45 protein-coding genes and 1 tRNA gene (1 of these 46 running past the window's edge) are annotated in these 57,671 nt (G+C 68.2%); 42 read left to right on the forward strand and 4 right to left on the reverse strand.

Annotated features, from left to right (window positions below; genetic code table 11):
* Window positions 1-261: 261 nt before the first annotated feature.
* The gene (locus tag JW876_01205; GenBank protein ID MBN1884124.1) at window positions 262-3,264 is read left to right on the forward strand and encodes a PD-(D/E)XK nuclease family protein; all 3,003 of its coding nucleotides are present in this window, start codon (window positions 262-264) and stop codon (window positions 3,262-3,264) included.
* The gene (locus tag JW876_01210) at window positions 3,261-6,563 is read left to right on the forward strand and encodes a UvrD-helicase domain-containing protein (protein ID MBN1884125.1); all 3,303 of its coding nucleotides are present in this window, start codon (window positions 3,261-3,263) and stop codon (window positions 6,561-6,563) included. Before JW876_01205 ends, JW876_01210 begins: the two co-directional genes overlap by 4 nt.
* On the opposite strand, the gene JW876_01215 is transcribed toward JW876_01210, so the two are convergent.
* Window positions 6,560-7,351 carry a thiazole biosynthesis protein gene (locus JW876_01215; protein ID MBN1884126.1) on the reverse strand — a complete coding sequence of 264 codons (792 nt, stop codon included), beginning with the start codon at window positions 7,349-7,351 and terminating at the stop codon, window positions 6,560-6,562. The two genes, JW876_01210 and JW876_01215, sit on opposite strands and share 4 nt — an antisense overlap.
* Window positions 7,352-7,589: 238 nt before the next feature.
* Between JW876_01215 and JW876_01220 the strand changes: the two genes are divergently transcribed.
* From JW876_01220 to JW876_01245, 6 genes are all read left to right on the forward strand, one after another.
* Window positions 7,590-10,079, forward strand: coding sequence for a PAS domain S-box protein (locus tag JW876_01220; protein MBN1884127.1), 2,490 nt, complete (start codon window positions 7,590-7,592; stop codon window positions 10,077-10,079).
* A complete protein-coding gene (locus JW876_01225) occupies window positions 10,069-10,719 on the forward strand; it encodes a response regulator transcription factor (GenBank protein ID MBN1884128.1) in 651 nt (216 codons plus the stop codon). The genes JW876_01220 and JW876_01225 overlap by 11 nt, the downstream gene beginning before the upstream one ends.
* A 443-nt stretch (window positions 10,720-11,162) precedes the next feature.
* A complete protein-coding gene (locus tag JW876_01230; GenBank protein ID MBN1884129.1) occupies window positions 11,163-11,975 on the forward strand; it encodes a hypothetical protein in 813 nt (270 codons plus the stop codon).
* Between the two features lie 14 nt (window positions 11,976-11,989).
* On the forward strand, window positions 11,990-12,532 hold the full coding sequence (locus JW876_01235; protein ID MBN1884130.1) for a hypothetical protein: 543 nt from the start codon (window positions 11,990-11,992) through the stop codon (window positions 12,530-12,532).
* A 125-nt stretch (window positions 12,533-12,657) separates the two neighbouring features.
* A complete protein-coding gene (locus tag JW876_01240; GenBank protein MBN1884131.1) occupies window positions 12,658-12,978 on the forward strand; it encodes a hypothetical protein in 321 nt (106 codons plus the stop codon).
* The gene (locus tag JW876_01245; protein ID MBN1884132.1) at window positions 12,975-14,123 is read left to right on the forward strand and encodes a hypothetical protein; all 1,149 of its coding nucleotides are present in this window, start codon (window positions 12,975-12,977) and stop codon (window positions 14,121-14,123) included. The genes JW876_01240 and JW876_01245 overlap by 4 nt, the downstream gene beginning before the upstream one ends.
* 1 nt (window position 14,124) lies before the next feature.
* Here JW876_01245 and JW876_01250 read toward each other — a convergent pair whose 3' ends face one another.
* Window positions 14,125-14,523, reverse strand: coding sequence for a YjbQ family protein (locus tag JW876_01250; GenBank protein MBN1884133.1), 399 nt, complete (start codon window positions 14,521-14,523; stop codon window positions 14,125-14,127).
* 248 nt (window positions 14,524-14,771) lie between these two features.
* Here JW876_01250 and JW876_01255 point away from each other — a divergent pair, with 248 nt between their 5' ends.
* The 5 genes from JW876_01255 (at window position 14,772) to JW876_01275 (ending at window position 21,108) form a co-directional block, all read left to right on the forward strand.
* Complete coding sequence (locus JW876_01255; GenBank protein ID MBN1884134.1) at window positions 14,772-16,223, forward strand: aminoacyl-histidine dipeptidase; 1,452 nt, start codon at window positions 14,772-14,774, stop codon at window positions 16,221-16,223.
* Window positions 16,224-16,380: 157 nt separating this feature from the next.
* A tRNA-Trp gene (locus JW876_01260) sits at window positions 16,381-16,454 on the forward strand.
* Window positions 16,455-16,520: 66 nt separating this feature from the next.
* Window positions 16,521-17,546, forward strand: a complete 1,026-nt coding sequence (gene trpS, locus JW876_01265; GenBank protein MBN1884135.1) for a tryptophan--tRNA ligase — start codon at window positions 16,521-16,523, stop codon at window positions 17,544-17,546.
* Window positions 17,546-19,189 carry a tryptophanase gene (locus JW876_01270; protein MBN1884136.1) on the forward strand — a complete coding sequence of 548 codons (1,644 nt, stop codon included), beginning with the start codon at window positions 17,546-17,548 and terminating at the stop codon, window positions 19,187-19,189. The genes trpS and JW876_01270 overlap by 1 nt, the downstream gene beginning before the upstream one ends.
* 194 nt (window positions 19,190-19,383) lie before the next feature.
* A complete protein-coding gene (locus JW876_01275; GenBank protein MBN1884137.1) occupies window positions 19,384-21,108 on the forward strand; it encodes a GAF domain-containing protein in 1,725 nt (574 codons plus the stop codon).
* A gap of 11 nt (window positions 21,109-21,119) precedes the next feature.
* Here JW876_01275 and JW876_01280 read toward each other — a convergent pair whose 3' ends face one another.
* On the reverse strand, window positions 21,120-22,115 hold the full coding sequence (locus JW876_01280) for a PhzF family phenazine biosynthesis protein (protein MBN1884138.1): 996 nt from the start codon (window positions 22,113-22,115) through the stop codon (window positions 21,120-21,122).
* Window positions 22,116-22,424: 309 nt separating this feature from the next.
* Here JW876_01280 and JW876_01285 point away from each other — a divergent pair, with 309 nt between their 5' ends.
* From JW876_01285 to JW876_01340, 12 genes are all read left to right on the forward strand, one after another.
* Window positions 22,425-23,270: a protein-glutamate O-methyltransferase CheR gene (locus JW876_01285; protein MBN1884139.1), complete on the forward strand. Its 846-nt coding sequence runs from the start codon at window positions 22,425-22,427 to the stop codon at window positions 23,268-23,270.
* Window position 23,271: 1 nt separating this feature from the next.
* The gene (locus JW876_01290) at window positions 23,272-24,891 is read left to right on the forward strand and encodes a methyl-accepting chemotaxis protein (protein MBN1884140.1); all 1,620 of its coding nucleotides are present in this window, start codon (window positions 23,272-23,274) and stop codon (window positions 24,889-24,891) included.
* A gap of 17 nt (window positions 24,892-24,908) precedes the next feature.
* Window positions 24,909-25,412: a purine-binding chemotaxis protein CheW gene (locus tag JW876_01295; protein ID MBN1884141.1), complete on the forward strand. Its 504-nt coding sequence runs from the start codon at window positions 24,909-24,911 to the stop codon at window positions 25,410-25,412.
* A 40-nt stretch (window positions 25,413-25,452) separates the two neighbouring features.
* Window positions 25,453-25,959, forward strand: a complete 507-nt coding sequence (locus tag JW876_01300; GenBank protein ID MBN1884142.1) for a chemotaxis protein CheD — start codon at window positions 25,453-25,455, stop codon at window positions 25,957-25,959.
* Between the two features lie 68 nt (window positions 25,960-26,027).
* Window positions 26,028-27,056 carry a chemotaxis-specific protein-glutamate methyltransferase CheB gene (gene cheB / locus JW876_01305; protein ID MBN1884143.1) on the forward strand — a complete coding sequence of 343 codons (1,029 nt, stop codon included), beginning with the start codon at window positions 26,028-26,030 and terminating at the stop codon, window positions 27,054-27,056.
* A complete protein-coding gene (locus JW876_01310) occupies window positions 27,043-28,749 on the forward strand; it encodes a chemotaxis protein CheA (GenBank protein ID MBN1884144.1) in 1,707 nt (568 codons plus the stop codon). The genes cheB and JW876_01310 overlap by 14 nt, the downstream gene beginning before the upstream one ends.
* Window positions 28,712-29,332, forward strand: coding sequence for a chemotaxis protein CheC (locus JW876_01315; protein ID MBN1884145.1), 621 nt, complete (start codon window positions 28,712-28,714; stop codon window positions 29,330-29,332). The genes JW876_01310 and JW876_01315 overlap by 38 nt, the downstream gene beginning before the upstream one ends.
* Before the next feature lie 19 nt (window positions 29,333-29,351).
* A complete protein-coding gene (locus JW876_01320) occupies window positions 29,352-29,729 on the forward strand; it encodes a response regulator (protein MBN1884146.1) in 378 nt (125 codons plus the stop codon).
* Between the two features lie 23 nt (window positions 29,730-29,752).
* Window positions 29,753-31,564 (forward strand): tetratricopeptide repeat protein, encoded by a 1,812-nt coding sequence (locus JW876_01325; protein ID MBN1884147.1) that lies wholly within the window; start codon window positions 29,753-29,755, stop codon window positions 31,562-31,564.
* A gap of 21 nt (window positions 31,565-31,585) precedes the next feature.
* Window positions 31,586-32,710, forward strand: a complete 1,125-nt coding sequence (locus JW876_01330; protein MBN1884148.1) for a DUF4388 domain-containing protein — start codon at window positions 31,586-31,588, stop codon at window positions 32,708-32,710.
* Window positions 32,711-32,905: 195 nt separating this feature from the next.
* A complete protein-coding gene (locus JW876_01335) occupies window positions 32,906-35,074 on the forward strand; it encodes a S46 family peptidase (protein ID MBN1884149.1) in 2,169 nt (722 codons plus the stop codon).
* Window positions 35,075-35,159: 85 nt separating this feature from the next.
* Complete coding sequence (locus JW876_01340) at window positions 35,160-36,032, forward strand: DMT family transporter (GenBank protein ID MBN1884150.1); 873 nt, start codon at window positions 35,160-35,162, stop codon at window positions 36,030-36,032.
* Between the two features lie 61 nt (window positions 36,033-36,093).
* Here the strand turns inward: JW876_01340 and JW876_01345 are convergent, their stop codons facing one another.
* Window positions 36,094-39,546, reverse strand: a complete 3,453-nt coding sequence (locus JW876_01345) for a T9SS type A sorting domain-containing protein (GenBank protein ID MBN1884151.1) — start codon at window positions 39,544-39,546, stop codon at window positions 36,094-36,096.
* A gap of 362 nt (window positions 39,547-39,908) precedes the next feature.
* Between JW876_01345 and JW876_01350 the strand changes: the two genes are divergently transcribed.
* The 17 genes from JW876_01350 to JW876_01430 form a co-directional block, all read left to right on the forward strand.
* Window positions 39,909-40,898 carry an AAA family ATPase gene (locus tag JW876_01350; protein MBN1884152.1) on the forward strand — a complete coding sequence of 330 codons (990 nt, stop codon included), beginning with the start codon at window positions 39,909-39,911 and terminating at the stop codon, window positions 40,896-40,898.
* Window positions 40,895-41,770 (forward strand): DUF58 domain-containing protein, encoded by an 876-nt coding sequence (locus JW876_01355; GenBank protein ID MBN1884153.1) that lies wholly within the window; start codon window positions 40,895-40,897, stop codon window positions 41,768-41,770. Before JW876_01350 ends, JW876_01355 begins: the two co-directional genes overlap by 4 nt.
* 1 nt (window position 41,771) lies before the next feature.
* Window positions 41,772-42,827, forward strand: a complete 1,056-nt coding sequence (locus JW876_01360) for a hypothetical protein (protein ID MBN1884154.1) — start codon at window positions 41,772-41,774, stop codon at window positions 42,825-42,827.
* Entirely contained in the window at window positions 42,824-43,876 is a 1,053-nt protein-coding gene (locus tag JW876_01365) for a hypothetical protein (GenBank protein ID MBN1884155.1), read from the forward strand. Before JW876_01360 ends, JW876_01365 begins: the two co-directional genes overlap by 4 nt.
* Entirely contained in the window at window positions 43,873-44,937 is a 1,065-nt protein-coding gene (locus JW876_01370) for a VWA domain-containing protein (GenBank protein MBN1884156.1), read from the forward strand. The genes JW876_01365 and JW876_01370 overlap by 4 nt, the downstream gene beginning before the upstream one ends.
* A gap of 4 nt (window positions 44,938-44,941) precedes the next feature.
* Window positions 44,942-45,955 carry a VWA domain-containing protein gene (locus JW876_01375; protein ID MBN1884157.1) on the forward strand — a complete coding sequence of 338 codons (1,014 nt, stop codon included), beginning with the start codon at window positions 44,942-44,944 and terminating at the stop codon, window positions 45,953-45,955.
* The gene (locus tag JW876_01380) at window positions 45,952-47,076 is read left to right on the forward strand and encodes a hypothetical protein (protein ID MBN1884158.1); all 1,125 of its coding nucleotides are present in this window, start codon (window positions 45,952-45,954) and stop codon (window positions 47,074-47,076) included. Before JW876_01375 ends, JW876_01380 begins: the two co-directional genes overlap by 4 nt.
* Window positions 47,077-47,107: 31 nt before the next feature.
* Window positions 47,108-48,961: a BatD family protein gene (locus JW876_01385; GenBank protein MBN1884159.1), complete on the forward strand. Its 1,854-nt coding sequence runs from the start codon at window positions 47,108-47,110 to the stop codon at window positions 48,959-48,961.
* Window positions 48,958-49,806, forward strand: a complete 849-nt coding sequence (locus JW876_01390; GenBank protein MBN1884160.1) for a hypothetical protein — start codon at window positions 48,958-48,960, stop codon at window positions 49,804-49,806. The genes JW876_01385 and JW876_01390 overlap by 4 nt, the downstream gene beginning before the upstream one ends.
* Before the next feature lie 110 nt (window positions 49,807-49,916).
* Window positions 49,917-51,323 (forward strand): C1 family peptidase, encoded by a 1,407-nt coding sequence (locus JW876_01395; GenBank protein ID MBN1884161.1) that lies wholly within the window; start codon window positions 49,917-49,919, stop codon window positions 51,321-51,323.
* Window positions 51,324-51,405: 82 nt separating this feature from the next.
* Window positions 51,406-53,484 carry a thioredoxin domain-containing protein gene (locus JW876_01400; protein ID MBN1884162.1) on the forward strand — a complete coding sequence of 693 codons (2,079 nt, stop codon included), beginning with the start codon at window positions 51,406-51,408 and terminating at the stop codon, window positions 53,482-53,484.
* Window positions 53,481-53,912 carry a hypothetical protein gene (locus JW876_01405; protein ID MBN1884163.1) on the forward strand — a complete coding sequence of 144 codons (432 nt, stop codon included), beginning with the start codon at window positions 53,481-53,483 and terminating at the stop codon, window positions 53,910-53,912. The genes JW876_01400 and JW876_01405 overlap by 4 nt, the downstream gene beginning before the upstream one ends.
* Before the next feature lie 100 nt (window positions 53,913-54,012).
* Window positions 54,013-54,483: a thioredoxin-dependent thiol peroxidase gene (bcp, locus tag JW876_01410; protein MBN1884164.1), complete on the forward strand. Its 471-nt coding sequence runs from the start codon at window positions 54,013-54,015 to the stop codon at window positions 54,481-54,483.
* 46 nt (window positions 54,484-54,529) lie between these two features.
* The gene (locus JW876_01415; GenBank protein MBN1884165.1) at window positions 54,530-55,240 is read left to right on the forward strand and encodes a dihydrofolate reductase family protein; all 711 of its coding nucleotides are present in this window, start codon (window positions 54,530-54,532) and stop codon (window positions 55,238-55,240) included.
* A gap of 38 nt (window positions 55,241-55,278) precedes the next feature.
* Window positions 55,279-56,352, forward strand: coding sequence for a glycosyltransferase family 4 protein (locus JW876_01420; protein ID MBN1884166.1), 1,074 nt, complete (start codon window positions 55,279-55,281; stop codon window positions 56,350-56,352).
* A 139-nt stretch (window positions 56,353-56,491) separates the two neighbouring features.
* Window positions 56,492-56,812 (forward strand): hypothetical protein, encoded by a 321-nt coding sequence (locus JW876_01425; protein MBN1884167.1) that lies wholly within the window; start codon window positions 56,492-56,494, stop codon window positions 56,810-56,812.
* A gap of 64 nt (window positions 56,813-56,876) precedes the next feature.
* A protein-coding gene (locus JW876_01430) for a V-type ATPase subunit (GenBank protein MBN1884168.1) crosses the window boundary here: on the forward strand, window positions 56,877-57,671 show its 5' portion. It continues 267 nt past the right edge of the window; only the first 795 of its 1,062 coding nucleotides appear in the window; it begins with the start codon at window positions 56,877-56,879; its stop codon lies off the right edge, out of view.

Here is a 57,671-nt window from a genome sequence, read left to right on the forward strand (position 1 = left end):
CGGTTCCGCTGTTCACCACGCCGGTCGTGACGATCCTGGTGCTCGCCATGATCCTCGCGGCGGCCGTGTTCATGCGGAAGCACGCCACGGGCCGGGCGTAAGCGGCTCCCTGCACATATCGATTCTTCCACCGGCGCGGGATCTTTTCCCGCGCCGGTTTTTTCGTGTTTGCCGTGCCTGTCGCCCCGTCCGTTCTTTTCCCGCCGCCGGGCGTCTGCTATCATCCTCGCCGGCGGCGGCTGTCCGCCGCCGGGGGAGGGAATGAGCTCGAGGGAACGCCGATACGTATTCGCCGGGGACTGGCCGTCGCTCGAAGGGGCGTTCGTCGCCGAGGTCGCCCGGCTCCGGGCGGAAGACCGCCTGCGGCCCCTGACCGTCGTCGCCGGTTCGAACCGTCTCGGCGCGGCGCTCGAGCGGCGGGCCGCCCGCGCGCGTGGCGGTCTCGCGAACGTCCGCTTCCTCACCTTCCGCGATCTCGTCGGCCGGAACGCGCCCGTGGGCGATGCGCCGCATCCCATGGCGGGACGCGTCGTCGCCGAGGAGATCCTCTCCCGTCAGCTGGACGGGGGGCCGGTTTTTCCCGCGTCCTTCGCGGAGACGCTCGTGCGCACATTCGACGACCTGGCCGAGGGGGGCTGCGACGCGGCTGAGGCGCGGCGTCTGACCGGACGGCCGGAGCCCGGCAACAGGGCCCGCGAGGCGCTGCGGCTCTACGCCGACTGGCGCGAACAACTCGCCGCGATCGGCGCTGACGATCATGGCCGCTTCGAGGTGGCCGCCGCGGGGATCGCGGAGGCGGGCATCGACGGGCCGGTTGTCTTCTACGGCTTCTACGATCTGAACGAGCTGCAGTGGCGGCTCCTGCAGGCGGTGGCCGCATCGGCGGGCGCGATCCTCTTCGTGCCGTTCGAGGAGAAAGATGCCTACCGGTTCGCCGGCCTCTTCCGCGACCGTCTCGATGCGGCGGGCTTCGCCGGCGAGCGGGTGGCGGGGGAAGGCGGTGAGGCGCCTTTCCTCGAATCCCTGACCGCCCCGGACGAGGAGGAGGAGGTGCGGGCGGTCGTCAGGCGGATACTCCGCTTCGCCGGGGAGGAGGACGTTTCCTTCGGGCGGATCGCCGTCATGCCTGTCTCCTGGGACGCGTATGCCCCGCTTTTCAGGGAGGCCTTCGCCGAGGCGGGCGTTCCCTGCGTATCGACCGGGAGATTGATCGACGGCGGGCACGGCTCCGCGACGGGGGCGCTTCGTCTCCTTGCCGCCCTGGGAGGCGGACTCGCCCGGAACACGGTCGTCGATCTCGTCTCCTCGCCCGCGCTCGGGGCCGGCGGAGAGGAAGCGCGCGGGGTGCTCGACGAATGGATTCGCCTGACCGGCGAGGCGGGGATACGGGGGGAGACGGGATGGGCCGGCGAGACACGGCGCCTCGCCGGCAGGCTCGGCGGGGAGGCGGCGGCGGCGCTCGGGGCGGCCGCCGCGGTCCTCGAGACGCTCGAACGCGGGGCCGCGCGCCTCGGTTCCGAAGATACCTGGGCCGGAATGGCGGAGGCGCTCGTCGGCCTCTTCGACGAACTGATCGCCGCGGACGATCGGACGCCGGTTGTCCGGGAGGCCTTCACCGGGCTCGGCGCGCTCGACGCCACCGGCGCGAGGGCGGACACCGGCCGGTTTCTCGGCCTCGCCCGCGAGACGCTCCTCGGCATCGCCGACGACGCGGGGCCCCCGAGGGGCGCCGGCGTCCATCTACTCGGTCCCGGCGGGGCGCGGGGCCTGACCTTCGAGGCGGTCTTCCTTCCCGGGCTCGTCGAGGGATCGGTTCCACGCCGCGCGCGCCAGGACCCCTTCCTGCCGGACGACGACCGTGCCCTCATCGCCCGCCTGTCCGGCGGCGGGGTCGTCCTCTCGCCTCGTGGGGAGCGGGTCGACGAGGAGGCGCTGATCTTCCGCCTCGCCGCGAAAGCGGCCAGGCGACTCCTCGTCTGCAGCCGGCCGCGATTCGAGGGAGGGACGGGGAAGGAGACCCTGCCCGCGGCTCTCCTCGAGGATCTCGAGGCGGCGGCTCTCGCGGAAGAAAGCGCGTTTCGCGTGGCGGAGCTGCCGTCGCCCTGGCGGTCGCCGGACGGGGTCGAACCGCTCGGCGGGGGGGAATGGGCGTTCTTCGAGACGATCCGCGCGGGCGCGCTCGCCGAAGACGACCGTTTCGCCCGACGCGGCGCCCGGGCGATCGAGGCCCGGTGGGGCGATCGCCGGTTCACGCCCTTCGACGGGGTCTTCGAGGGCGGGGACGCGCTGGCGGCCCTGTCGGCCTCCCTCGACGGGCGGGGCTGGCGTTTCTCGCCGACCGCGCTCGAGACCTACGCGAGGTGTCCCTTCGCCTATTTCGTTTCCCGGTTGCTCGGCCTCGAGCCGCGGGAGGAGCCGGAGGAGACGGTGACGATCTCGCCCCTGCAGCGGGGGACGGTGGTGCATCGCATCCTCGCCGGCGCCTACGGGCGGTTCGCCGCCGAGGGGCTGCTCCCGCTCGCCGGCCCGACCGTCGGGAGAGCGAGGACGATCGCCGGGGCCGTCGCCGCGGAGGAGCTCGACCGGCTCGAAGAAATCGAGCCGACGGGGATCCCCGTCTTCTGGAGATTCGAGCGCGAGCGGATCGCTGCGGCGATCGACGCCCACGTCGAGGCGGAGGCGGCGGCGGAAGAGACGGCGGTGCCCGTCATGTTCGAACGGTCCTTCGGCCTCGATCGGAACGAGGCGCCGGGGATCGATGCCGGGAAGCGGCGGATCGGTCTCCGGGGGCGGATCGACCGGATCGATCTCGAGGGCGACCGAGGGTTCCGCGTCGTCGATTACAAGACGGGGAGTTTGGCCAGCCTGCGAAACGAGTCGATCGCCGGCGGCGCCGCGCTGCAGCTGCCCCTCTACCTCGTCGCCGGCGCCGCGCTCCTCGGACGCGACGTGCGGAACGGCAGGGCCGAGTACCGCCGGATCGGCGGCGGCGGGGGATGCGTCCGCTTCTCCGGATCGACGTGGGAGACGGAGGGGGAATCGATCGGGCAAACGATCGCCGTCCTCGTCGAGGGGATCGCCGCGGGCCGGTTTCCCGCCCTGCCCGACGGCCAGGGATGCGCCCGGTCCTTCTGCCCGGCGCGGGGCGTCTGCGTCTCGGGGCGGAGCGTCCTCGCCCGCATCAAGGGAACGGACCCGTCCGTCCGCGATCTGCTGCGCCTCCACGGGCGGGACACGGACGGCGGAAGAGGAGGCCCGGCATGACCAGGACGCCGGTCGACGCGGAGGCGAGACGCCTCGCCGTCGAACAGCTCGACGGGCCCTGTTGCGTCGAGGCGGGCGCGGGAACGGGCAAGACCACGCTTCTCGTCGACCGGTTCATCGCGTTGCTCCGGCGCGGGCGGGCGCGTTGCGGGCAGATCGTCGCCATCACCTTCACCGAGAAGGCGGCCGGAGAGATGAAGGCCCGGATCCGCCGGGAGATCGACGCCGCCCTCGATGGAAAAACGCTTCCCGAGGACGAGGAGCGGCGGCTCCGGTCGGCCCGGGCGGAAATCGAGCGGGCGCCGATCTCCACGATCCACGCTTTCGCGGCGACGATCATCCGAGAGTTCCCCGTCGAGGGCGGCGTCGATCCCGCCTTCGAGGTGCTCGACGCCGTCGAATCGGAGCTCTTCCTCGACGCCTGCTGGATCGAATTCCTCGCCAGGGCGGGGGAGGGAGGCGAGCAAGCCCTGCGACGCTTTCTCGATGCCGGCGGCGCGCACGATTCGCTGCGCGAAATCGCTTTCGCCCGGTACCGCGGCCGCGGCGGCCGTCCCGGGGAGGCCGGGGAGACGCCCGATCCCTCCGAATCGGCCGGCCTGCTCCGCGACGAGCTGATCGCCGCGGCCGGCGAACTCGAAACGCTCGCGAACCGGGACTGCGTCGATCGAAGCGACCGGGGGTATGTGGCGGTGAGCCGGTTCGTCGACGAGGCGCGCGGGCTCGCCGAGGCGACGCCGCCGGAGCTTTGCCGCCGTCTGCTTCGCTTCACGCGCCCGCCGAAGCGCGCCGGCGCCAGGTCGAAATGGGATCCCCCCTCGTCGTGCGATCTGCAGAAGGAACGTCTCGCCGGCGTCCGCGCGGCGATCGACGGCTTCGCGACCTCGTGGGCCGACGCCGTCCGGGACGATCTCGTTCGCTGGCTGACCTCGTTCGAGGCATTCGTCGACCGGCGGAAAGAGGAACGGGGCGTTCTCGATTTCGACGACCTGCTTCTGCGCGCCGCCCGCGTCTCGGGCGATCCGGCGGCGCTGGCGGAATTGCGGCGGCGCTACCGGTATCTCCTCGTCGACGAGTTCCAGGACACCGATCCCCTCCAGGCGGAGATCGTGCTCGCCATCTCGGGCGCCGGGCCGGGCGGCGACGGAACGGGCAACCTCTTCATCGTCGGCGACCCGAAGCAGAGCATCTACCGCTTCCGGGGCGCGGACGTCGAGATCTACGAGGCCGTCGCCGGAAGATTCGCCGGCGAGGGCGCGCGCCTCTCGATCACGCAGAACTTCAGGTCGGTGCCCGGGATCGCGTCATGGGTCAACGGCGTCTTCTCGCGACTCATCAGGCGACCCGCGGAGGGCGGGTACCAGGCCGCCTACGAGCCGATTTATTCATTCAGGGACGGCGAGGGACCGGCCGTCTTCGCGCTCGACACCGGCGCCGGCGAGGGCGATTCCGTCGAGGATGCCCGGCGGGCCGAGGGGATCGCGATCGCGCGGCTGGCCGCATGGATCGCCGCGGAGAAACCGGTCGTGCGCGACGCGGCGAGCGGCCGCATGCGGCCGGCCGGCTACGGCGACATCGCCGTCCTCTATCCGGGGACGACGGGGATACACCATTACGAGGATCCGTTTCTCGAGGCCGGGATCCCCTGCGTCGTCGACGGCGGCAAGCTCTACCACTCGAGGCAGGAGGCGCGGGACGTCGGCGCGGCGCTGGCCGCGATCGAGGAGCCGTGGGACGCGCTTGCCATCTTCGCCCTCCTCCGGTCACCCTTCTTCGGCTTCAGCGACGAGGAGCTCTACCTGCACGCAGCCCGCGGCGGCCGCTTCGATTACCGGCAACCGGCCGGCGACGGCGATCTCGACGCCGCGTTCGCGCTCCTGCGGGGCCTCCACGAACACCGCGAACGGCGGGGCGCGGCGGGGACGCTCCGGGTTCTCTTCGACGCCACCGGGTACGAGCGGATCGCCGTTCTCCGCAGCGGCGGGGAGCGGCGGTTGCTCGACCTGCGGACCGCCGTCGGGTTCGCGCGCGCATTCGACCGGCATCGCCGGTCCTTCCGGTCCTTCGCCCGCTGGTTCGGCGCGAGGGACGAGGCGGGAACGGCGACGGGTGAATCGCCGGCGGTCGAGGAGAAAGGAGACGCGGTGCGCCTCATGACGATCCACCGCGCCAAGGGGCTCCAGTTCCCCGTCGTGATCCTCGCGAACCTGCGGCAGGGCCGCCGCCGCGCCGGCGGGGTGGGCGCCCGGCTCCTCTCGGCCGGCGAACGAATCGAGCTCAAGGCGCAGGAACTGGAAACAAGCGGATTCGCGGCGGCCGCCGAGGCGGACGGCCTCCGCGAGGAGGCCGAGCGCGTCAGGCTCCTCTACGTGGCGGCCACGCGCGCGGGGGATAGTCTCTACGTGCCCCTCGGCGGCGACGGGAAGAGCTATTTCGCCCTGTTGTCGCCGGAACTCCCCGGCGCCGGCGCGTCTTCCGCGGATGGCGCCGGCTTGGACGGCGGAAAGGAGTTGCCGGCGCATGCCGGGCTCGTTCGCGCCGGCGAGCTGCCGGACATCGCCGGCGAACGGGCCGTCTTCGGGCCGGCGGCGGTGAAACGGCCCGATCCGGCGGCGCGAAGCCAATGGGAAAACGCGCGCGCGGCTCTTCTGCGTCACCTCTCGCGCGGGCCCGCGATCGTCACGCCGTCGGGGGCCGAGCGCCGGTTCGACGAGGCCGAGGGACGGCCGGCGGCGGGCGACGCCGGGGATGCCCGGCTTTTCGGGATCGCCTTCCACGAGCTCATGGAACGCGTGCCCTTCGACGGGGGCGGTGTTCCGCCGGCGCTCCTGCGGGCGATCGCCCGCAGGCACGGTCTCGGGGCGGATCGGGCGGCCGAGATGAAGGAGATCGCCGGGCGGGCGCTGCGTTCGCCGGTCCTCCGGCGGGCCGGGGCCGCGCGGCGTCTCGTGCGAGAGATGCCCTTCGCCGTGTTCCTCGCAGCGGCGGCGCCGGCAAGCGGGGAATGCCTGCTTCGGGGGCGGATCGACCTGCTCTTCGAGGAGGCGGACGGGTGGACGGCGGTCGATTACAAGACCGACGCCGTCGAGGCTGCCGACATCGACGGACGGCTCGAACAATACCGGCCCCAGGGGGCGCTCTACGCTCTCGCGGCCGACTCGCTCGGCGTCGCGCTCGCCAGGATCGTCTTCCTCTTCGTCAGGCCGGGCGTGGAGCGCGCGCTCGATGTCGACGCGGCGCTCCTCGAGACCGCGCGCGCGGCGGCGGCCGAAGCTGCCGCCGCCGCCGGAAAACCCTAGTCCCCGGCGCCTTCCTCGAGGCGGTCCATGATGATGCGGGCCACCTTCCGGCCGGAACGCAGCATCCCGCCGAAGATCGGACCCATCCGGTAGGAGCCGAAGGCGGCGTTCGCGCACATCCCGCAGACGTAGACGTTCGGGAAGACCTCGCGGGTGTTCTCGATGGTCGTCTGCTCCGCCTTGTCGGCCCAGAGGGACCGCTCGCCCTCGATCTTGCCGCTCGGGGTCATGAGGCGGGCGTCGACCTTCCGCTCGATCACCCGCACCACCTCGGCCGGATGCCCGGTGGCGTCGATGATGAACTTCGCGTCGACGGTGAGCGGGTCGACGTGGAGGCCCGCCATCTCGACGGCGGTCCAGTTGATGACGACGCCGCGGGCCCTGTTCTCCCTGAGGACGATGTCCTCGACGCTGACGAGGTTGAATATCCGCGCGCCGTTCTTGACGGCCCGCGCGCAGAGCGAGCAGACCGCCTCGATCGCGTCCGCCGTGTAGTAGCCCTTCGTGAAGAGGCGCGTTTCCACGCCGAACCCGTCGAGGATCTCCTTGCCGTCGTCCTGGACGACGATCTCGTTCATCATCATGCCGCCGCCCCACATCCCGCCCCCGACGCTGAGCTTCCGTTCGAACAGGACGGTCTTCACGCCGGCTTTCGCCAGGTCGGCGGCGGCGACGAGCCCCGAGGGCCCCGCGCCGACGATCGCGACGTCGCAACTGACGGCGTCGAGCAGCTTCTCCGTGTAGCGCTTGATGATCGCTTCCGTGATGGTCTTCTCGCTCAGCGGCATGGGTATCCTCCTCCCGGAACGGCGTCGCCGGGCTGGCGGCGCCGGTTGCGAGCACCTATCCTTTAGTCGATGGGCATGGCCGGGTCAAGATGAATCTGGATTCCCCCTTTCCCCTTTTACGCCAGCTGCGGACGTAGTACCATGCGAACGTGGCCGTTCGGCGGTCGGCGGCGCGTCGGCATCGGCGGGGATCGATCCGGCGGCACCGTCGGAGGCGAAGCGGCCCGGGAGGAAGCACATGACCGGGGAGCACGACACGGCCGGCGGGCAACGTTCGCGGGGGAAAGCGGCGGGCGCCGGAGACCGGATTCCCTTCGCGGAGAAGCGGGACATGGTGCGGACGCTCCTCAACGCGCCGGGGGACATCGCCTTTCTCGTCAGGCCCGACCTGCGGATCGTGGAGGTCAGCGATGCCGCCCTCCGGGTGATCGGCAGGTCCCGGGAGGAAGTTGTCGGCGGAAAGGTGGACGACCTGTTCACGCATTTCCCGCCTGAGATCCGCGAATCGCGTGCGCGGGCCGCCGGCAGGGCCGTCGAGGAGCGGCGGCCGATCTTCGTCGACGACGAACGGGACGGGCGTCACTTCCGCACCAGCTACTATCCCGTCTTCGGCGAGGCGGGGGCCGTCGAGTGGATCGCCGTCTACGGCCGGGACATCACCGACCGGAAACGGGCCGAGGAGGAACTCCAAAAGTCCGAGGCGATATCGCGACAGCTCATCGAGCAGTTCGCCGAGGGGATCGTCATCATCGGCGACCATCCGCTCCGCTTCCTTTTCGCCAATCCGGCGATGGAACGGATCGTCGGACGGACATTCGATGAACTGGCGAGGATGGACGAGCGGGAGCTTTTCGCGCTCGTGTATCCCGACGATCTCCCCATGATTCTCGATCGGCTGCGGAAGCGTCTCGCCGGGGAGGAGCTGGCTCAACGCACCGAGTTCCGGGCGATCATTCCCGGCGGCGCCCTCGTCTGGCTCTCCGTGATCGGGCAGGTGATCCGGTTCAGGGGCGAACAGGCGATCCTCGCCTCCTTCAGCGACGTCACGCGTCGCATGGAAGCCGAACAGGCACTGCGCGAAAAGGAGGAGCAGGCCCGGGCGCAGTTTCTCGGCATTCCCATACCCACCTACACGTGGCGGCGGGACGGCGGCGATTTCGTCCTCGTCGACTACAACGACGCGGCGATGGAGTATTCGAACGGCCATGTCGCCTCCATGAAGAATTCGCGCGCGAGCGATGCGCTTGCCGGCCGGCCGGATGTCGTCGACGATCTCCGGCGGTGTCTCGACGGACGGTTGTCGCTCGAGCGGGAAATGAACACCCCGATCCCCACGCCCGGCCGCGAGGACGACATCCTCGCGGTGAAGTATGCCTTCGTGCCGCCCGATCTCGTCATGGTCCACGCGGAGGACATCACCGGGCGCAAGCGCGCCGAGACGGAACTGGCGCGCTACCGGGGACGCCTCGAGGAGATGATCGGCGAGCGGACGGCCGAGCTGCGCCAGGAGATCGCCGAGCGCGAGCGGATCGAGACCAAGCTCGAGAACCGGAACCGCGAACTCGCCGCCCTGATCGGGATCAACCGGATCATCAACGAGTCGGGAGAGACGGCCGGCGGGATCGACAAGGCGCTCGCGCGGGTCATGTCCTTCATCGGCAGCGGGTGCAGCGCGCTCTATCGCTACGACCGCGGCCGGCGGCGGGCGATGCTCGTCTCCTCCATCAACATTCCCCGAGGAATCGAGGAGCGGATCGCCGCATTCGACGTCGATACGGGCCCCCTGAGCAATCTCGTCGACGGGAAGAGCGTCGTCTTCGCCGCCGACGACTGGCCCTTTCCCGAAAAGGAGCCCTACGAGGGATTCATGGGCGATCTCGGTATCGAGCGATGGGTGGCCTTCCTCGCGTGGTCGAGAGGCGCCCCCTCCTTCGTCGTGTTCTTCGGCCTGTCCGGCGATGTAACCGTCACCGGCGGCATGCGGAGCTTTCTCCGGCTCGTCGCCGCCCAGCTCGGACTCGCGATGGGGCGGATCGAGCTGTTGCGGGACCTGCACGCCCGCGAGCGGGACCTCAAGAACCTCTCGGCCAACCTGCTCGAGTCGCTGGAGGAGGAGCGTCAGGTGCTCGCCCTGCGCCTCCACGACGACATGGGCCAGTCCTTCGTCGCCCTGAACGCGAATTTCGGCGTCCTCGAGACGAAGATCCCGCCGGGCGACGAGGAGGGGATGAAGCTGATCCGCGAGATCGGCGAGGAACTGCAGAAGATCACGCACAGCACGAGGCAGATCGCCTACACGCTCCATCCGGCGATGCTCGAGGATCTCGGACTCGTGCCCGCGCTCGAATCATATATTGAAAAGTTCGTGGAAAGTGATACGCTCAGGGTGGATCTGGAAGCGGCCGGTTTCGATGCACAGCTTTCGCCCCAGACGGCCCTGACGCTTTACCGGGTGGCCCAGGAGGCGCTCACGAACGTCGTTCGCCATGCGGATGCGTCCCTGGTGACCATGCGGCTGACGAAGGGGTACCCGCGCGTCATCATGGTTATATCGGACAACGGCCGCGGCTTTCCCGCGGGGGAGGACGGAGGCGTGGCGGGACTCGGCATCGTGGGGATGCGGGAGCGCGTCAAGACCCTCGGGGGGGATTTCTCGATCCAGTCGTCGCCCGGCGCGGGAACGCGTATCCGGGTCACCGTTCCGGTGGAGGTAAGACATGAATCGTGACATGAAGGTGCTGTTGATCGAGGATCACGCGATCGTGCGGCAGGGGCTCAGGCGACTGCTCGAGGAACGGGGCGTCCTGATCGTCGGCGAAGCGGAGGACGGGCGGCGGGGCGTCGAGATGGCCCTCGAGATGAAACCGGACGTCGTCGTGATGGACATCAGCCTGCCGCTGCTCGGCGGGATCGACGCGACAAGGAAGATCAAGAAGGAGCTGCCCGACACGAGGATCATCATGCTCACGATCCACGACGGCGAGAACTACATATACAAATCCCTCGACGCGGGCGCGAACGCGTACATGGTGAAGGAACGTGCCACCGAGGATCTCATCGCCGCTATCGAGGCCGTGACGGCGGGGGAGATCTACCTGAGCCCGAACTTCTCGCCGTCGGTGCTCGACACGTACCGCAAGAGCAAGAAGGCCGGCAAGAACGTCGACGATTTCAGCCGTCTCACCAACCGCGAGCGCGAGATCCTGCAGCTCATCGCCGAGGGCTTCACGAGCAAGGAAATAGGCGAACAACTGTTCATCAGCGTCAAGACGGTCGAGAACCACCGGGCCAACATCATGAGCAAGCTCGACATCCACGATACGGCCGGTCTCGTCCGCTACGCGATCAAGATCGGGCTCATCGAATAGCGGCCTCGCGCGCCGCGCGCGGCGACCTCCCGTCAAAATAGGTGCTTATACCCATTGCTCCTCCCGGCGCCCGGTAGTATCATGTAGTGGGACCGGAAAAGTCTGACAACTCATCATACAGCCGATAACCTTTTCGAAGGGAATCGAGTAGACGAACGGCCAGAACACAAGACACGGTTTTGCCGCCTGGGTACGGGATGCGTTTCCATCCTACCACAAAACCCCATCTCTTCCCCTAGGAGATGAGCCGCTTATCTGGAAACGTGTTCCACCTGGACCTTGTCCAGGTCGACCCCTCAACGCTCCGGTGAGAGTCCCTTAGGATCGCTTTCCACTTCCATGGAGCTAGGGTTTACCCGGGCGGCATTTTTATTGCATGCTTCCGATACGGCGCTCGAGTCGCCTGGCCGTCGCGACGATACCCGGTCTGGAAGGTGCAACAAGTGGGAACCACATCGCGAATCGCGATTCTCCTCATTCTCTGCCCGGCGTTGCTCGCCACGGCGCCCCTCTCGGCTGCCCCGGACGATTTCAAGTCCTTCGACCGCCCGACGAAGCTCCTCAACCTCGAGACCGGTTACTGCCTCGGCCCGGGCGGAAGCGTGCAGATCGGGATCGGCCAGTCGGGCTTCGGTCTCGGCGGGAGCGTCCAGCTGACGACCGACACGTTTCTCGATCTTCTGACCTTCGTCAACGGGCAGGTGAAGGTCGCGCTGGGGGGGAAGAGCAGGGGGATGCCGTCCATCGCCGCCGGATTCGGCTGGTATACCCTCGTCTCGAGCGAGCTGATCATCGACAGGATCATCGAGGAGACATTCACCGACGCGCGGGTCGACGTCGGCGCGGGCCTCGACATGTACTACGGTTTCGTGACGGCGAGCGCGGAGATCGGGCGGCGGGCCCGCGCGCATCTCGGATACCAGCACCGATATCTCGACGGGGACGTCGAGTCGCGGCGCGCCTTCGAAATCGGCACGGACGTGGACACGATGCAGGTCGGCATGTCGATCCGGGAGACGGCGACGCATCGGTGCGCGCTCGCGGGAATCGACGTCGATCCGCTTCCCGGCCTCAAATTCCTGTTCGAGGCGGGCTGGGATTTCTCCTGCGGACATGCTCGCGGCGGGGCGGGCGTCAGGCTCGGTCTTCCCGGCAACGTCGCGCTGCAGGCGGGCGTGCTCTGGCCGGGCGTTTCGCTCGACGACGACATCGATCTGCCCGTGCTGCCGACGGCGACGATCCACGTGCGATTCTGACGAAAGGGATGGCGATGAGACCGACGATCGCGATCATGACGTGCTGCCTCCTCGCGGCGGGTTGCAATACGACCGTCAAGATCAACAATCGCACCGATCCGCGCTCCTTCGAGCCGATCGAGTTCGCCGGCACGGATGAGCACTTCGGCCAGATCGAGGTCGACGTCCCCGAGGAGTTCCGGGACACCGACTTCGATATCACGCGCGTCCTCGTCTACGCGGACGTCTACGCTGACACCGTCGTCTCGACCGGGGACATCCGTATCGACATCGATTTCTTCATCGGTCTCGAGCCCGGCTCCGCCGCGCTCGACGATCCTCTCCGCAACGAGCTCGTCGCCTCGGTCGTCGTGACCGCATCGGGCGAGCACTACCCGATCCTCGCCCGCGATCCGGCGATCGCCACGCGCGCCCTGCGCGCCGAGACGCTCTGGATCAAGGCGGTCGTCAAACCCGACGCGCCCTCGGCGGGCATGATCAGGATCGACGACATCTTTTTCGAGGTCTGGCTCGAGCGGGAGACGGACGGCCTCTTCCCCTTCTTTTACCTGTTCTGATATTCCTCTTTGACGTTGACAACGCACGCCGGCCGGCGCTAGAATCCCCGGGATCCCCGAAGCAGAGAACCAGAGAACCGCGCGGGTCGCCAAAACCGGCGGCGCCGCCGGGGGAAGGCGGATTCATGAACGACGGCGCGACGTGGCGGTCGCGGCGCGATCGCGCACGGAGGGAGATCGCCGAGGCGGTGACCTGCCGGACGGGCGCCGCGCGGGAAGACTTTCTCGCCATCTTCTGGGACAACCCGTCGCCGCCGACGATCGGTGAATTCGAGAGCGCCTTCCTTCCCGACGAGGCGACGCGCGGGGAGATCCTCCGTGCGGTCGCCGCCGCGACGGGCCTGGACCAAACAGCCGTCGAGCGATGCTACCGGCGGGAAGAGCGGTTTCCGGTCTTCGCCGAACGGTTGCTCAGGGCGGGGGCGTACGCGAAAGGAGACGGGTGATTTCCCTGCTTCTCCTGCCCCTCCTGCTTTTCTCCGCGGCGCGGGCCGGCGAGCCTGCGTCGGGCACGCTCTTCTTCGAGCGCGGGCACTACTGGATCGAGATCGCGCTCTCCGCATCGGCGAACGGGCCGCCGCCGGCCGATCCCTCGGCGTACCTCGTCAGGGACATCGACGGCGGGGAATCCTTCAGGCCGTCGCGTGTCGTGCTGTCCGAGGACGGCACCGTCGCCGTCCTCTCCTCGAGCCGGATCCGCGGCAGTCGATGCTACGAGATCGGCGTGACGACCGGACAGGGGGATTCGCTTCGCATCGGCCCCGTCTGCGACCCTTTCATCGATCCGTCCGAAGAGATCCCGTGCGCGTCCCGCCGCCTGTTCCGGCGATGGATCGCTCCCGCGTTCGCCCGGCGCGGCGAGGCGTATCGCGTCGATGCCCTCGCATGCCGCTACGAATTCGCCGGCGAGCGGGAGACGCTCGACATCGACATCCGGCCGCGCGTGGAGACGGCGTGGTGGACCGTCGCCGGGGGACTGTCGTGGGACGCGACGTCATGGGGGGGAAAGAGCGGCCGCAGGCCGGTCGACCGGCGACGGATCGCGCTCTCCCTCGAGCGCCGGTTCCGGACGGGGCCGCTGCTCTTCGGCCTCGAGGCTTCCTTGCGGCACGAGCGTTCCCGTTTCGCTCCCGCCGATTCCGTCCGCCGGGGACACGCGCTCTGCGGGCTCTGCCGCCTGCGGCTCGACCGGTTCTTCGCGGCGTCCAACAGGTGGTGCGTCTCCGTCCTGAAGGGCGTCGACGTCTCCTTCGGATACATCCGGTACCGGGAAAAGCGCGGATCCGGCGACGTGGCCGCGTCAAACGAAGTGACGCCGGTCGCCTCGGGGGCGTTCGTGTGGACGTTCCTCTACGGGTTCCAGCTGGCCTGCCGGATCGAATCCTTCTGGCCGTCGTCGAGCGGCGAGCGTTTCGAGGCGTTCCGCGAGTTGCGATTCAGGCTCCTGCTCAGGGACGCCCTCGGGAAGCCGCCGGGGTCCCCCTGGCATCCCGACCTCGAGCTGGCGTTCGACGACGGCCGCCGCCCGCCCCTCTTCGAGCGGGAGCGGCGGGTGGCCGTCGGATTCACCTTCGACCTCTTCCCCTTCTAGGTCAACGTTCGTCGACGCGCACGAGGCACCTGCGCGTGCGCGGGCCGTCGAATTCGCAGAAGAAGACGGCTTGCCACGTGCCGAGGACCAACTCCCCTCCCGAGACGAGCAGCGTCTCCGAGGCTCCCGTCAGCGTCGCCTTGACGTGCGCGTCGCTGTTTCCCTCGGCGTGGCGGTATCCGCCGTCGAAGGGGACGATCGCGGACAGCGCCGCCTCGATGTCCCTCGCGACGTCCGGGTCGGCCTTCTCGTTGATCGTCACCGCGGCGGTCGTGTGGGGGACGAAGACGCGGCACAGCCCCTCGGCGACGCCGCTTTCCGCTACCAGGCCGCGGATCGCCGCCGTGATGTCGGCAAGTTCGCAGCGACAACTCGTTTGCACGGTCAATTCCCTGATCATCCGTACCTCCTCGTGAGTTCACAGTCTACCGCGTTGCGGGACCGCGGGGGAAGCCGCTTCGGCGGGAAACGAAGTCTCCTTGACCCCCGGCGCGACGATTCGTATAATTCCCTTCCCTCCCGCGGGCGGAACGGATCCCGCGGCCAGCATCGATCAAACGGTCTACCGACCGCGACGCGCCGTCGGACGGCTCCCCGGAGGAACCGTGACGGAGCGCGAAGCGAACCAGCAGAAGGAGGTCGTCCACCATGGCATTGAGCGGACTCGAACCGAAGGAACTCTGGAAACACTTCGAGAAGTTCACCACGATCCCCCACGGATCGGGCAACGAGGAGCAGATCGGCGAGTATCTGCTCTCCTACGCGAAGGGAAAGGGCCTCGACGCGGAGAAGGACGCCGCGGGGAACGTCGTCGTGCGGATCCCCGCCACGCCGGGACACGAGAAGGCGCCGACCGTCGTCCTCCAGGGCCACATGGACATGGTCTGCGAGAAGAACTCCGACGTCGACCACGACTTCCTCAAGGATCCGCTCAAGCTCGAGCTCGACGGCGACTGGCTGACGGCGAAGGGGACGACGCTCGGCGCTGACAACGGCATCGGCCTCGCCGCCGGCCTGGCGATCGCCGACCGCGACGACTTGACGCACGGCCCCATCGAGGTCCTCGCAACGGTCGACGAGGAGGTCGGTCTGACCGGCGCCGGCAAGCTCCAGGCCGGTTTCCTCGCGGGAGAGATCATGCTCAATCTCGACAGCGAGGAGTTCGGGGCGGTCTACATCGGCTGCGCCGGCGGCGGCGATTCGACGATCAAGCTTCCCGTCTCCACCGTCGACGCCCCCGCCGGGACGAAGGGCTTCGTCCTCAGGGTTTCCGGGCTCCGCGGAGGCCATTCGGGGATCGACATCATCGAGCAGCGGGGGAACGCGATCCGGATACTCGCCCGCGTGCTCGCCGCGATCGTGGCGACCCAGCCCTGCCACGTCGCCTCGGTGAACGGCGGTTCCAAGCGGAACGCGATTCCGCGCGAGGCGAAGGCGGAGCTGATGATTCTCGAGACCGCCGTCGAGGACGTCTCCGAGATCGTCGGCACCCTCGTCGAGAAGATCCGTATCGAGCTCGGCGGCCGCGAGCCCGACCTGGCAGTCACGATCGTGCCGGCCGACGAGCCGGTCACGGCCGTCTTCGACGCGGCCACGCAGAAGAGGGTGCTCGACCTGCTGATCGCGATCCCCCACGGCGTCGAGGCGATGAGCTACGACATCGAGGGGCTCGTCGAGACCTCCAACAACCTCGCGACCGTCTCGACAGGCGGCGACGCCGTCACGATCGGCACGTCCACGAGAAGCTCGATCTCGTCGGCGCTTTTGGCCCTCCGCGACCGCATCAGGGCCATCGCCGAGCTGGCCGGCGCCGATATCGTCGAGAACGATCCCTATCCCGGGTGGATGCCGAACCTCGATTCGAAGATCCTCGCCGTGCTGAGCGGCGTCTATTCGCGCGAGTACGGAGAAGAGCCCGAGAAGAAGGCGATCCACGCCGGGCTCGAGTGCGGGATCATCGGGGAGAAGTTCCCCGGCATGGACATGGTCTCCTTCGGTCCGACGATCGAGCATCCCCATTCCCCCGACGAGCGGGTCGACATCCCGTCGGTCGGGAAGTTCTGGAAGCTCCTCGTCGCGACCCTCGCCGAACTGGCCTGAGACGCGTCCGGCGGCGGCGAATACGCGGTCCCGGGGCGTTCGCCCCGGGACCGTTCCCGTGTCCGGGAGAGCCGCGTCGTGCGGCGCTCCCGGGGGGAATCCGGCCTTGACATTCGTCGGAACGATGCTAATATTTGTCTACAATTTTGCCTGTTACAGGGGTGTAGCTCAAGTGGCTAGAGCGCCGGTCTCCAAAACCGGGGGCTGCGGGTTCGAGTCCTGCCACCCCTACTTTTTTCTTCCGGGCGCCCACGGCGCATGCTATACATCATCGACCGCTTTCCCGGGGAGACCGCCATGGCGAGAAAACGCGTGACGAGCGGGATGAGACCGACCGGGAGCCTGCACCTCGGCAATCTGCTCGGCGCCCTCGACAACTGGATCAGACTCCAGGAAGAATACGACTGCGTCTATTTCATCGTCGACTGGCACGCGCTCACCACGCCGGGCGGGGGAGACGCGGTCGGGTACGAGAACGTCGGCCGGTTGCGCGACAACGTGCTCGACATGGCGATCGACTGGATCTCGGCGGGCCTCGACCCGAACAAATGCTCGATACTCGTCCAGTCGCACGTTCCCGAGGTCGCCGAGCTGCACCTGCTCTTCTCGATGATCACGCCACTCGGATGGCTCGAGCGGAATCCCACCTACCGGGAGATGGTCCAGGGCTACCGGATCGAGTCGCCGTCCTACGGACTGCTCGGATACCCCACCCTGCAGGCGGCCGACATCCTCGCGTACAAGGGCGATTTCGTGCCGGTCGGACGCGACCAGGAGGCCCACGTCAACATGACGCGCGACCTGGCGCAACGCTTCAACAGCCTGTACGGCAGGGACGTGTTCCCGATCACCGAAACGCTCCTCACCGAGGTGCCGAAGGTCCCCGGTCTCGACAGCGTCGACCGGAAGATGAGCAAGAGCTCCGGCAACCACATCGCCTACTCGGAGAGCGAGGAGGAGACGACCGCCAAGATCAGGGGCATGTTCACCGATCCCACCAAGGCGCGCAAGAACGATCCGGGACATCCCGACGGCTGCGTCGTTTGCGCCTTCCACGCGATCTACAACCGGCCCGAGCTCGAAACGGTCCGCCGCGAGTGCGAAGGGGGGAAGCGCGGATGCGTCGACTGCAAGATGCAGCTCGCCGCCAGGATGAACGACGCGCTCCGCCCGATCCGGGAGCGGCGCCGCGAGCTCGAGGGGCGCCCCGACCGCATCAGGGAGATCCTTCGCGCGGGAGCCGAATCGGCGGGACGAATCGCCCGCGAGACGCTGGTGGAAGTGAGGGACGTGATGAACATTCCGTCAAGGGAGCGACTGTGATGTCCGGTGAGACCGACTTCTTCATCGCCCGATTCCGGGAGCAGCTTTCCACCGAGGAGACGACGGGTCGATACGTCGCGCCGCGGCCCTACCGGAACGCCGTCGTCCGGTTCCGCGACTGCTCGATCGACGATTACGAGACGAGGCGCGACGTCCTCGTGAACGACGCCGGCCTGAACGCCTTCCTCTTCCGGGCCGATCTCATCCCCGGCTGCGATCTGCTCTCCGACTCCGGAACGACGACGATGACGATGGAACAATGGGCCGCGATGCTGCTCGGCGACGAGGCCTACGGATCGAACAGGGGATACTTCGAGCTGAAACAGCAGATGGCCAGCACCTTCGGCCCCGCATGGGACGACACGGCCTCCCGCCTCGGCGGCGCGTCAAGCAACCTCTTTCTCTTCCACCAGGGACGGGCGGCGGAGAACGCCTTCTTCAGGACCCTGTCGAATCACCTGCAGAAGGCGGGGGCGCCCCAGGAAGTGGCCCTCTGCCCGGATCTCCTCCCCGAACTGCGCGCCCGCATCGAGTCGCGGATCGCCTCGATGCGGTATCACGCCGGCGGCAGGCGCGAGCCCTTCTACGTCGTGCCGAGCAACTCGCATTTCGACACCACGGAGGGGAATATCGAGGACAAGTGGCTCGTCCCCCTCAACATGCCCTGCTCGGAGCATCTCGCCGACGACAGCAACTTCCTCTTCCGCGGCAACATGGACGTCGAGGAACTGGATAACCTGCTCTCCTGCGAGCCAGACCGCGTGCCGCTCGTCTACCTGACGATCACGAACAACACGGGGGGCGGCCAGCCCGTCTCGATGGAGAACATCCGGCTCGTTCGCGAGGTCACCCGCCGCCACGGCGTGCCCTTCTTCTTCGACGCGTGCCGGTTCGCGGAGAACGCCTGGTTCATCAGGAAGAACGAGCCGGGATACGCCGACCGTTTGATCGGGGAGATCGTCCACGAGATGTTCGAACAGGTCGATGGCTTCCACATCAGCCTCAAGAAGGACGGGCTCGTCAACATGGGCGGCGCGCTGATGATCCGCCCCGGCGGGCTCTTCGAGGAACGGTACCCCCGGTTCGGCGAGGAACTCACCGACTGCCAGATCATGTCGGAGGGGCACCCCACCTACGGGGGACTCGCCGGGCGCGATCTCATGGGGATCGTGCAGGGGTTGCGCACCGTGACGACGCAGAGCTATCTCGACAGCCGTATCGGGCAGGTCGTCCGGTTCGGCCGGCGGCTCGACGATCTCGGCATCCCCGTCGTGCAGCCGATCGGCGGGAGCGCTGTCTACATCGACATGGACCGTTTCTTCGACGGAGAGGCCGACGACGGCGATTTCCGCGCGATCGCCTTCACGGCCCTGCTTCTCATCGCCGGCCACCGCTTCTGCGAGCTCGGGCTCTACGCCTTCGGCAAGTCCGACGGCGAGCGCGACCTCCCGCCCGATCCCCGCGTCAACAACGTGCGGGCCGCGGTCCCGCGCCTCGTCTACGAGGATCGCGACCTTTTCGCCGCCGCCGAGGCGGTCAGGCTCCTCCACGAGCACCGCGACCGGATCCCCGGCGTCGACGTCATCTACGGACGCGACCTCAATCTCAGGCATTTCAAGAGCCGATTCGCCTTCAGGCGCTGACTGGAATATTTTGTGCATCCTTCCCGAACGTGCGGAAACGCCGCCGGCGGTTCCGTGCGCCATGGGCCGGAACCGCAGGGGCGGGTGCTCATAACATCCAGTCAGGCAGCAGGATGCGCCGATCCACGCCGTCGGGGGACGGGGGAGCCGACCGTCGGGCCGGGCGCGATCCTGCACGTCGAGAGGCGCGAGACGTGCGCGATGAAGGTGAACGCGGATCGGAAACCGCCGGCCACGCCGTCGAGGATCGAAGCGAGGCCGCGGCGGAAAGGACGCGCGCCCAGCTCGCCGCGGTCATGGAGATCGCCGAGGTGGTCAACTCCCGGCTCGATCTCCACGAGATACTCTCGGTGATCTCGCGCGAACTCCGCCGGGTGATCGATTACGATCTCGGCTGCATCGCGATCTTCGAAAAGAACGAGAACTGCCTCTACATCAGGCACGTCCACCGGCGCGGCGGCGAGACGACCGGCGAGGGGCGCTACGTGCCGCTCGACGAGAAGAACCTCGTCGGCTGGGTCGCGATCAACCGCCGGCCGATCCTCCGCAGCGACATCCCGAGCGACACGCGGTTCACCGAGATCATGCGCGAGGACGGGCTCAAGTCCGACATCGTCGTGCCCCTCATCGCGAAGGGGCAGCTCATCGGGACGGTGAACGTCGGTTCATACGAGGCCAACCATTTCAGCGACTTCGATCTCGACCTGCTCGAGCGCTTCAGCCAGCTCACCGCCCTCGCGATAGAGAACTCGCTCCTGGTGGAGGAGCTGCGGGCTCTCGGCGACAAGTACCGCAAGCTGATGAGCAGCGCGACCGATCTCATCCTGATCATCGGGTACGACGGGACGATCGTGGAATGCGACCAGGCGGTCTTCCGCCTCTTCGGGTACGGTCCCGACGAGATCATCGGCAAGGAGTTCTTCGGATTCACGACGCCCGCCAGGCGCGACCACGCGAGGCGCACCTTCTACCGGATTCTCCAGGGCGACACGATGCAGATCGGGGAGGTCCCCTATCTCAGGAAGGACGGCGGGATCGTCTATCTCGACACCGACGCGACCCTCGTCAACCTCCGCGACGATCCCTGCGTCCTCGTGATCGCGCACGACGTCACCGAGAGGCGCATCCTCCAGGAGAAGATCACCATCCAGAACCGCGAGTTGAAGGAGAAGAACCGCAAGCTTCTCGAGCTCGACGGGCTCAAGAGAGAATTCCTCGGGCGGATCAGCCACGAACTCCGCACGCCCCTCTCGATCATCATGGCGTACGCCGGCACCCTGCTCGAGGACGGCGGCCGGGCGATCGACGCCGACACGCGGCGCGATTTCCTCTCCGTCATCGAATCGCAGTCCAACAAGCTCCTCGGGCTGATCAACGACCTGCTCGATCTCTCCAAGGTGGAGATCTCCGATACGATGCTCAACGTGACCGAGGCGAGCGTGAACGAGATGATCAGGATCGCCGTCAAGGTCGTCGAGCCGCTGGCCCTCCGGGGGAACGTCGATCTGAAGACGCGCCTGGACCCCGACGTGCCGATCATCACGTTCGACCCGCTCCGGATCCGCCAGGTCTGCGTGAACCTGCTCGGCAACGCGCTCAAGTTCTCTCCGGCTGGGAGCTCCGTCGCCATCTCGTCGATGCAGACGGGGAACGAGATCATCGTCTCGATCGAGGACGCGGGCCCCGGCATCGATCCGCACGATCTGCCGACGATCTTCGACGATTTCACGCAGGTGGACGGCAGCGCCACGCGCGCCTCGGAAGGCATGGGCATCGGGCTCAGGCTCGTCAAGCACTACATTGAGTTGCACCGCGGCCGGGTGTGGGTGAAGAGCGAGCCGGGCTCGGGCTCGACCTTCTCCTTCTCCTTGCCCCGGTACGTCGGGGAGAAGGCGCTCGAGGACGTCGCCGGTGACTGAGATCCCCGCCGCTACACGACCGTCACCGTTCCTCTTCCCACTTCGATCGTCCGCGTGATCGATGTCGCCGCGAGGCCGCCGATCCGGACGTCTCCGGCCTTGGCCGCGCCGTCGTCGATCTCGACGAGGATGCGGGCGAGGGAGTCGGCGTCGTTTCCCTGCTCCATGATCATCGATCCGACGGTGATGGCGCCGTGGCGGAGCAGGTAGGTGCCGAGTCCCGCGGCAGCCGTTCCGGTGGCCGGATCCTCCCAGAGGCCGACGACGGGGGCGAAATGCCGGGCGTAGCTCACGCGGTCGTCGTGCCAGGCGTCGAGGCTGAAGATGTGATTGGTATGGATCCCGTAGCGCTTGTTCATCAGGGCGAGCTTGATCAGGTCGGGATGCATCGACAGGACGGTCTCCTTGTGTGCGATCGGCACCATGAGCTGGTCGAGACCCGTCGAGACGATTTCGAGCGGCAGACCGGTGCGGGTGATCTCGGATTCCTCGATACCGAGGATGGCGGCGATCTCTGCGACCGGCACGTCCGAGCCGCGCCAGGCGCGGACCGGCTGGAGGATCATGATGCGGTCGAGGACGCCCTCGGCCTGCTCGGTGCGAACGTCGACCATCCTCTCCGGATCGAAGTCGTTGCGATCGAAGAGATCGGCCGGAGTGAAATGGATGTCGACCGGCATCAAACCGACGTTCGTCTCGATGGCCACCCTGGTGACCCCCGGGCTGAGCGGCACGCGGCCCTCCTCGACGAGCGCCCAGGTGACGGCGATCATCGAATGGCCGCTCAGGTCCACTTCGCTCTCCGGCGTGAAGAACCGGACGCGGTAGAGGGCGTCGGGGCCGTCCGGCATCGAGACGTAGGCCGTCTCGGAGAGGTTCATGCTCCCCGAGATCTCCTGCATCATGTCGATCGAGAGACTGTCCGCCTCGGTGATGACGCCGGCGGGGTTGCCGCCGAACGGCTTCGTCGTGAAGGCGTCGACCTGCTTGATCCTCAACTGCTGCATCGTCGTCCTCCCTGGGCGCGCGTTGCATATCGCAACGGGCGGGTGCAGAATCCCGGGTGATATCCCGTGTTGCTCGCTCGTTCCCTCCGGTGTCCCGTGATGCCCCGATCCGCGTAACCGCTTGTCGTTCATGCCCGATGGCTCGCAGCGGCCGCACGGGGGGTGGCCGGGAGGCGCAACGGGGCGCCTCTCGCCGTATGGTACAGCGCTTGCAAATCCGGTTCCGAACGATAATCCCCGCGTCCGTGTCGGACCGCGGGGAGGACGACTCGAGGGATTTCTCATCCGGACGTCGGAAAGAAGGCGGCGATGAACGGGATCGAGGACGGCAGGATCGACGAACTCGTCGGATTCGTGATGGCGAAGCGGGGGACGGACATGTCCAGGTACCGCTCCTCCTGCATCCGGCGACGGATCGGCCACCGTCTCGTGATGCTCGGGCTCGCGTCCGTCGGGGAATACCTGGAATTCCTGCAGCGGCATCCGGGGGAGATCGATCGTCTGCTCGACGTCCTCACCATACATGTCACCGGCTTCTTCCGGGACGGGGACGTCTTCGAGAAGCTCGCCGGCTCGATACTGCCGGGCGCGATCGAGCGGCGGCTCGCGTCTGGGGGCGGGTCGATCCGCGTCTGGAGCGCCGGGTGCAGCACCGGCGAGGAGACCTGGAGCCTCGTGATCGAGCTCGACCGCCTGATCCGGGCGACGGGCGCCGATATCCGGGCCGAGGTGTTCGGCACCGACGTCTCCGAGGACGCCTGCCGCACGGCGCGCAGGGGCGTCTACGGCGACGACCGCGTCGACGGGATTCCGCCCGTTGTCCTCGACCGCTATTTCGAGAAGACCGCCGAGGGATGGCAGATCGCGCGCGAAACGCGGAGCGACGTCCGGTTCCGCGTCCACAATCTCTTCTCCGCGCCGCCATTCTCGATGCTCGACGTCGTCGTCTGCAGGAACGTACTCATACACTTCGAGCATTCGTCGCGGAGCGACGTGCTTCGCAATTTCCATCGCGCACTTCGCGAGGACGGCGTTCTCGTCCTCGGGAAGAGCGAGGCCGTCACGGGGCCCGCGCTCGAGCTCTTCGAGCTCACCGACCCCCGGGCCAAGACATATCGCAAGCGGACCCTGTGCCCGAGTTTCAAGGAGGAATGAGATGGGCGTGTTCGGATTCGCGAGGACGATCAGCGGAAAGGTGTTCTTGACGATGGCTGCGATCGGTATCGCGCTGTGCGGCGCGGGATCCTACGCTTTCATCGCCGTCTCGAGCGACGTCATCGGACAGATCGCCGCCGACAGGGACGATTTCTGGACGAACTGCGTCTCGATGGTCTGCGCCGAAGTCGACGGGGTCGACGATCCCGCCGAGCTCCATCGCCGGCTCGACGGCCTCCGGGATCGGTGGGCCCACGTCGCGGCGATCGAGATCGTCGACGAGGGCGGCTCGCTCCTCGCCGGGACGACGAAAGCCACCGACGGCGAGGGGGTGGACTGGCGGAGCGTCGAGTTCGCGCTTCCCGGAAGCAATCGCGTCGCCCGGTTGAACTTCGACCGTTCGTCCGAGCGTCTCGATTACGCCGATTTCCGGGGGCGCATCGTACTGGTGACCATCTTCGCCCTCTGCGTCGGCTACCTGATCTTCTACCTGCTCGTCGACCGGTTCATCCGGCGTCCGGTCGCGAGGCTCCTCGGCGCGAGCAGGCAACTCGCCTCGAACGCCGGCGACCTGACGGGCTCGATCGAGATCGAATCCGACGACGAGCTGGGGATGCTCGGCGGCACGCTCAACGACATGTTCTCCAACCTCTCCGAGATCATCAACGTGATCCGGACGACGAGCGATCGTGTCAATTTCTCCGCGCAGAGCCTGTCCGCCTCGACAGAGGAGATGAACTCGATCACCGAGGAGACCTCGATGACCGTCCAGAACATCGCGCGGTCGACGGATCTCCAGGCGCACAAGGTCGAGGACATGATCAAGGAGATCCGCAACATGGAGCGGTCGGTGAAACAGGTGGCCAACAGCGCCGAGCTGGCCGCCTCCGCCGCGACGAACGCCTCCGAGACCGCGACGAAGGGCGGTGACTCGGCGAAGGAGGCGGTCGAGAAGATCAACAAGATCTACTGCGTCATCAACGAATCGGCCGGTATCATCCGCCACCTCGGGGAACGCTCGAACCAGATCGGCGAGATCGTCGACGTCATCACCGACATCGCCGACCAGACCAACCTGCTCGCCCTGAACGCCGCGATCGAGGCGGCGCGGGCGGGAGAGGCGGGTTCCGGCTTCGCCGTCGTCGCCGACGAGGTCCGCAAGCTCGCCGAGGGAAGCGCCAAGGCCGCGGACGAGATCGCCACCCTCATCCAGCAGACGCAGGACGACACCAGGACTGCGGTCTCGAGCATCGAGCTCGGCGCGAGGGAAGTGACCGAGGGCAAGGACGTCATCACGAAGACGGGGCTTTCCCTCGACGAGATCGTCGAGGTGCTCAAGAGCTCCAGCGACATGGCCCGCCGCATATCGGCGGCGACGAACGAGCTTTCGCGCGGCATGAAGAACGTCATCTCCTCGATCGACGAGATCTCCTCGAGCGCCGAGAAGAACGCCTCGTCCACGCAGGAGACCGCCGCGTCGATGGAACAGATGACATCGAGCATGGAGGATGTCGCCTCCTCCGCGCAGAAACTCAGCGACATGGCGATCCAGCTCCGCGAGCACGTCGGCCGGTTCAAGGTGACCGGGGCCGGGCAGCGCCGCGAAGAGCTGATCGCGTGAGACGGGGGGATGGCAGGATGAGCGCTCAAGGTGAATCGGGCGGACGGGTCGGCGAGGGGCAGATGCAGCTCGTGATCTTCCGGCTCGGCCGCGAGAACTACGGTGTTCCCGTCGCCAGGGTGAAGGAGATCATCCGGCCGATCGACGCCTTCGCCGTTCCGGGGATGACCGGTCCGGTGGAGGGCGTGATCAACCTGCGGGGCGAGATCATTCCCGTGCTGCGCGTGCACGGGCTGCTCGGCGTCGACGGCGGTTCCGGCGGGGACGCCCGCAAGCGCAGGATCGTCATTCTCGACGCCGACGGCGGCGGGTTCGGCTTCCTCGTCGACGAGGTGACGGAGGTCGTGCGCGTCTCCACCGGCGACCTGCGCCCGGCCCCCGAGGTGGGTGAGGACGAACTGCACCGCGAGGCGATCCTCGGGATCGTGCAGGTTTCCGGACGGATGGTCGTCTGCGTCGACCTGCGCGTTCTCGTATCGGGATCGATCGATATGAAGGAGCTTGCCGGACAGGTCTCGTGAACGGCCGGCATCGTTGCGACAACGGAAGATCGGACGGCAGATGGCAGTCAGACAACACAGGGGGCCCGTCGTGAGGGTGGGCCTCGCGCAGTTCCGCGTCGGTGAGGCGCCGATGGAGATGACGACGATGGCGCTCGGATCGTGTCTCGGGATCGTGCTCTACGACGAGGAGGCCGCGGTCGGCGCGATGGCCCACGTGATGCACCCGCGGCGCGAGCGGGTGAAGAACAACGCGAACAGGGCGAAGTTCGTCGACACGGCCGTCTCGCTCATGCTCGACCGGATGGAAAAGCGCGGCGCGGCGCGCCGACGCGTCGTCGCCAAGATCTTCGGGGGGGCGAGGATGTTCGTGCGCGACCAGGACCGCCGGAGTCTCTTGCAGATCGGCGAATCGAACGTCCTGGCGGCCCGGGAGGAATTCGCCAGGATCGGGATCCCGATCGTCGCCGAACGCACCGGGGGGAACAGGGGCCGGACCATCGTGTTCGACGTGTCCGACGGATCGGTCACGGTCCGGGACGCGACGGGCGCCAAGGAGAAGGTATGATTCATCGGGTTCATAACCACCGGGGCGGCGAGGTCCTTCGGGTCGTGATCGGGGAGGATTCGGCGTTCATGCGCCGCCTGATCGTCGACGCGCTCGAAGAGGATCCCGGGATCGAGGTCATCGGCGAGGCGGCCGACGGCCGCGAGGCGCTCAGGATGGTCGTCGAACTGCGTCCGGACTGCGTCACGCTCGATCTCGAGATGCCCCGCATGGACGGTCTCGAGACGCTTCGGTACATCATGGGCGAATGGCCGACGCCGGTCGTCATCCTCAGCGCGCACACGGAGAGCGGCGCCCGGACGACCTTCGACTGCCTCGAGGCCGGCGCGGTCGATTTCGTGACCAAGACCCGGCGGGGAAGCGTGTTCGACGGGGCGGAACTCCGTTCGAAGGTCAGGGCGGCCGCGTCGGTCGACGCGGCCAAGGTCCGCTTCGAACCCCCCGCGCGCAGCATGAAGGTCGCCCGCCGGCGGGCGGTCTCGACCGATCCCTGCCACGCGGTGATCATCGGGGCCAGCACGGGCGGTCCCCAGGCGTTGATGGAGGTCGTGCCGCGGTTGCCGGCCGATCTCGAGGCGGCGGTCGTCGTCGTGCAGCACATGCCCCCGAATTTCACGCGCTACATGGCCGAACGTCTCGATGCGTGCTCGATGCTTCCGGTCATCGAGGCGGAGGAGGGAATGCCCGTCAGGCCTGGACAGGTGATCGTCGCTCCCGGCGGCATGCACCTCTTCGTCCAGGAGCGCCGCACGTGCCCGGCATTCATGCTCCTCGCGCGGAACCGGTTCCAGCGGACGGCCTGTCCGTCGGTGGATTTCGCGATGACCTCCTTCTCGTCCCTCTTCGGGGAACGCATGACGGCCGTCGTGCTCACCGGCATGGGGAAAGACGGCGTCTCGGGGTGCCGCGCGGTGCGAGCCGCGGGGGGCGGGGTCATCTGCCAAAACCGGGAGACGAGCATGATCTTCGGCATGCCGGGGGCCGTGGTCGCCAGCGGGATCCGCTGCGAGCTGCTTCCGCTCCCGGAGATCGCGCGGGCCGTCACCCGCAGCGTGAATGGCGCTGCCGCGAGGGAGGCGTGCGATGAAGGTCGATGACTACAAGGCGCTGTTCACGACCGAAGCCGACGATATCCTGACCCATCTCGAGAACGGCGTGATGGGCCTCGAGTGCGGCGGCGACCTCCCCGGCCAGGTGGAGGAACTCTTCCGCCACGCCCACAACCTCAAGGGGATGTCCGGCGCGATGGGATACGACACGGTCGTCGAGGCGAGCCACGGCCTCGAGAACATCCTCCAGCGATACCGGGACGACGTGTCCGTCGGCCCGTGCGACGACGCCGATTGCCTGCTCAAGGCCGTCGACCTGCTCAAGGATCTCGTCAGATGCGCCGTGGAGGAATCCGACGCCGGGCGCGGCAACGAGCTGCTCGGCCTCTTCGTCGAGTCTCTCCGGCCGGTCGCCGAACGGCTGGACGGGTTCGTCCGGCGCGAACCGCCCGATTCGCCGCCGGCATGCCTCGATATGGATCCCGGGAACAGGCCCGCCGAGGAGGCCGCGGAAGAGAAGACGGAGCCGGAAGAGACGGCCATGCGTTGTCGCCCGAAGGTCACGTCGACCAGGGTGAGACTCGAGTCCCTCGACCGCATGATGGATTTGGTCGGCGAGCTGATCATCAGCCGCATCCGGCTGCACGGGCTCGCCCGGGAGATGGGCTCGAAACAATTGCTCGACGAGCTCGCCGCGTCGGGGCGGCTCATATCGCAGATCCAGAAAGAGGTCATGGAGGCGCGTCTCGTTCCCGTTGGCGAGGTCTTCCAGCGGTTCAAGCGGCTGGTCAGGGACATGTCTCACGACCTGAACAAGAAGATAACCCTCGAGCTCGTCGGCGAGGAGATCGGTCTCGACCGGACCGTGCTCGAATCGATGGTCGATCCGCTCGTCCATCTCATCCGCAACGCGATCGATCACGGGATCGAGAGCCCGGCCGAACGAACCGCCGGGGGGAAGCCCGCCGGCGCGACGATCCGCCTGTCGGCCCGGCGCGAGCGCAACTTCGTCGTTCTCGAGGTCGCCGACGACGGACGGGGAATCGACCGGGAGAAGGTGCGCCGCAGGGGGGAGGAGATGGGGCTCGTCAGGGGCGAGATGACCGACGAGGAGATCTGCCGCGTCATATCGGCGCCCGGCCTCAGCACGACCGAGACGGTGGGAAGATTCTCGGGCAGGGGCGTCGGGATGAGCGCCGTGAAGAAGAAGGTCGACGCGATCGGCGGTTCGATGCGTCTCGTGAGCCGCGTCGGGGGAGGAACCGTCGTCACGCTCCACCTGCCGGTGAACCTCTCCATCATCAAGGCGTTGCTCTTCAACGTGGGGGAGGACGTGCACGCGATGCCGATCGAGTACATCAGGGAAACGACCCGTGTCGAGATCGGCTCCTTCAGGCGGCTGCACGGCCGGGAGGTCTTTTTGACTGGTGGAGAGCCGATCCCCGTCGTCAGGCCGGAGATTCTCTTCGGCATGGCACCGGAGCCGGAGGGCACGCGGTTCATCAAGCTCATCGTCATCGAGTCCGGGGAGCGCGCGATCGGCCTGGTCGTCAATCGCATCCTCGGCCAGCAGGATATCGTCATCAAGGGACTGCCGGCCATGATCCGGGGCGTCGCGGGGATCTCCGGGGCGACGATCCTCGGGTCCGGCAAGATCGCCTTTATCTGGGACCCGAACATATTCATCAAAGGAAGGTGCATGCATGAGCCCGATCAAGAGACCGTCGTTTCTGCGGATTGACGCGTTGAAGGAGATAGGCAACATCGGCGCGGCCCACGCCGTCACCGGGTTGTCGCAGCTCCTCGAGGAGCGCATCGACATCTCCGTCACCAACGCGGACATCATCCCGCTGCAGATCATCTACACGCTCTTCAACGGCCCGGAATCGATGGTCTCCGTCGTGTACATCGAGACCTACAGCGAGAACGGGTTCCGCGGGATGATGTTCCTCATCTTCCCGCACCCCGAGGCGATCAAGATGATCGAGGCGGTGACGAAGGAATCCTACGCCGGCGAACGGATCAACGACGAGTATTCCCTGTCCGTGCTGAAGGAAGTCGGCAACATCATGTGCGGTTGCTATCTCAACACGCTCGCGCAGTTCCTCCGCGTTCCCCTCATGCACACCGTGCCCCAGCTGTCGCACGACATGCTGGGCGCCGTGATGGATTCCATCCTCGTCGACCTGAGTCTGGAGTCCGATTACGCGCTCGTCCTCGAGACGGCCTTCACCCTCACGTACGGAGGGTGCAAGGGATTCCTGTTCTTCGTGCCGACATCGAATTCGCTCGACACGATCTTCGAAGCAATCGGCGTTGAATGAGCTGAAAGGAGACCCCGACGTGAAACCGAGAGTACTGGTTGTCGACGACGCGATTTTCATGCGGAAGATGATCACGGACATCCTCGAGAACAACGGCCTCGAGGTCGTCGGCGAGGCCGACACCGGTTCGGGCGCCCTCGAATCCTACAAGGAACTGAAGCCCGACCTCGTGACGATGGACATCATCATGCCCGAGATGAACGGGATAGATGCCGTCCGGGAGATCATGGCCGTCGATTCGCAGGCGCGGATCGTCATGTGCAGCGCCCTCGGACAGCAGGCGCTCGTGCAGGACGCCCTCGCGGCGGGGGCCAAGGATTTCCTGATCAAGCCCTTCAACCCGTCGAGGGTCATCGAGGTGGTATCCAAGATCCTGAACCAGGCACCCGTCGTCTAGGAAGGGCGTCGAAAGGAATACACATGCCGGAACTCGACAGCAGAGAGCGCGAAGTGCTGGCGAGCTTTGCCGCGCGCGTCGACCGGAACGATCCCGGGGCATTGAACAACCTCGGCGTGCTCTATTACCGGAAGGGCATGTACGGGGAGGCGATCGCCCAGTTCAAGGACGCCCTGAAGATCGACGCCCGGTTCGATCTCGCGCGGGAGAACATCCAGTACCTGTTCGCGGAGACGGGCACGGAGGACCCCGACGTCAGCCGCTGGAAGGGCGAGGTCGAGAAGGATCCAGACAACGTCGAGGCGCTCATGCGGCTCGGCGTCTCGTACCAGAACATGGGACGCCACAAGGAGGCGCTGGAGATCCTCGGCCGGGTCGTCGAACGCAAGCCGGAGAACTTCATGGCGCGGCTCCACCTGGGCAGCGTCCTCAAGGCGCAGGGGCTCTACCAGCAGGCGCTCGAGCACTACCTCTACGCGGGGGAGAACGTCGGCACGTCGGCGGTGTACCATACGGATCTCGGCGAGATCTACTACAACCTCGGCAGGACCGACGAGGCGATCTCCGAGCTCAGGTCCGCGATCAAGCTCGACGCGGAGTACTGGCGTTCGCATTTCCTCCTCTCCTTCGCCTACGGGGATATCGGCCAGTTCCAGGACGCGCTCGAGGAGAGCCGCGTGGCGAGCCGGCTCAATCCGTCCTTCCAGAACACCGAGGCGAACCTCGCCTTGTCGGACTACGAGCGGCAGGGCGGGGATTCCGCCGGCAACTCCATGGGCGGCGATATCGCGTCCCTCGAGAGCACGTCCTTCACGCTCGGCGCGGCCTACCGGGAGCGCGGGTACACCAGGGAGGCGCTGAAGGAGTTCAACAAGGCCCTCGCCGAGATGGCCGACCGCGACCGGGTGCACATCGAGATCGGGAAGCTCCACCTCGACGAAGGCGCGTACGACGACGCGGCCGAATCCTTCTACCGCGCGCTCGAGTGCAACGCGGAGAACAGCGAGGCCTTCCGGCTGCTCGGGTGCATCTATCACCTGACCGACGATTTCACCCAGGCGGCAATCTGCTACCTGCAGGCGTTCCGTCTGAACTCCGCCGACACCGATACGATGAACAACCTCGGCGTGCTCCTCTACCAGACCGGTCTCGTCGAGGATGCCGAGCGGATGTTCAAGAAGGGGCTGAACCTGAAGCTCTACCACCAGGAGCTCAACTACAACTTCCTGAACTGCAACCTGATAAAGGAAGAATACCTGATGGCCGAGAACCTCCTGCAGCGTCTCGAGGCCTTCATGGGGAAGAGCGCGCTCCTCTACGAGAAGCGCGCGATGCTGAACTACAAGCTCAACCGGATGACGCTCGCCATGTTCGACGTCGAGAGCGCCCTCTCGCTCGACCGGCGGCACGGCGACGCGCTCTACCTCAAGGGGCTCATCTTCCTCCGGGAGGAGGACTTCGACGGCGCGATTCAGTCGATCGTCGAGGCCAACCGGATCCAGGAGGTCTTCTCCGGATCGCATTTCTTCCTCGCTCTCGGATCCCGCGAAGAGACGGTGGCGCGCGTGCGGCCGGAGCTCACTGACGATCCCTCCGACGAGCTGATCGAACTGCTCGAGACGGGGATCAAGCGCCGGTTCGACAAGATCCGGGAGGCGCTCGGCTCGGTGCTCGACCGTCGCGGCGTCGATGCCGTCGCCGCGGGAAGATCGATGACCCGGGAAACCGCCGACCGGGCCGCGCACGACGTGGAAACGACCGGGGACGGCGGGGCGCCGGAGCCGGACGCCCGGCCGTCGGGGCCGGAGATACTCGAGGAACTGAACGCCGATTGACGGCATCGAAAGGAACGTTCCATGGCCATCCAGTCATCGATCAGCGAGCTCGGTCTCTTCGAGCTCTTCCAGATCCTGCACATGAACGCCAAGACGGGCCGGTTGATCGTCTCCGACACCCCCGACGGCCGTGAAGCGCAGGTCCTGTTCCATGACGGAGCGGTCTCTTTCGCCCAGGTGTACGACAGGGCGGCGCGACCCGTGCCCGCGCTCCTCGTCGAGTGGGGCGTTCTCGACGACGAGTCCTTGCGGCGGATGGAGGCGACCCTGCCGCGATACGCCGACCTCCTCGCCTGCCTGGACGGGGAGGGGATCGTTCCCCGCAGCCACATGGAGAACTTCCTCGGCAACCGCGTGAGGGAATGCGTCTACGAACTCTTCAAGTGGGACCGGGGGGAGTGCCGTTTCATCGACGAGGAGCTCGACGCGCGCACCGAGGTCCTCGTGGCCCTCAACACGGAGAATCTCATCCTCGAGGGAGCGAGACGCATCGACGAGTGGACCAATATCAAGAACAAGGTGCCTTCCCGGCACTCCGTCTTCCGCTTCTGCGCGGACAAGGAGAAGGACCAGGCGCTCAACCTGAAGCCGCTCGAGTGGGAGATCCTCTCCCTGATCGACGGCAACCGGTCCGTCGACGAGGTGAACGGCGCGGTGGGCGAGGATCTCTTCTCCACGAGCAAGCTGATCTACGGGCTTGTCGTCATGGGAGTCATCGAGCTTCGCGACGCCGACGACGACGGGGCGGCGGACGGAAGCGAGCAACGGACGCAGTCGCTCATCGAACGCGGGCGGGAGCTGTACGGGCGACTGAACCTCGAACGGGCCGCCGCGGAATTCGAGAAGGCCGTCCAGCTCGATCCCGAATGCTTCGAGGCCATCCGGATGCTCGGGGAGATCTACTACAAGATGGACCGCCTCAGCGAGGCCCTCATGTACCTCGCGAAGGCCCGCTCAATGGATCCCGCCAACCAGAAGGCGATGTTCATCAAGGGATATCTCCACGCCAGGCTCGGCGAGGTCGAGCAGGCGATCGGCGAGTGGGAGGAACTGCGGGATAAGGCGTCGAGCCGCAGGATCGCCGATCTCGTCACGCACCGGATCGCCGCGGCGAAGGAGTGGGAGAAGGTGCTCCAGGAGTACTAGGATCCCCGCGTCTCCCCCCTCGCCGGAGAACCGCCGGGCGAGTTCCCGCTTCGCCGCCCGGTGCGATCGACCCGCCCCCCGCCTGACCCCGGCTTTTCATCCTTTCGCCCCGCTTCCCGCCGTGCTATGATGTCGCTCGCTCGTGCCGGCCGCTGGTGCCGGCGGTCCGATATCCCCGTATCCGGAGGTAGATCGATGCGCGCGGTATGCCTGTCAGTCGTCGCCCTGTGCCTGGTTCTCGCCGCCGTCCCCGTCGGGGCGGACGAGGGGATGTGGCAGCTCGACAAGCTCGACAAGGATCTCGTCAGGAAGATGAACGCCCTCGGGCTGGAGCTTTCCCAGAAGGAGATCTTCACCCCGAAGGGCGGAGGGATCGCCTACGCGATCGTCGATCTCGGCGGCGGGACCGGCTCCTTCGTCTCCTCCCGGGGGCTCGTCCTGACGAACCACCACGTCGCCTTCGGCGCGCTCCAGCGGGCCAGCACGACGGAAAACAACTACATCCGCGACGGATTCCATGCCCCGACGACCGCGGACGAGATCCCGGCCCGGGGCTACGAGGTGGGCGTGCTCCGGTCGATCGAGGACGTCACGAAGAAGGTCCTCGGAGCCGTCGACGACGGCATGACGCCCCTGGAGCGCTTCGAGGCGATCGAACGCGTGCGCAAGGAACTGATCGCCGGGGCCGAGGAGGGGGGGGACGTCCGCTGCGAGATCGCCGAGCTCTTCGGCGGCATGGAGTACAAGCTCTTCACCTATTTCTTCATCCGCGACGTCCGTCTCGTCTACGCGCCCCCCGAGGCGATCGGCAACTACGGCGGCGACATCGACAACTGGATGTGGCCCCGCCACGGCGGCGACTTCTCCTTTCTGCGCGCCTACGTGGCCCCGGACGGCTCGCCGGCGGACTACAGCGAGGAGAACGTCCCCTACGAGCCCGCCGTGCATCTCGCGATGTCGACGGGCCCCCTCGCCGAGGGTGATTTCGTCATGATCATGGGATACCCCGGCAGCACCTATCGCCACCGTTCCTCGTACTCGATCGATCACGCGGAGAACTTCCTCTTCCCCAGGCGCGTGGCGATGTTCGGCGGTATTCTCGACATCATCCAGGAGGCCTCCGCCGCCGACGGCGACGCGGCGATCAAGCTCGCCCGCCTCGACGCCATGCTCAACAACTCCATGAAGAACTACCAGGGGCAGCTCGAGGGTTTCCGCAAGGCGGGGCTCCTCGCACGCAAGCAAGCCGAGGAAAGGGAATTCACCGCCTGGCTCCTCTCCGAACCGGAGATGGCCGCGCGGTACGGCGACGTCCTGCCAGGCATCGCGGTCCTCTACGAGGAGAACATGGCGACGCGCGAGATCGCCGACCTGGCGCGTCTCTCCGGCTTCCTGTCGCAGATGATGCGCGCGGCCGGCACGATCTACAAGTGGAGCGTCGAGAAGGAGAAGCCCGACATGGATCGCGACCCGGGATTCCAGGAGCGCGATCTCCCCGACCTGGCCCAGGGGCTGGAGATGCTCGATCGCGGGTACCACCCCGCGACCGATCGCGCCATCCTCGCCTTCCTTTTGCGCATGGCCGCCGACCTCCCCGCGAACCAGCGCCTCGTCGCGTTCGACGAGATGATCGAGCGCGAGGAGGGAGCGACGGTCGAGGACAGGATCGAGTCGCTGCTCGACCGGCTCTACGGCGGCACGAAGCTCGGCGACGCCGGGGAGCGCATGCGCATGTTCGAGCTCTCCCGCGAGGATCTCCTCGCCGAGAAGGATCCCTTCATCGAGTTCGCCGCGGCGATCCGGCCCCAGCTCGACGAGATCGAGGAGACGGGGAAGGCCTGGAACGGCGCGATCACCGCGCTCAGGCCGCGGTTGATCGAGGCGAAGCGGCGCTGGCGGGGAGGATCGTTCTACCCCGACGCGACGAGCACGATCCGCCTCACCTACGGGACGATCGCGGGCTACTCCCCGCGCGACGCCGTCGAGTACGGCTGGATCACGCGTTTGGGCGGCGTCGTCGAGAAGCACACCGGCGAGACGCCCTTCGATTGTCCCGACGCCCTTCTCGATCTCTACGAGCGGCGCGACTTCGGGCGGTACCGCGACGAGGCCCTCGACGACGTCCCCGTCGATTTCCTCTCCACCTGCGACATCACGGGCGGCAATTCCGGCTCGCCGATCATGAACGCCAGGGGCGAGGTCATCGGCGCCGCCTTCGACGGCAACTGGGAGAGCATCTCGGCGGACTACCTCTTCAACGAGGATCTGACCAGGACGATCAGCGTCGATTCCCGGTACATCCTCTTCATCCTCGAGCAGTTCAGCGGGGCGACCTCGCTTCTCGAGGAGATGTCGATCCACTGACCCGTCGGCAAACGGGACGATACGGCCGCGGACGGGGTGAGGATGAGGGATCCTTTCCCCGTCCGTCCGTCGCGGGAGTGCAGTTGTGGGTGAGATATTCGCCCTGACGACCGCTTTGATCTGGGCGATGGCCGTGATCCTGCTCAAGAAGTCGGGGGAGCGGATCCCGCCCTTCGTGCTCAACTATTTCCGGGTCGCCGTCTCCGGCACGCTCTTCGTCGTCACGATCCTCGTCGGCCGCGTCCAGTTCTTCGGACGGGCGCCCCTTGCGGACTACCTCGTTCTCGTGCTCAGCGGAACGATCGCGATCGCCGTGTCGGACACCTTCTTCCACCGGTGCCTGAACGTGGCGGGAGCGGGGATCACGGCGATCGTGGATTGCCTGTATTCCCCCTTCGTCGTCCTGACCGCGTTCCTGCTGATCGGCGAGCGCGTCGGCCCGTGGGATCTCGTCGGCATGGGATTCATCATCGTCGGCGTGCTCGTCGCCGCCGGGCACCGCCCCCCCCCGGGCACGCCGAGGCGGCGGATCGTCGTCGGCGTCATGTGGGGCGTGCTGGCGATGGCGACGCTCGCCTTCGGGATCGTCATCGCCAAACCGGTGCTGGAGCGCCATCCGGTGCTGTGGGCCACTGCGGTCCGCCAGCTCGGCGCCCTCCTCGTCATGACGCCCGTCGCCTTCCTCGCCCGCCGGCGCGCGACGATCGCGGCCCTGCGCCCGTCGCGCCACTGGGTCTTCATGATCCCCGCGGCGGTCCTCGGTTCCTTCCTCGCCCTGCTCTTCTGGATCGCGGGGATGAAATACACGCAGGTGGGCTCGGCGGCGATCCTCAACCAGACGAGCACGATACACATCCTCGTCTTCGCCTCGCTCTTCCTCGGCGAGCCCTTCACCCGGCGCAAGCTGGCCGCGATCATCCTCGCGGTCGCCGGGATCGTCATGGTGACCGCCCTCTAGGCGGGCGCGGCCCGGTTTCCGGGGCCGGGCCAAGGTGGATCGGCCGCCGGATCGCGTCCGGTCAGCGGAGGTAGACGATCTTCCTCGTGGATACGAACGACCCCGTTCCCATGCGCAGGAAATAGACGCCGGAGGCGACGCCGCGTCCCGTGTCGTCCCGTCCGTTCCAGACGACCGTGTGGACGCCGCCGGGCATCCAACCCCGGACGAGCGAGCGAACGAGCCGGCCGGCCGGGTCGTAGACGGCCACGTCGACCGGGGCGGGCCCGGCCAGCGAGAAGCGGATCGTCGTCGTGCCGTTGAAGGGGTTGGGGAAATTCTGTTGCAGGCCGTTCGCGGCCGGCGCGGCGTCGCCGCCACCGGTCGCCTGCGCCTCGATGGAGAAGAGCCCGTCGCTCGCGTCCTCGCCCGTGTTGCCGGCGACGTCCCACGCGATCACCCGGACGCGGCACGAATCGCCGGCCGGGCCGTCGGCGATCCAGGAGAGAAGCGTGTCGCCCGGGGCGGCCGCGGCGATCTCGGTCCAGGCGCCGCCGCCGTTCCTCGACAGCTGCACGCTCACCGAATCCACCGCGCGGTCGTCCCCGGCAATCCATCTCACGTGCAGCGTGTCCCCGATCCCGACCGACTCGCCCCCGACGGGGGCGGCGAGGACCACGGTCGGCGGAACACGGTCGGCGCCGGCCACGCAGGCCCCCGACTGCGCCGCGTATCCGCCGCCGTAGAGGAGGCTGCCCACCGCGGAGACCCGGTAGAACCAGCAGCCCGACGCCTCCTCGTGGAGCCAGGTGTTCTCGACGGGCGGAACGGCGGCGAGGAAGGTCGCCGCCGACGGGACGAACCCGTCGACGGTGTCGCCGTAGACGGCGAACCAGGCGAGACCGCCGGGAAGCATCCCGTCCCAGGAGAGGGCGATCGACGTGTCGCCCGCGGCCACCGCCGCGAGGTTCGCCACGCGGGGGGGCGCCGCCGTATCGGCCCCCGGGCCGCCGTGCATCCCCAGGTCGGCGCGCGAGCCGTCCGGGTCGGCGCCTCCCGCCGGGTCGCCGGCGTCGATCCCCGCGGAGTGCACGAGGAGCTGGTAGTCCATCGAGGCCGTATCGGCGAAGAGCGGATCCCCGGCGACGTTCGTCGAATCCGGCGTGAAGCCGTCGCAGTCGAGGGGCAGGTTGCCCCAGAGGCCGTTCCAGGAGAAGGTGAAGCCCGGGCCCGCCGCGTACACGCCGTTGCCGGCGCCGTTGGTGACGAGGTTGTTCTCCAGGGCGAGGGAGACGGGATTCGAGACGAAGATGTTCCCTCCCTGGTAGCCGGCGCGGTTCCTGTCGACGGTGTTGTTCTGCACGAGGCCCCAGCAGCTGTCCGCGTTGACGCCGCCGGCGAGGATCCCCGCCTCGTTGTCGGAAACGAGGCAGTTCTTTATCCCGATGAGGCCGGCTCGATGGCTGATGCCGCCGGCCGAGGAGACGGCCGAGTTGCCCGTGACGATCGTCTTCGAGAGGAAGAGGGAGGAACGGATGACGCAGATGCCGCCCCCGACGTCGAGGCAGTCGTTGCCGGCGAGGGTGTCGCCGTCGGATGCGACCGAGCCGAGCTCGACGTAGACGCCGCCCCCCTTCGCGTAGCCGTCGTTGTTTTCGAAGCGGTTCCCCCGGAGCGTCACGTCGGCGTGGAGGGCGTAGAGCGCGCCGCCGGCCCTCGGCCCGGTGTAGTCCGGATGCGGGGCGCAGTCGTGCACGTGATTGCCCTCGATCGTCGCGTCGACGTCGTAGAGGTAGATCCCGCCGCCGCTCTGTGCCGCGCAGCCGTCGATCTCGTTACCCTCGATGACGACCGATCCCGTGTGGCAGGCGATCGCGCCGCCGCCGCTGAAACCGCTGATCGAGGTGTAGCCGGTGGCGGCGAAGCGGTTGTTCCGGATGACGGGCGAGGCGACGTAGCTGAAGACGCCGCCGCCGTAGCCCCCGGCGGCGGGAAGGTTGGCCTCGCGCCCCGTTCCGCCCGTGATCGTGAACCCCTCGATCCCGCAGGGAGCGGGGCCGACGTTCATGAAGGAGACGGGGGAGCCCCCGCTGTGGATCGTCGTGACGTGGAGGCCGGGATCGCGCTCGAGGAAACCGGCGTTCCAGCCGCCCATGAGATAGACGGCCTTCTCGACGGTGACGGCTTCGTTGTAGACGCCCGTTTCCACCATCACCGTGTCGCCCGGTTCGGCCGCGTCGACGGCCGTCTGGATGTCGGTGGCCGCCCACGCGGGCAGCGAGTACGGGGGGATGTCGCCGCCGGTCGGCGAGACGAACCGGTAGGGAGGGCCCTGGATGGTGAAATCCCCGTCGCTCCAGTCGAGTCCGCCGACAATTCCGGCGTAGCCGTACCAGGCGATCGCCTTGACACGCGCGGTGGCGACGGGAAGATTGGGGACGGTCCACTCGCAGCTCGTCGCGCCGACGATCCCCGAGGCGATCGTCTCGGGCCACGTGACGCCTCCGTCGAGGCTCAAAAAGAGCGTCACCGAGTCGGGCACGGCGCGGGAGACCGTCCACTCTATCGTCTGCGTGGAGCCGACCGGCAGGATCTCGCCGCCGTTCGGGGAGTCGACGCGCACGAAGACGTCCCAGGGATCGTACTGGATCTGGTAGGTGCCATACCCGATGTTGTTGTTGCCGTATTTCACGTAGCCGAACCCGTCCTCGCCCCAGCCGGTGCCCCAGGAGTTCTTGATGATCCACGCGCCCTCGCCGCCGCAGAGGTTGTCGTTCCAGCCGACGATGAGGACGGCATGGTAGCCGACGACCTCGTCCTCCCAGGAGAAGCAGCCCGAGGCGTAGTCGTAGAAGCGGTCGACGATGTCGATCGTCGTGTAGACGGGGCCGGTGAGGAGGGCTTCCTTTATCGAGTTGACGTCGTTCGAGACGCTCGCCCAGCCGGCGAGGTGCCCCTGGATCTCGCAGTTCTCCTCGGTGCAGGGGAGGTCGTCGCGGATCTGGTAGGGGTTGCAGGACTCGAGCGTGGCGCCGTATCCGAAGATGGCGCGGTAGGCCGAGACGGCCCAGCCGCCATCGCAGCCCGAATCGTACGGGTTGCAGTCGATCACCGTCTGTTCGGAGAGGTCGAGGCTCCGCTCCTCGAAAATGAGGATGTGCGATTCCATCTGGCCGACGGCGGCGAAGGCCCAGCAGGAGCCGCAGGAGCGCTGGTCCCTCGCGGGGGTCGTGCCGCCGAGCGTCCGCCAGTCGAGGACGGCGTCGTAGGTCGCCCCGGCGGGCGCGGTGATGACGGGGAGGCGTTCGTCCACGGGAAGGGGCGGGAGCTGCCCGAGACGCATCAGCTTCTCGGCCCGACTGAGGTCGGAGAGCGGCGTGCGCTTCGCGCGCCAGTCGTATTCGTGCTGTTCGAGGTGGCGGTTGAGGCGTTCGATCCGCTCGTCGGTCTCGTCGGAGAAGGCTGGGGTGGCCGGCGCCGCGAGGGCGGCGAGCAGCGCCGCGGCGGCGAGCCGCGCGATGATTCTCGTTCGCATGCAGTCCCTTTCGTCGTCTTTCCGGTGGCGCCGGCCGCAAGGCGGCCGGACAGAGCAGTGCGGCAACGGGGCGCCGCGACGCCCCATTGTCGTTACTCATTGTAACATATGTCCATTACGCGTGTAAACCGCCATGTGCCGGGCGTGGTGCCGCGGTCCGGTTGGAACTCGCGAGCGCCACGCGTGTACGTTGACAGAGGAGCGGCCGCCGGGCCCGGCGCCCGGAGGCGTTTCGCCCTTGCGCGGCTCGGGGGTGTTGCCGTATCGTGTTGGGCGCCCCGTTTCGCCGCGGGCGCGACATCCACCCGATATCGTTCGCCGTTTGGACGGGCCGAGCCCGTCCGCGGGGAGAGGAAGATGCGATGGCCATCGACGTCAAGCAGATCGGAGAGAAGGTCGAGAAGGAGAGCGCCCTTCTCGCGCGGGTGCGGAGCGAGATCGCGCGGGCGATCGTCGGACAGGAGTATCTCGTCGAGCGGCTTTTGATCGGGATGCTCTGCAACAACCACGTGCTGATCGAGGGAGTGCCCGGGCTGGCGAAGACCCTCGCCGTGACGACGCTCTCGCGCGTCGTCCGCGCCTCCTTCCACCGGATCCAGTTCACACCGGACCTCCTGCCGGCGGACCTCGTCGGCACGCTGATCTACAATCCGCGCTCGGGGGAGTTCACCACCAGGAAGGGACCGATCTTCGCCAACATCATCCTCGCCGACGAGATCAACCGCGCGCCGGCGAAGGTGCAGAGCGCCCTCCTCGAGGCGATGCAGGAGCGCCAGGTGACGATCGGCGACGAGAGCCACGTTCTCGAGGAGCCCTTCCTCGTGCTCGCCACGCAGAACCCGATCGAGCAGGAGGGGACCTACCCGCTTCCCGAGGCGCAGGTCGACCGGTTCATGCTCAAGCTCCGCGTCACCTACCCGACGAAAGAGCAGGAGAAGCTCATCCTGCAGCGGATGGCGACGAGCGATCCGTCGATCCGGATCGAGCCGGTCATGGAGCCCGGCGACATCCTCAGGCTTCGCCGGCTCACCGACGAGATCTACATGGACGAGAAAATCGAGGACTACATCGTCGACGTCGTGCAGGCGACGCGCACGCCTGACGCGTACGGGCTCGACGTCGGCGGCCTGATCCTCTACGGGGCCTCGCCGCGCGCGACGATCTTCCTCGCGATGGCCGCGCGGGCGCACGCCCTGCTCCAGGGACGCGCGTACGTGACGCCGCAGGACGTCAAGTCGATCGGCATGGACGTCCTCCGTCACCGCGTCATCGTCACCTACGAGGCCGAGGCCGAGGAGAAGACGAGCGAGGACGTCGTCTCCGCGATATTCGACAGCGTCGCCGTGCCATGATCCCGAAGGAACTCGCAAGACAGATCCGCGTGCTCCAGATCACGACCCGGAAGGTCGTCAACGACGTGCTCGCCGGCGAGTACGGCAGCGTCTTCAAGGGCCGCGGCATGGAATTCGACGAGGTGCGCGCGTACATCCCCGGCGACGAGATCCGGACGATCGATTGGAACGTCACCGCCCGCACCGGCGAGCCCTACGTGAAGCGGTTCGTCGAGGAGCGGGAGCTCACCGTGTTCTTCCTCGTCGATCTCTCCGCCTCGGGCGCCTTCGGATCGGTGCGGAAGCTGAAGAACGAGGTCGCGGCCGAGTTCTGCGCCCTCCTCTCGTTCTCCGCCGTCAAGAACAACGACAAGGTGGGGCTGATCCTCTTCACCGACGGCGTGGAGAAGTTCATCCCGCCGAAGAAGGGCACGCGCCACGTGCTGCGCGTGATACGCGAGCTGCTCGATTTCAGGCCGCGCCAGGCGCGAACGGACATCGTCGGGGCGCTCGACTACCTCGGCAAGGTCACCACGAAGCGCGCCGTCGTCTTCCTCGTCTCCGACTTCCAGGCCGAGGGGTTCGAGCGCTCGCTGCGCGTGATCGGCAAGCGGCACGACCTCGTCGCCGTCACCATCGCCGATCCCCGCGAGGTCAGGCTTCCCGACGTGGGACTGATCGAGCTCGAGGACGCGGAGACGGGCGAGACGGTCCTCGTCGACACCTCCAGCGCGGCCGTCCGGCGCCGGTACGAGACGCTGGGGCGCGAGCGCGCCGGGCGTTTCCGCGAGCTCTTCGCCTCGATGGGCGTCGACCAGATCGAGCTGGGCACCGACGAGGACTACGTGCCGAAGCTCGTCGGCTTCTTCCGGTCGCGGGAAAGGCGGTACTAGGATGGACGATCGCGAAGCGAAGAAGGGACTCCGGCTGACCCTGGACCGGCGGGGGGACGGCGCGGGCCGGCGCAGCGGGTCGACGACGGCGCTCCTCGTCGTGGCGATCGTTCTCGTCGCGGCCGACCTCTTTCTCGCGCTCCGCGGCCGCGGGGCGGACCCGGCGGGGCTGCCCGCGGCGGATGCGCGGGATCTCGCCCTGCAACTCGAGGAACGGGGGCTGCTGGCGGCGGCCGGAAACGCCTGGACGGAATATCTCGCCGTCGCCCGGCCCGGCCGGGAGGCCTCGGGAAAGGTCTGGTACCGGATCGGGAAGCTCAGGCAGGAGGAGGGCGACTGGGAGGGCGCACTCGACGCCTTCTATCGGTCGGAGGCCCACGCGAGGCTGCCGGAGCTCGAGACGGAGATCGGGCGTCGGAGCGCCGAGTGCCTCGAGCAGCTCGGACGCTTCGCGGCCCTGCGCCGGGAGCTCGAGGAGCGCACGGCGGCGACGCCGGCCGACAGCGCCGCCGGCGGGCGGATCGTCGCGGAGATCGGCGACTGGAAGATCCGTCGCGCCGACCTCGACAGGCTGATCGAGGCGGAGATCGAGACACAACTCGAGGCAATGGCCGGCGAACTCCCCGCCGAGGCCCGGAGAACGCAGAAGGAACGGATGCTCGAGGCGGCCGTCGACGGCGGGCGCGCCGCATGGCTCGAGCGCTTCATCGCCGAGGAACTCCTCTACCGGCGGGCCCGCGAGGAGGGGATCGCCGACGAGCCGGCGGTCGCCGCGCTCCGGCGGAACCTCGAGCGGAAGCTCCTCGCGGGGCGTTTCCTCGAACGTTCCTTCGAGACGATCGAGATCGGGCCGGAGGATCTGCGGCGCTGGTACGACGCGCACGCGGAGGAGCTCGCCGGCGACGACGGCGTCACGCCGGCCTTCGATGCTGCCCGGGAGCGTGTCCTGGCCGCGGTGCGGGCCGAAAGGGAGGCCGCCATCGTGCGGGAGACGGTCGGCGAACTGATGCGCCGCTACGGCGCCGTCATCCACCGGGAGGCGCTGGAGGAGCCATGAGCGATTTGCGCGGCATGAAAACCTCTTTCGCGGCGGCGGCGTCGCGGCGCACGCGGGCGGCCGTCGTTCTCTGCCTTCTTCTCGCCGGGGGATGCGGCGAGGCCGGGGGCGGAAACGAGGAGACGTGGGAGATCGACCGCACGGTCACGCGCGGTCCCGTCGATTTCCGCGTCGCGGTGAGCCGGGAATCGGTCACGATCGCCGACCGGCTGACGATGCTGCTCGAGGCGCGCGCGCGGGACGGCTGGGAGGCCGAGCTGCCGCGCTTCGGCGACAAGCTCGACCGCTTCGGCATCGTCGACTACCGGTCGCCCCAGCCCGAGCTCGCCGCCGACGGCACGGTCGTCTCGAGGCGGTACTACGAGCTCGAGCCCTTCCTCTCGGGCGAATACCGCATTCCGCCGATGAAACTGACCTTCTCGCGCGAGGGGGACACCCTCGTCTACGCGCTCGAGTCGGACACGATCGCCGTCCGGGTCGGATCCCTTCTCCCCGATTCGACGCGGCTCACGGCGCAGCAGGCCGGCCGCTACGCGATACGCGACATCCAGGGTCCGGTCTCCTTCCCGCCCGACCGCCGCCCGGCGTGGATCGCGATCGGCGCGCTCGTCGCGGCCGGGGCGGTCGCCGCGGTCGTCATTCTCCGGCGCCGCCGCGCCCGGTCCGTCCCGCCGCCCGTGCCGGCGCACGTGAAGGCCTTCCGGCGACTCGAGGATCTCCTCGCTTCCAACATGACGGAGGAGGGGCGCTACGGCGAGTTCACCGCGGCGGTGGCGGACGTGCTGCGCGTCTATATCGAGGACCGGTTCGGCCTCCGCGCCCCGGAGATGACGACGGAGGAGTTCCTCTCCGCGGCGGAGTCGGGAATCGACGCCGCGCCGGAGCGCACCGGCATCCTCCGCGATTTCCTCCGGCACTGCGACCTGGTCAAGTTCGCCGCCCTCGAACCGTCGGCAGCGGACGTCACGCGCACCTTCGAGACCTGCCGCGATTTCATCGACGCGACGAAGGAGGAGGTGGAGCGGACGCCCGTCGAGGGGGCCGCGTGACCATGAGATTCGCCTCTCCGCTGGCATTCCTGCTGCTCCTCGCCCTTCCGGGCATCCTGTGGCTCCGGTCGCGCCGGCGCCCGGGGAGCCTGCGATTCTCCTCGCTGGGGAACGCGCGGCAAGCCGGTTCGTCTCCCCGGCGACGGCTCGCGCAGGTCCCCCTCTGGCTCCGCATCGCGGCCGTCGTTCTGCTCGTCCTGGCGCTCGCCCGCCCGCAGATGGGGCGGGAGAAGGTCAGGGACGTCACGAAGGGGATCGCCATCCAGATGGTCCTCGACCGCTCGGGAAGCATGAAGGCGGAGATGGACTACGGGGGGCGGCGGCTCAACCGGCTGGAGGCGGTCAAGAAGGTCTTCGAGGAGTTCCTCCTCGGCAACGGCGGGGATCTCGGCGGGCGGCCGAACGACCTCGTCGGCATGGTCGCCTTCGCGAGGTACGCCGATACGATGGCGCCGCTCACGCTCGGCCACGGCGCGCTCCTGCGCTTCCTCGACGGCGTCCGCATCGTCGCGAGGCGGAACGAGGACGGGACGGCCGTCGGCGACGCCGTCGCCCTCGCCGCGGCGCGGCTCCGCACCGCCGAGGAGGATCTCGAGCGAATGGCCGAGGAATCGGGCGAGCGGGAATACGAGATCAAGAGCAAGATCATCATCCTGCTCACCGACGGGCAGAACAACTTCGGCAAACGGACTCCCGACGAGGCGGCCGATCTCGCCGCGCGATGGGGGATCAAGGTCTACACGATCGGCGTCGGCGCCGGCGAGGGCGTGTCCACCATGCAAACGCTTCTCGGCGCCTTCAAGGTCCCCTCCGGGGGAGGCGTCGACACGGCGACCCTCCAGCGGATCGCGGAACGGACGGGGGGCGTCTTCCGCCTCGCCGAGGACGAGGCGTCCCTGCGCGAGATCTACCGCGAGATAGACCGGCTCGAGAAGAGCGAGATCGAATCGGTGCGCTACGTCGACTACCAGGAGCTCTTCGCGCCCTTCGCCCTCGCCGGGTTCATCCTGCTGCTGCTCGAGGTCCTGCTCGGCGCCACTTTCTTCAGGAGGCTTCCCTGACCGGATGCGGTTCGGAAACGTGCATATGTTCCTTCTTCTCTGGTCGGCGCCGGCGATCGTGCTCTGTCTCGTCTGGGCGGCGCGCATGCGGCGGCGGGCGATTTGCAGATTCGTCGACGCTGGGCTCATCGGGCGAGTCCGGTTCACGGTGAACGCCGCCGCGAGGCGCTGGAAGGCGGCGCTCTTCATACTCGGCGTCGTCTTCGTCGTCCTCGCCCTCGCGCGACCCGCGTGGAATCCCCGGCCGCGGACCGTCGAGCGGCGCGGCCGCGACATCGTCTTCGTCCTCGACGTGAGCCGGTCGATGCTGGCCGAGGACCTCGCCCCCAACCGGCTCGAGCGCGCCCGGCTCGCGATCCGCGACATGGTCGACCGGCTCGAGGGAGATCGCGTGGGCCTCGTCGCATTCGCCGGGTCGGCCGTCCTCCGCTGTCCCCTGACCCTCGACTACGGCTTCTTCACGATGATGCTCGACGACACGGACATCTATTCCGTCGCCCGCGGAGGGACGATGATCGGGGACGCGATCCGCAAGGCGCTGGACGAGGCCTTCGACGACCAGGAGAAGAAGTACAAGGACATCCTCCTCGTCACCGACGGCGAGGACCACGATTCCTTCCCGGTCGAGGCGGCGGAGGAGGCGGGGAACCGCGGGATCAGGCTGCTCGCGGTCGGTCTCGGCGACGAGGACACGGGCAGGCGGATACCGGTCACCGGCGACGACGGGAAACGGACCTTCCTCACCCACGAGGGGCGCGAGGTATGGAGCCGGCTCGACGCGGCGACCCTGCGCGAGATGGTCAACCGGACGCCGGGCGGACGCTACCTGAACGTGGCAACGGGAGCGATCGATCTCGGCGACGTCTACACGAAACTGATCGCGGGGGAGGAGAAGCGGGAGATCGAATCGATGACGGTCAAGCTCTACGAGGAGAAGTACCAGATATTCCTCGCCGTCGCGCTCTTCTTCCTTCTGGCGGAGATGCTCGTCGACGAGCGGAGGAGGGCCGTACGGTGAAGGCGATCCGCAGCGCCATGCTCGTCGCCGCGGCCGCGACGCTTCTCGTGGCCGCCGCCGCCCCGCCCACGGCGGCCGATTCGTCGCGCCGCCTCGTTTCCCGCGGGAACGGGCTCTTGAGGAAGGGGGACGCCGACGGGGCGATCGAGCAGTACGAACGGGCGTCGGTCGACGCGCCGGAATCGCCGGTCGTCGGCTTCAACATCGGCGCCGCTCTCTTCCGGAAGGGAGAGTTCGCCTCGGCGCGCGAACGCTTCGTCGAGGCGGCCGAAAAGACGAGGGAACTGGACCTCGAGGCCGCGGCGTGGTACAACGCGGGGAACTGCGCCTTCCGCGAGGGGCAGCGCATGCTCGACGGCGATCTCGGCCAGGCGCTCGAGCGGTTCCAGGAGAGCGTTCGCTTCTACGCCGCCGCCCTCGAGAAGGACGGGACCCTCGAGGACGCGGCCTGGAACCTCGAGCTGGCGCGTCTCTCCGTCAAGGACGTCCTCGACCGGATCGAGCGGCAGCGCGAGGAGATGAAGGCCGGACAGGAGGCGCTCCGCGAGGTGGCGGATTCGCTCGTCGCGCTCGCAGAACGCCAGCGCGGGGAGACGGCGGCGAGCGACAGTCTCGCCCTCTCGCCGGACACCTCGGACGCGAACTGGCGGCAGGGCGTCGAGGCGGGGGCGCGGGCGCAGCGATCGATCGGGGAGGGGGTCGACCGGGCCGCCAAACGACTCGGCGAGCTCTTTCCCGGCGAGGTGCCCGCGCAGATCGGCGAGGCCCTCTCGCACCTCGACAGCGCGCTCGTCGACGGGACGGCGGCCGCGGGCGACCTGGACGCGGCGGATCCCGGCGCGGCGGCGGGTGAGCAGCGCGACGCGCTGATACAGCTGATGAAGGCCATCCAGGCGCTCGCCGGCGACGGATCGGGCGGGGAAAACGGGGGCGACCGGAAGGGGAACGGGCAAGAGGAGGACGGGCAGGGGCGGCAGCCGCCGCCGCAGCAGGAGCAGCAGGCGCGGGAGGGACAGGCCCGGGACGAGACGGCCCGGGGCATCATCGACGAGGAGAAGGAGAGCCGGAAGGAGCGGCGCCGCTCGGCGGGAGGGTACCGGTCGGTCGACCGGGACTGGTGACGCGGGGCGCGCCCGACGGAACGAACGGATCATGAACCCGACGATACGTATCATATCGGCGATCTTCCTGGCGGTCGCGATCGCGGCGCCCCTCGCGGCGCAGGACGTGGAGGTCCGCATCGAGGTGGAGACGCGGGACGTCTACGCGGGGGAGTCCTTTCTCGCGCAGATCGTCGTCGACGGGGCCGACGACGTCGAACCTCCCGATCTCGGCGAACTCGACGGGTTCTCGGTGGAGTATCTCGGCGGCAGCAACAACAGCAGCCAGCAGATCGCGATCGTGAACGGCAGGATGCAGCGGACCGTGCAGAAGAGCTTCCTCTTCACGTGGCGGCTCACGCCGACGCGCGTCGGCCGTCTCGTCATTCCCGCGATCGACGTCAGGGCGGGCGGCGGTTCCTTCCGCACGCGCCCCGTGTCGATCTCGGCGCGCAGGCCGGAGGAGACGGAGGACTTCAAGCTGCGTATCAGGCTCTCGCGCGAGACCTGCTACGTCGGCGAGCCGGTCGTCCTCTCGGTCACCTGGTACCTGCGGCGCGACGTCCAGGATTTCAGCTTCACCGCGCCGCTTCTGGAGAGCGCCGATTTCCGGTTCGCCGACCCCGAGGTGGAGATCGATCCGAACCGCCGGTATTTCCGCGTTCCGCTCGGCGGCGGCGAGACGATCGCCGAGAAGGGGAAGGGGATCCTCGACGGCGAGAATTACGCCACGCTGTCCTTCAGGAAGGCGGTGATCCCCCTGCGCGCGGGGACCTTCGACATTCCCCCGATCATCGTGCAGTGCGAGGCGGGCACGGGGATCAGCGGGCGCGGCGACCTGTTCGACCGGTTCTTCAATGACGATTTCTTCCGCACGAGCCGGACGCGGCCGCAGAAGTACGTCGTTCCGTCGAACGAGCTCCTGCTCGACGTGAAGCCGCTCCCGCGGGAGGGGCGACCGGCGGGGTTCGCCGGGCACGTCGGCGAGTACCGCATCTCGACGACCGCCGAGCCGACCGAGGTGAACGTGGGCGATCCGATCACGCTGACGATCGTCCTCGAGGGGCCCGATTATCTCGGGGGAGTCGATCTGCCGCCACTCGCGGGACGGCCGGAGTTCGCCGAGCGGTTCAAAGTGCCCGCGGAGCGCGCCGACGGCCGCGTCGAGGGAAAACGGAAGATCTTCACGCAGACGCTCCGCGCGCTCGACGACGAAGTCGACGAGATCCCGCCGGTGCGGCTCGACTACTTCGATACGGCGGAGCGGCGGTACGAGACGGCGGCGAGCGAGCCGATCCCGCTCGTCGTGAGGCCGACGCGCGTCGTCACCGCGAGCGACGCCGAGGGCGTCGCGGGGAGCCCGGCCGCCGCGCCGATCGAGCGCTGGAAGGAAGGGATCGCCTACAACTACGAGGGGCCCGGGGTGACGGAGGCGCAGCCGCTGGGGCCAGGCGCCCTTCTCGCGCATCCGGCGCGGCTCGCGCTGCTCGTCGCGCCGCCGGCCGTGTACGCGCTGCTGCTCGGCGGTCTGCTGGTCTCGCGGCGCCGCCGCTCCGATCCCGCGGGGAGGCGGGCGCGAAGCGCCTTCCGCCGGCTCCGGCGCCGCCTCGACGCGATTGCCGCGGACGCGGAAGCAAACGAACGCTGCGAACGGGCGCTGGAGGCCTTGCGCGAATACATCGGCGACAAGCTGCGCCGGCCCGGCGCCACCCTGACGGCCGCCGACATCGAGCGGCTGCTCGCCGGACGGGGGGTGTCGGCGGAGACGATCCGCGTCGTCGTCGGTGTCATCGGCACCTGCGAGATGGGATCGTACGCGGGAGGCCTCTCGGCGGGGGAGGACGGCGGAGAGCTCGCGGGACGGGTCGCCGAAGCGGCCGGACTCGTCGAAAAGGAGCTGGGATGAGCGTGATGCGATCCGGGCCGGCCGTCGCCATGCTCGCCGCGATGCTGCTCGCGGCCTCGGCCGGGGCTGCCCGTGCCGGCGCGCCGGGGCTGCCGGCATCCGAGATCGATTCGCTCCGCGTCGAGGGGGAACGGTTCTACCGCGAGGCGGTCGAGGCGGACAGCGGCGATCCGGCCGCGGCGGCCGATCTCTACCGCAAGGCGATCCTCCGGTTCGACCGTATCGCCTCGCGAGGCGGCATCAGGAACGGCAAACTCTACTACAACATCGGGAACGCCTGGTTCCGGCTCGGCGACACGGGGCGCGCGATCCTGAATTACCGCCGCGCCGCCTTCTTCATGCCGAACGACGTCAACCTCCGCCGCAACCTCGAGTACGCGCGGAGCCGCGTCGCCGTGCAGGTCGAGCCCCGCCAGCGCGAGAAGGTCTTCGAGACGCTCTTCTTCCTGCACTACGATCTCCCGACGCGGGCGAGGCTCTCGATCTTCCTCGCCGCCTTCGCCGGCGCCTGGACGCTCGCCGCCCTCCGCCTCTTCCTTCGCCGCTCCTGGGTGCGCGTCTGCCTGATCGCCGCCGCGGTCGTCGCGGTGGCGATGCTCGTCTCGCTCTCCGTCGAGGCGATCGACCGGAGCAGACGGCCGGCGGGGGTGGTGACGGCCGGGCCGGTCGTCGTTCGCAAGGGGGACGCGGAGACGTACCAGCCGGCCTTCACCGAGCCCCTCAACGCGGGCACCGAGTACGTCGTCGTCGAGCGGCGGCCGGGGTGGCTCCACATCGAGCTGGAGAGCGGCGCGCGCGGCTGGATGCCCGAGGGCGCCGGGGAAGCGGTTTTCCCGGCCGACTGAGCGTCCGTTCCGCCCGCGATCCCGCCGATCGTCGTTGCCCTTCCGCCGCTCTTCGCGTAGAGTCGGTTCGTATCGGGCGAAGAAAACCGGAACGGAAAGGAGCCGATGGCATGAAGGGATACCGCACGATGGCGGCCGCGCTGATCGCGGCGGCCGTGCTGGCCGCCGCGGGCGCCGCGTTGGCCGGCGACACGGCGGGGCTCACCCCCGGCGAGATCGCCGATCTCGAGAAGTCGCTCGTCGTCGACGCGACGACCCGGGCGCTGATCAACGCCGTGACAAACAACGACACGCGCGACCTGGCCTACAACCGGGAGCTGCACAACCGCCACGACGACGTCTTCAACGTCACTCTCGACGCGAAGGGGATCACCAACCAGGAACAAACCGGGCGCTGCTGGCTCTTCGCCGGTTTCAACGTGATGCGCCCGGCGGTGATGGAGAAATTCAACCTCGACGAATTCGAATTCTCCCAGAGCCATCTCTTCTTCTGGGACAAGCTCGAGAAGGCGAACATGTTCCTCGAAGCGATCGTGCAAACGAGCGACCGGCCGATCGACGATCGCGAGCTGCAGGCCATCCTCGACTCGCCCGTTCCGGACGGCGGCTGGTGGAACTACGTCGTCACGCTCATCGAGAAGTACGGCGCCGTGCCGAAGAGCGTCGCCCCCGAGACGAAGAACTCGAGCAACACGAACCGCCTGAACGGCATCCTCGACCGGATGATGCGCGTCGACGCGGTCGATCTCAGGCGGATGGCGGCCGACGGCGCCGGCGAGGCGGCCCTCGCCGCGCGGCGCCTCGAGATGATGCGGGACGTCTACCGGATCCTCGTTTTCCACATGGGCCGGCCCCCGAAGGAGTTCGTCTGGCGCTACGAGGACAAAAACAAGCGGATCGTCGAGAAGCGCTACACGCCGCTCTCGTTCTACGAGGAGGCCGTCGGCGTCGACCTCAACGACTATGTCGCCCTCTTCGACCACCCGGCGCACCCCTACGACGCCCTCTACCGGATCGCGTTCTGCCGGAACATGGTCGGCATGGACGACATGGAGTTCGTCAACCTCGGCGTGGAGCGCCTTCGCGAATTCGCTCTCAAGGCCGTGCTGAACGACGAGTTGGTCTGGTTCGCCGCCGACGTCGGCAAGGATCACGACCCCGACGCGGGGATCCTCAGCCCCGGCGTCTACGACTACGCCTCGCTCTTCGGCGTCGACCTCGACATGACCAAGGCCGACCGGGTGCTCTTCCGCGACACCACGCCCAATCACGCCATGGTCTTCATCGGCGTCGATCACGACGACGGCGTGCCGTCGAAGTGGCTCGTCGAGAACTCGTGGGGCACCGATCGGGGCGACAAGGGCCGCTGGGCGATGTACGACGAGTGGTTCACCGACAACGTTTTCGCCGTCATCGTCCACAAGAGGCACCTGCCCCGCGAGGTCCTCTCCCTGCTCGACACCGAACCGGTGGTGTTGCCCGCGTGGGATCCGATGCGGCGGGCGTTCGACCGTTGACGACGGGCGGCGGGAGGCGGCGCCGGGCCGCCTCCCGCCGCGCGCCCCCCTTCCCGGCGCCGCAACGGAAAGCGAGGGCGGGATGTCCGGCGATCACGATCCGGGAGCGCGAAACCGGCTGGGCGCCGAGCAAAGCCGGTACCTCAGGCAGCACGCCGGCGATCCGGTCGACTGGCATCCCTGGGGCGCCGAGGCCTTCCGCCTCGCCCGCGAGCGCGACGTCCCCATCTTCCTCTCCATCGGGTACTCGGCCTGCCACTGGTGCCACGTCATGGCCCGCGAGTCCTTCGCCGACTCGGCGGTCGCCTCGGCGCTCAACGAGGGGTTCGTGGCGATCAAGGTGGACCGCGAGGAGCGCCCGGACGTCGACCACGTCTACATGCGCGCCTGCGGGGCGATGACCGGTTCGGGCGGGTGGCCCCTGACGATCGTCGCGACCCCCGCGGGCAAGCCCTTCTGGGCGGGCACCTATCTTCCCCGGGAATCGCGGTACGGCATGCCCGGGCTGCTCGATCTCCTCGCTCTCGTCTCCGCCCGCTGGCGAGACGCGCGCGAGGAACTCGTCGAGGCGGGCGACCGCGTGGTCGCGGCGGTCGCCCTCGGCGATGGCGCCGGACGGCGGGAACCGGGAAAGGAACTGCTCGGCGAGGCGCGCAGGCGGCTCGGGGAGACCTTCGACGAGGCGCACGGCGGTTTCGGCGCGTCGCCGAAATTCCCCTCGCCCCACAACGTGCGTTTCCTGCTTCGCCGGTGGCGCCGGGTCGGGGACGACGAGGCCCTGCGGATGGCCGCGGCGACGCTCGAGGCGATGGCCCGCGGGGGGATCCACGACCGGCTCGAATCGGGGATCCACCGGTACGCGACCGACGCGGCGTGGCTCGTCCCGCACTTCGAGAAGATGCTCTACGACCAGGCGACCGCCACGATCGCCTTCGTCGAGGGATTCCAGGCGACGGGGCGCCGCGAGTTCGCCTCCGCCGCGTCGGGGATCCTCGGCTACGTTCGCGGCCGGCTCGCCGCCCCGGGAGGCGCGTTCTACGCCTCGGAGGACGCGGACAGCGAGGGGGAGGAAGGCCGGTTCTACACGTGGACGCCGGGCGAGGTGCGCGAGGCGGTCGGAGAGGAGGCCGGCGGGATCATCTGCGAGCACCTCGGCGTGACCGAACGGGGCCACGTCGACGGCCGCAGCGTTCTGTATTTCGCCCGCGCGCCGGAGGAGCTGGCCAGGGAGCGGGGGCTGCCGCTCGAGGAGATCGAGCGCGTCATCGAGGAGGGGTCGTTTCGCCTGAGAGCTCGCCGGAACGAGCGGGTGCGCCCCGGCCGGGACGAAAAGATCCTCGCCGACTGGAACGGCCTCGTTATCGCCGCCTTCGCCGTGGCCGCCCGCGCGCTCGATCGCCCCGACCTCGCCGGCGCGGCGCGGGACGCGGCGGCGTTCGTTCTCGGGTCGATGCGGCGAAACGGCCGCCTGATGCACCGGGACGGCGAGTCCGCTCCCGGCTTCCTCGACGATTACGCTTTTCTCGCGTGGGGCCTGATCGAGCTCTACGAGACGACCTTCGATGCCGCGTGGCTCGTCGAGGCGCGCGCTCTCATGGAGGCCGCGACCGGTCTCTTCGGCGGGGGCGAGGGCCCGTACCGTTTCGCCGGGCAGGACACCGAACCGTTGATCGCGCGGACGGTCGAGGTCTACGACGGCGCCCACGACTCTGGGAACTCGGTGGCCGCGATGAATCTGCTGCGGCTCGCGCAATTCGCCGGCGACGCGGCCCTCCACGCGGAAGCGCGACGGCTCCTCGCCGCGGCGGGCGGACTCGCCGAGCAGGTGCCGGCGAACTTCACCGCGCTGCTCTGCGCCCTCGATACGGCGATCGGGCCGACGAGGGAGATCGTCGTCGCCGGCCCGGACGGGCCGGCAACCGCCGGGATGCTCCGGGCGATCCGCGAGCGGTTCCTGCCGCGGACGGTCGTTCTCCGCCTGATGGACGCGGGGAGGCAGGGGGCGATCGAGGCGTTCGCGCCGTTCCTCGCCGCGATGGACGTTCCCGCGTCCGGCGCCGTCGCCTACCTCTGCGAAGACTCTTCCTGCCGCGCGCCGATCGATGACGCCGCCGCGCTCGCCGCGGCGCTCGACGGACACGAACGAAAGGACGATCGATGAGGAGGATCCCCTGGCAGTACCGGCTCGGCGCCGCGCTCGTGGCCCTCTCGGCCGCAATCTACGCGGCGCACTGGCTTCTTTTCCGCGACGCGCATCATATCTTCGTCTTTCTCGTCGAGGATATCGCCTTCGTTCCTGTCGAGGTGCTGCTCGTCACGCTGATCATCCACCGGCTCCTCGCCGCGCGCGAGCGGTGCGCGACGATGAACAAGATGAACATGGTGATCGGTGCCTTCTTCAGCGATCCCGGCACCGATCTTCTCGCGATCCTCGCCGGCGACGCAACGCGCGCCTACCGGGCCCTCGCGCTCCAGTGGACGGGGTACCTGGGCCACCTGCGCGACGGGTATCCCTATCTCTTCTCGCTCGCCGTGCGGCTCAATCCCTTCGACCCGGCGGCTTCGGCCACGATCGACGCCCGACCCTGACCGCCTGGCGCCGGGCCGGCGCGGCAGCGCGAATATTTCGTTTTACCCGGGATGGATCGCCTGTATACTGGGATCGAAACCTGGAGAAAGGAAAAGCGCCATGAGACCGGAAGCCGGCCAGCCCGCGCCCGCGATCGAGTTGCCGGACGGGGACGGGCGCGTCCACCGTCTCGCCGATTACCGCGGTTCGTGGGTTCTCGTCTATTTCTACCCGAAAGACAACACGTCGGGATGCACGAAGGAGGCCTGCGCGATCCGCGACGTCTACCCGCGGTTCGGGAAGCTCGACGCCGTCGTTCTCGGCGTGAGCGTCGATCCGGTGAAGAGCCACCGCTCGTTCGCAGACAGGCACGAGCTGCCCTTCACCCTCCTCTCCGACGAGAAGAAGGAGGTCGTGAAGCGGTGGGGCGCGTGGGGGAAGAAGAAGTTCATGGGCCGGGAATACATTGGCACCAGCCGTATCTCCTTTCTCGTCGATCCCGCGGGCACGATCGCGAAAATCTACGAAAAGGTGAAACCCGCCTCGCACGCCGAGGAGGTCCTCGCCGACCTGGAGGCTCTCCGGGAATAGCGCGCGTCGCGGGCACGGGGCGATGCCACGCGAAGGCGATCCACGAGTGACGATTCCGTTCGAGATCGATCGAACCCACGTGCGCCGCCATGGGCGGCCGTTCGTGACGCTGAGCTACGCGCAGAGCCTCGACGGAAGCGTCTCGGAGCGGTACGGGGAGAAGAGCGTTCTCTCCTGCGAGACGTCGATGCGGCTCACGCACGCGCTGCGCGCCGACCACGACGCGATCCTGATCGGTATCGGCACCGTTCTCGCCGACGATCCGCGGCTGACGGTCAGGCACGCTTTCGGGCGATCCCCGCGCCCGGTGATCTTCGATTCCCACCTCCGCTTTCCCATCACCTCGCGGCTCCTCGTCGACAATCCCTTTCCGCCCGTCATCGTCTGCACGGAGGAAGCCGACCGGTCGCGCGGGGCGCGGCTCGAGAAGGCGGGGGCCGACGTCGTGCGAGTCGCCGCCGATCCCGCCGGCCGCGTCGACATCCCCGCGGCCCTCGTCGGGCTCGCGGGCCGCGGCATCGGTTCCCTCATGGTGGAGGGGGGGAGCCGCATCATCACGAGTTTCCTCTGCGGCGGCCATGTCGACCGTGTCGTCCTCACCGTCGCGCCGGTCTTTCTCGGCGGGATGCCGTCGGTGGGGGGCGTCGAGGCGGCGTCGAGCAACCGCCTGCCCCGGCTCGAGGCCGTCTCCTGGATGCTTCTCGGGCGCGATCTCGTCGTTACGGGCGTTCCGGAACGCGACGGCGGAAAAGACTGATCCCGGGTGCCGGCCCCGCGGCCGGAAAGGAGTGGCGCATGCGCGCCGCGTTCGTCACCTGCGGCGGATTCGACGACCTGACCGGCGCCGGCGTCTACGACCGGCGGCTCGCCGGGCACCTGCGCGAGCGGGGCGACACGGTCGACGTCGTCTCCCTTCCCCGGCGCTGCTACGCGCGCTCGCTCGGCGAGGGCCTCTCCGGCGGCCTCGCCGGCACACTCGCCGGCGGCCGCTACGACGCGATCATCGAGGACGAGCAGGACCATCCCTCGCTCCTTCTTCTCAACCGGCGGCTCCGGCGCCGCGCGGAGGGGCCGATCGTGGCGATCGTCCACCGCCTCCGCTGCCGCGGCCGGTGTCCCGGCGCGGCGCGGCTCATCTTCCGGAGGATCGAGAAACTCTATCTCGACTCGACCGACGGGATCGTGTGCGACAGCGAGATCGCGCACCGGGCGGCCGGGACGCTGTGTCCCGGCGATCGGCCGTTCATCGTCGCCTATCCCGGCAGGGACCGGCTGCCGGGCCGCCCGGCGGTGCGCGATCGCCGCGCGGGCGGCGGCCGCGCGGCGGATCTGCGCGTTCTCTTCGTCGGTAACGTCATTCGCCGGAAGGGATTGCACGTGCTCGTCGACGCGCTGGCCTCCCTGCCCCCGGTCGGATGGCGCCTCGACGTGGTGGGATCCCTCGCCGCCGACAGCCGGTACGCGGCCGCCGTCCGCCGCCAGATCGCCGAACGCGGGATCGGGGAACGGATTTGCTTCCGCGGCGTCGTGGGCGACGGCCTTCTCGCACGGATCCTCGACGACGGCCACGTCCTCGTCGTTCCCTCGATCGAGGAGGGATCCGGGATGGTTTCGATCGAGGCCTTCAGCCGCGCGCTTCCCGTCATCGCCTCCCGCGCCGGCGGCGCGGCGGAGGTCGTCTCGCACGGCCGCGACGGTTTCCTCGTCGACCCGGGGGACGCGGCCATGATCGCCTCCTACCTCGAACTCCTCATGGAGAACCGCGGGTATCTCCGGAAGGTCTCGACGGCCGCCGGCGTGAGCGCGGCGCGCTTTCCCACCTGGGCCGAGAGCGCCGAGGCCGTATCCTCTTTCATCCGTTCGCTCTGACCGGCCGGCCAGCCGGGGGCATTTCGTCTGCGCCGCATCGGTCGCGCCCGCCGGGCTTCCCCCGTTGACACCCCGGTGACGAGCCGCTATACTACCGCAATCCGTTTCCCGCCCGCCCACTCTGGACATCGGAGAAGACGTGAAGGAAGTCGTCAAGAAGATCATCGATACCGAGCGCGAGGCCAGAGACCGGATCGAGGAGGCGCGCGCCGAGGCGCAGCGCATCGTCCGCGACGCGGAGCGCGGCAGCCGGGCGATCGTCGAGGAGCGGCGCCAGGCGAGCGTCGCCGAGGGCCAGCGGATCGTCGAGGTCGCCATTGGCGAAGCCGAAAAGGAGAAGGCGCGCCTGATCGGGGCGGTCGGGGGCGGCGGCTCCCGGATGCTCGAAGAGCGCCGGGACAGCGTCGAGCGCGCCGTCGATCGGGCCGCGCGTCTCGTCTCCGGGGAGGCCGGAGACTAGCGGCCGCTGGTTTTGCCCGTGTTCGCCCGCGCCGGCAAAACGGCGATACAACCGGGGAATCTTCATGGTATTCGGACCGGTCAGCAAGTATTCGCTCGTGAACGCCAAGGTGCGCGCGCGCCTCAGCACGCTCCTCGACGAGGCGACGATCAACCGCCTCGCCGAGACGCGCGATCTCTCCGAATTCTACGCGGCCCTCGACGGGACGATCTACGAGCCGATATTCTCCCAGCCCGAGATCGCCTTCGACCCGCGCGTCGGCGAGCGGCTCCTCCTCGAGCGCGAGATACTCTGGCACACCGAGCTGCTCCGCGATCTCAAGGGCGCCGAGCGCGCCCTCGTCTCCCACTTCATCGAGAAGTACGAGATCGAGAACCTCAAGGTGGCGCTGCGCATCCGGGAAGGACACCGGGACGGCGAGGAGATGAAGTACCTCGTCCGCGGCTCGCTCCCGCACGCCTTGCCCTACGGGGCGATCAGCGAGGCGGGCTCCCTCGAGGAGGCCCTCGCGTACCTCAACGGTTCGCCCTTCCACGAACCGGTCAGGCGGGCCCTCGACGCGTACGGCGAACGCGGCACCCTTTTTCCCGTGGAGATCGGGCTCGAGATCGACTACTATCGACGGCTCAAGGAGCGGGTCGCCGCCCTCGCGAAGGGCGACCGGCGGATCGCCGAGCGGCTCGTCGGCCTCGAGATCGACCGGACGAACATCGGATGGCTGATCCGGTTGAAGTTCTACTACGACGTGCCCGTCGGGGAGCTGCTCGACTACAACATCCCCGGCGGATACCGGATGACGGCGGACCGGCTCCGCGAGGCCTTCAAGGCGGAGTCCCTGCGCGACGTCCTGCGCGTCGCC

The sequence above is a fragment of the Candidatus Krumholzibacteriota bacterium genome (assembly GCA_016931295.1).
In the GTDB taxonomy this organism is placed as follows: Bacteria; Krumholzibacteriota; Krumholzibacteriia; order Krumholzibacteriales; family Krumholzibacteriaceae; genus JAFGEZ01.

Bases quoted from the DNA above. Each gene is read 5' to 3' on its own strand.
- trpS (MBN1884135.1), top strand. From the start codon at position 16,521: ATGGCGAGAAAACGCGTGACGAGCGGGATGAGACCGACCGGGAGCCTG.
- JW876_01350 (MBN1884152.1), top strand. From the start codon at position 39,909: ATGGCCATCGACGTCAAGCAGATCGGAGAGAAGGTCGAGAAGGAGAGC.
- JW876_01375 (MBN1884157.1), top strand. From the start codon at position 44,942: ATGCGGTTCGGAAACGTGCATATGTTCCTTCTTCTCTGGTCGGCGCCG.
- JW876_01270 (MBN1884136.1), top strand. From the start codon at position 17,546: ATGTCCGGTGAGACCGACTTCTTCATCGCCCGATTCCGGGAGCAGCTT.
- JW876_01280 (MBN1884138.1), bottom strand. From the start codon at position 22,115: ATGCAGCAGTTGAGGATCAAGCAGGTCGACGCCTTCACGACGAAGCCG.
- JW876_01205 (MBN1884124.1), top strand. From the start codon at position 262: ATGAGCTCGAGGGAACGCCGATACGTATTCGCCGGGGACTGGCCGTCG.
- JW876_01335 (MBN1884149.1), top strand. From the start codon at position 32,906: ATGCGCGCGGTATGCCTGTCAGTCGTCGCCCTGTGCCTGGTTCTCGCC.
- JW876_01325 (MBN1884147.1), top strand. From the start codon at position 29,753: ATGCCGGAACTCGACAGCAGAGAGCGCGAAGTGCTGGCGAGCTTTGCC.
- JW876_01225 (MBN1884128.1), top strand. From the start codon at position 10,069: ATGAATCGTGACATGAAGGTGCTGTTGATCGAGGATCACGCGATCGTG.
- bcp (MBN1884164.1), top strand. From the start codon at position 54,013: ATGAGACCGGAAGCCGGCCAGCCCGCGCCCGCGATCGAGTTGCCGGAC.
- JW876_01420 (MBN1884166.1), top strand. From the start codon at position 55,279: ATGCGCGCCGCGTTCGTCACCTGCGGCGGATTCGACGACCTGACCGGC.
- JW876_01400 (MBN1884162.1), top strand. From the start codon at position 51,406: ATGTCCGGCGATCACGATCCGGGAGCGCGAAACCGGCTGGGCGCCGAG.
- JW876_01285 (MBN1884139.1), top strand. From the start codon at position 22,425: ATGAACGGGATCGAGGACGGCAGGATCGACGAACTCGTCGGATTCGTG.
- JW876_01255 (MBN1884134.1), top strand. From the start codon at position 14,772: ATGGCATTGAGCGGACTCGAACCGAAGGAACTCTGGAAACACTTCGAG.
- JW876_01220 (MBN1884127.1), top strand. From the start codon at position 7,590: ATGACCGGGGAGCACGACACGGCCGGCGGGCAACGTTCGCGGGGGAAA.
- JW876_01315 (MBN1884145.1), top strand. From the start codon at position 28,712: ATGAGCCCGATCAAGAGACCGTCGTTTCTGCGGATTGACGCGTTGAAG.
- JW876_01405 (MBN1884163.1), top strand. From the start codon at position 53,481: ATGAGGAGGATCCCCTGGCAGTACCGGCTCGGCGCCGCGCTCGTGGCC.
- JW876_01395 (MBN1884161.1), top strand. From the start codon at position 49,917: ATGAAGGGATACCGCACGATGGCGGCCGCGCTGATCGCGGCGGCCGTG.
- JW876_01345 (MBN1884151.1), bottom strand. From the start codon at position 39,546: ATGCGAACGAGAATCATCGCGCGGCTCGCCGCCGCGGCGCTGCTCGCC.
- JW876_01385 (MBN1884159.1), top strand. From the start codon at position 47,108: ATGAACCCGACGATACGTATCATATCGGCGATCTTCCTGGCGGTCGCG.
- JW876_01290 (MBN1884140.1), top strand. From the start codon at position 23,272: ATGGGCGTGTTCGGATTCGCGAGGACGATCAGCGGAAAGGTGTTCTTG.
- JW876_01365 (MBN1884155.1), top strand. From the start codon at position 42,824: ATGAGCGATTTGCGCGGCATGAAAACCTCTTTCGCGGCGGCGGCGTCG.
- JW876_01310 (MBN1884144.1), top strand. From the start codon at position 27,043: ATGAAGGTCGATGACTACAAGGCGCTGTTCACGACCGAAGCCGACGAT.
- JW876_01215 (MBN1884126.1), bottom strand. From the start codon at position 7,351: ATGCCGCTGAGCGAGAAGACCATCACGGAAGCGATCATCAAGCGCTAC.
- JW876_01250 (MBN1884133.1), bottom strand. From the start codon at position 14,523: ATGATCAGGGAATTGACCGTGCAAACGAGTTGTCGCTGCGAACTTGCC.
- JW876_01330 (MBN1884148.1), top strand. From the start codon at position 31,586: ATGGCCATCCAGTCATCGATCAGCGAGCTCGGTCTCTTCGAGCTCTTC.
- cheB (MBN1884143.1), top strand. From the start codon at position 26,028: ATGCGCCGCCTGATCGTCGACGCGCTCGAAGAGGATCCCGGGATCGAG.
- JW876_01210 (MBN1884125.1), top strand. From the start codon at position 3,261: ATGACCAGGACGCCGGTCGACGCGGAGGCGAGACGCCTCGCCGTCGAA.
- JW876_01300 (MBN1884142.1), top strand. From the start codon at position 25,453: ATGGCAGTCAGACAACACAGGGGGCCCGTCGTGAGGGTGGGCCTCGCG.
- JW876_01295 (MBN1884141.1), top strand. From the start codon at position 24,909: ATGAGCGCTCAAGGTGAATCGGGCGGACGGGTCGGCGAGGGGCAGATG.
- JW876_01355 (MBN1884153.1), top strand. From the start codon at position 40,895: ATGATCCCGAAGGAACTCGCAAGACAGATCCGCGTGCTCCAGATCACG.
- JW876_01390 (MBN1884160.1), top strand. From the start codon at position 48,958: ATGAGCGTGATGCGATCCGGGCCGGCCGTCGCCATGCTCGCCGCGATG.
- JW876_01240 (MBN1884131.1), top strand. From the start codon at position 12,658: ATGAACGACGGCGCGACGTGGCGGTCGCGGCGCGATCGCGCACGGAGG.
- JW876_01235 (MBN1884130.1), top strand. From the start codon at position 11,990: ATGAGACCGACGATCGCGATCATGACGTGCTGCCTCCTCGCGGCGGGT.
- JW876_01360 (MBN1884154.1), top strand. From the start codon at position 41,772: ATGGACGATCGCGAAGCGAAGAAGGGACTCCGGCTGACCCTGGACCGG.